Origin of the sequence: Qipengyuania sp. SS22 (assembly GCF_025736935.1) — a bacterium.
Classification (GTDB): Bacteria; Pseudomonadota; Alphaproteobacteria; order Sphingomonadales; family Sphingomonadaceae; genus Qipengyuania.
Genome location: NZ_CP107048.1, coordinates 674,131 through 731,801 on the forward strand (window position 1 = coordinate 674,131; position 57,671 = coordinate 731,801).

At 63.4% G+C, this 57,671-nt stretch carries 47 protein-coding genes and 3 tRNA genes (2 of these 50 only partly in view); 27 read left to right on the forward strand and 23 right to left on the reverse strand.

The features are described from left to right. Both argJ and N6L26_RS03335 read right to left on the reverse strand, forming a co-directional pair. Nucleotides 1-554, reverse strand: partial view of a bifunctional glutamate N-acetyltransferase/amino-acid acetyltransferase ArgJ gene (gene argJ / locus N6L26_RS03330; protein ID WP_263606633.1) — the 5' portion only. It extends 673 nt beyond the left edge of the window; 554 of the gene's 1,227 nt are visible here — the first part of the coding sequence; the start codon lies at nt 552-554; its stop codon lies beyond the left edge, outside the window. A gap of 39 nt (nt 555-593) precedes the next feature. Next, nucleotides 594-839 carry a hypothetical protein gene (locus N6L26_RS03335; RefSeq protein WP_263606634.1) on the reverse strand — a complete coding sequence of 82 codons (246 nt, stop codon included), beginning with the start codon at nt 837-839 and terminating at the stop codon, nt 594-596. 403 nt (nt 840-1,242) lie between these two features. Here N6L26_RS03335 and N6L26_RS03340 point away from each other — a divergent pair, with 403 nt between their 5' ends. Continuing rightward, on the forward strand, nt 1,243-1,512 hold the full coding sequence (locus tag N6L26_RS03340) for a hypothetical protein (RefSeq protein ID WP_263606635.1): 270 nt from the start codon (nt 1,243-1,245) through the stop codon (nt 1,510-1,512). Between the two features lie 99 nt (nt 1,513-1,611). Next, nucleotides 1,612-4,371 (forward strand): preprotein translocase subunit SecA, encoded by a 2,760-nt coding sequence (gene secA / locus N6L26_RS03345; RefSeq protein ID WP_263606636.1) that lies wholly within the window; start codon nt 1,612-1,614, stop codon nt 4,369-4,371. A 24-nt stretch (nt 4,372-4,395) separates the two neighbouring features. On the opposite strand, the gene N6L26_RS03350 is transcribed toward secA, so the two are convergent. Further along, the gene (locus N6L26_RS03350) at nt 4,396-5,013 is read right to left on the reverse strand and encodes a GNAT family N-acetyltransferase (protein WP_263606637.1); all 618 of its coding nucleotides are present in this window, start codon (nt 5,011-5,013) and stop codon (nt 4,396-4,398) included. A 63-nt stretch (nt 5,014-5,076) separates the two neighbouring features. Here N6L26_RS03350 and N6L26_RS03355 point away from each other — a divergent pair, with 63 nt between their 5' ends. Further along, complete coding sequence (locus tag N6L26_RS03355; RefSeq protein WP_263606638.1) at nt 5,077-5,817, forward strand: sulfite exporter TauE/SafE family protein; 741 nt, start codon at nt 5,077-5,079, stop codon at nt 5,815-5,817. 6 nt (nt 5,818-5,823) lie between these two features. Here N6L26_RS03355 and N6L26_RS03360 read toward each other — a convergent pair. Further along, nucleotides 5,824-5,898: transfer RNA gene (locus tag N6L26_RS03360), tRNA-Asn, on the reverse strand. Nucleotides 5,899-5,995: 97 nt separating this feature from the next. Next, nucleotides 5,996-6,778, reverse strand: a complete 783-nt coding sequence (locus N6L26_RS03365; RefSeq protein ID WP_263606639.1) for an NAD kinase — start codon at nt 6,776-6,778, stop codon at nt 5,996-5,998. Nucleotides 6,779-6,911: 133 nt separating this feature from the next. Between N6L26_RS03365 and N6L26_RS03370 the strand changes: the two genes are divergently transcribed. Beyond that, a complete protein-coding gene (locus tag N6L26_RS03370; protein ID WP_263606640.1) occupies nt 6,912-8,228 on the forward strand; it encodes a bifunctional diguanylate cyclase/phosphodiesterase in 1,317 nt (438 codons plus the stop codon). 7 nt (nt 8,229-8,235) lie between these two features. On the opposite strand, the gene mfd is transcribed toward N6L26_RS03370, so the two are convergent. Together mfd and N6L26_RS03380 are read right to left on the reverse strand one after the other, a co-directional pair. Then, nucleotides 8,236-11,742 (reverse strand): transcription-repair coupling factor, encoded by a 3,507-nt coding sequence (mfd, locus tag N6L26_RS03375; protein ID WP_263606641.1) that lies wholly within the window; start codon nt 11,740-11,742, stop codon nt 8,236-8,238. A 116-nt stretch (nt 11,743-11,858) separates the two neighbouring features. After that, entirely contained in the window at nt 11,859-12,137 is a 279-nt protein-coding gene (locus N6L26_RS03380; RefSeq protein ID WP_263606642.1) for a succinate dehydrogenase assembly factor 2, read from the reverse strand. Between the two features lie 150 nt (nt 12,138-12,287). On the opposite strand from N6L26_RS03380, the gene recG reads away from it, so the two are divergent. Then, nucleotides 12,288-14,351 (forward strand): ATP-dependent DNA helicase RecG, encoded by a 2,064-nt coding sequence (gene recG, locus N6L26_RS03385; protein ID WP_263606643.1) that lies wholly within the window; start codon nt 12,288-12,290, stop codon nt 14,349-14,351. 27 nt (nt 14,352-14,378) lie between these two features. Here the strand turns inward: recG and N6L26_RS03390 are convergent, their stop codons facing one another. From N6L26_RS03390 to acs, 3 genes are all read right to left on the reverse strand, one after another. Beyond that, the gene (locus N6L26_RS03390; protein WP_263606644.1) at nt 14,379-14,852 is read right to left on the reverse strand and encodes a low molecular weight protein-tyrosine-phosphatase; all 474 of its coding nucleotides are present in this window, start codon (nt 14,850-14,852) and stop codon (nt 14,379-14,381) included. 39 nt (nt 14,853-14,891) lie between these two features. Then, nucleotides 14,892-16,091: a sensor domain-containing diguanylate cyclase gene (locus N6L26_RS03395; RefSeq protein WP_263606645.1), complete on the reverse strand. Its 1,200-nt coding sequence runs from the start codon at nt 16,089-16,091 to the stop codon at nt 14,892-14,894. A gap of 107 nt (nt 16,092-16,198) precedes the next feature. Beyond that, nucleotides 16,199-18,148: an acetate--CoA ligase gene (gene acs / locus N6L26_RS03400; RefSeq protein WP_263606646.1), complete on the reverse strand. Its 1,950-nt coding sequence runs from the start codon at nt 18,146-18,148 to the stop codon at nt 16,199-16,201. 105 nt (nt 18,149-18,253) lie between these two features. Here acs and N6L26_RS03405 point away from each other — a divergent pair, with 105 nt between their 5' ends. After that, nucleotides 18,254-20,269 carry a TonB-dependent receptor plug domain-containing protein gene (locus N6L26_RS03405; RefSeq protein WP_263606647.1) on the forward strand — a complete coding sequence of 672 codons (2,016 nt, stop codon included), beginning with the start codon at nt 18,254-18,256 and terminating at the stop codon, nt 20,267-20,269. Between the two features lie 57 nt (nt 20,270-20,326). Here the strand turns inward: N6L26_RS03405 and N6L26_RS03410 are convergent, their stop codons facing one another. From N6L26_RS03410 to N6L26_RS03420, 3 genes are read right to left on the reverse strand one after another with little or no spacing between them, the layout of a single operon-like run. Further along, the gene (locus N6L26_RS03410; protein ID WP_263606648.1) at nt 20,327-21,736 is read right to left on the reverse strand and encodes an efflux transporter outer membrane subunit; all 1,410 of its coding nucleotides are present in this window, start codon (nt 21,734-21,736) and stop codon (nt 20,327-20,329) included. Continuing rightward, nucleotides 21,733-24,945 (reverse strand): efflux RND transporter permease subunit, encoded by a 3,213-nt coding sequence (locus tag N6L26_RS03415; protein WP_263606649.1) that lies wholly within the window; start codon nt 24,943-24,945, stop codon nt 21,733-21,735. The genes N6L26_RS03410 and N6L26_RS03415 overlap by 4 nt, the downstream gene beginning before the upstream one ends. 2 nt (nt 24,946-24,947) lie before the next feature. Next, entirely contained in the window at nt 24,948-26,111 is a 1,164-nt protein-coding gene (locus tag N6L26_RS03420) for an efflux RND transporter periplasmic adaptor subunit (protein ID WP_263606650.1), read from the reverse strand. A 119-nt stretch (nt 26,112-26,230) separates the two neighbouring features. Here N6L26_RS03420 and N6L26_RS03425 point away from each other — a divergent pair, with 119 nt between their 5' ends. Next, nucleotides 26,231-26,800 carry a TetR/AcrR family transcriptional regulator gene (locus N6L26_RS03425; RefSeq protein ID WP_263606651.1) on the forward strand — a complete coding sequence of 190 codons (570 nt, stop codon included), beginning with the start codon at nt 26,231-26,233 and terminating at the stop codon, nt 26,798-26,800. A gap of 217 nt (nt 26,801-27,017) precedes the next feature. On the opposite strand, the gene N6L26_RS03430 is transcribed toward N6L26_RS03425, so the two are convergent. After that, nucleotides 27,018-28,211: a hypothetical protein gene (locus N6L26_RS03430; protein ID WP_263606652.1), complete on the reverse strand. Its 1,194-nt coding sequence runs from the start codon at nt 28,209-28,211 to the stop codon at nt 27,018-27,020. A gap of 440 nt (nt 28,212-28,651) precedes the next feature. Here N6L26_RS03430 and N6L26_RS03435 point away from each other — a divergent pair, with 440 nt between their 5' ends. The 3 genes from N6L26_RS03435 to N6L26_RS03445 all read left to right on the forward strand — a co-directional run bounded on the left by N6L26_RS03435 (nt 28,652) and on the right by N6L26_RS03445 (nt 35,276). Then, entirely contained in the window at nt 28,652-29,938 is a 1,287-nt protein-coding gene (locus N6L26_RS03435; protein WP_263606653.1) for a potassium/proton antiporter, read from the forward strand. Nucleotides 29,939-30,281: 343 nt separating this feature from the next. Beyond that, the gene (locus N6L26_RS03440; RefSeq protein ID WP_263606654.1) at nt 30,282-33,362 is read left to right on the forward strand and encodes a TonB-dependent receptor; all 3,081 of its coding nucleotides are present in this window, start codon (nt 30,282-30,284) and stop codon (nt 33,360-33,362) included. 552 nt (nt 33,363-33,914) lie between these two features. Continuing rightward, entirely contained in the window at nt 33,915-35,276 is a 1,362-nt protein-coding gene (locus N6L26_RS03445) for a polysaccharide lyase 6 family protein (RefSeq protein ID WP_263606655.1), read from the forward strand. A gap of 720 nt (nt 35,277-35,996) precedes the next feature. On the opposite strand, the gene N6L26_RS03450 is transcribed toward N6L26_RS03445, so the two are convergent. Continuing rightward, nucleotides 35,997-36,073, reverse strand: a tRNA-Pro gene (locus N6L26_RS03450). Nucleotides 36,074-36,211: 138 nt separating this feature from the next. Here N6L26_RS03450 and thyA point away from each other — a divergent pair. The 5 genes from thyA (at nt 36,212) to N6L26_RS03475 (ending at nt 41,364) form a co-directional block, all read left to right on the forward strand. Next, nucleotides 36,212-37,138, forward strand: coding sequence for a thymidylate synthase (thyA, locus tag N6L26_RS03455; protein ID WP_263606656.1), 927 nt, complete (start codon nt 36,212-36,214; stop codon nt 37,136-37,138). An 80-nt stretch (nt 37,139-37,218) separates the two neighbouring features. Continuing rightward, on the forward strand, nt 37,219-38,520 hold the full coding sequence (locus N6L26_RS03460; RefSeq protein ID WP_263606657.1) for a 3-methyl-2-oxobutanoate dehydrogenase (2-methylpropanoyl-transferring) subunit alpha: 1,302 nt from the start codon (nt 37,219-37,221) through the stop codon (nt 38,518-38,520). Continuing rightward, nucleotides 38,517-39,578, forward strand: a complete 1,062-nt coding sequence (locus tag N6L26_RS03465) for an alpha-ketoacid dehydrogenase subunit beta (protein WP_263606658.1) — start codon at nt 38,517-38,519, stop codon at nt 39,576-39,578. The genes N6L26_RS03460 and N6L26_RS03465 overlap by 4 nt, the downstream gene beginning before the upstream one ends. Before the next feature lie 5 nt (nt 39,579-39,583). Beyond that, nucleotides 39,584-40,885, forward strand: a complete 1,302-nt coding sequence (locus tag N6L26_RS03470; RefSeq protein WP_263606659.1) for a dihydrolipoamide acetyltransferase family protein — start codon at nt 39,584-39,586, stop codon at nt 40,883-40,885. 402 nt (nt 40,886-41,287) lie between these two features. Then, nucleotides 41,288-41,364, forward strand: a tRNA-Asp gene (locus N6L26_RS03475). Nucleotides 41,365-41,394: 30 nt separating this feature from the next. Here N6L26_RS03475 and N6L26_RS03480 read toward each other — a convergent pair. The 5 genes from N6L26_RS03480 to N6L26_RS03500 form a co-directional block, all read right to left on the reverse strand. Further along, nucleotides 41,395-42,831: an MFS transporter gene (locus tag N6L26_RS03480; RefSeq protein WP_263606660.1), complete on the reverse strand. Its 1,437-nt coding sequence runs from the start codon at nt 42,829-42,831 to the stop codon at nt 41,395-41,397. Between the two features lie 49 nt (nt 42,832-42,880). Continuing rightward, nucleotides 42,881-43,096 carry a DUF2842 domain-containing protein gene (locus N6L26_RS03485; RefSeq protein WP_263606661.1) on the reverse strand — a complete coding sequence of 72 codons (216 nt, stop codon included), beginning with the start codon at nt 43,094-43,096 and terminating at the stop codon, nt 42,881-42,883. Beyond that, a complete protein-coding gene (locus N6L26_RS03490; protein ID WP_263606662.1) occupies nt 43,093-43,665 on the reverse strand; it encodes a 5-formyltetrahydrofolate cyclo-ligase in 573 nt (190 codons plus the stop codon). Before N6L26_RS03490 ends, N6L26_RS03485 begins: the two co-directional genes overlap by 4 nt. A gap of 315 nt (nt 43,666-43,980) precedes the next feature. Beyond that, nucleotides 43,981-44,304, reverse strand: a complete 324-nt coding sequence (locus N6L26_RS03495) for a cell division protein ZapA (protein ID WP_263606663.1) — start codon at nt 44,302-44,304, stop codon at nt 43,981-43,983. Continuing rightward, nucleotides 44,301-44,480 (reverse strand): hypothetical protein, encoded by a 180-nt coding sequence (locus N6L26_RS03500; RefSeq protein ID WP_263606664.1) that lies wholly within the window; start codon nt 44,478-44,480, stop codon nt 44,301-44,303. The genes N6L26_RS03495 and N6L26_RS03500 overlap by 4 nt, the downstream gene beginning before the upstream one ends. Nucleotides 44,481-44,686: 206 nt before the next feature. Between N6L26_RS03500 and tkt the strand changes: the two genes are divergently transcribed. From tkt to N6L26_RS03525, 5 genes are read left to right on the forward strand one after another with little or no spacing between them, the layout of a single operon-like run. After that, entirely contained in the window at nt 44,687-46,678 is a 1,992-nt protein-coding gene (gene tkt / locus N6L26_RS03505; protein WP_263606665.1) for a transketolase, read from the forward strand. A gap of 15 nt (nt 46,679-46,693) precedes the next feature. Continuing rightward, nucleotides 46,694-47,701: a type I glyceraldehyde-3-phosphate dehydrogenase gene (gene gap / locus N6L26_RS03510; RefSeq protein ID WP_263606666.1), complete on the forward strand. Its 1,008-nt coding sequence runs from the start codon at nt 46,694-46,696 to the stop codon at nt 47,699-47,701. Nucleotides 47,702-47,731: 30 nt separating this feature from the next. Then, complete coding sequence (locus N6L26_RS03515; RefSeq protein WP_263606667.1) at nt 47,732-48,931, forward strand: phosphoglycerate kinase; 1,200 nt, start codon at nt 47,732-47,734, stop codon at nt 48,929-48,931. Further along, entirely contained in the window at nt 48,928-49,383 is a 456-nt protein-coding gene (locus tag N6L26_RS03520; RefSeq protein WP_263606668.1) for a PaaI family thioesterase, read from the forward strand. Before N6L26_RS03515 ends, N6L26_RS03520 begins: the two co-directional genes overlap by 4 nt. A gap of 4 nt (nt 49,384-49,387) precedes the next feature. Beyond that, nucleotides 49,388-50,467: a serine hydrolase domain-containing protein gene (locus N6L26_RS03525; RefSeq protein WP_263606669.1), complete on the forward strand. Its 1,080-nt coding sequence runs from the start codon at nt 49,388-49,390 to the stop codon at nt 50,465-50,467. Here the strand turns inward: N6L26_RS03525 and N6L26_RS03530 are convergent. Next, on the reverse strand, nt 50,464-51,222 hold the full coding sequence (locus tag N6L26_RS03530) for a flavodoxin family protein (protein ID WP_263606670.1): 759 nt from the start codon (nt 51,220-51,222) through the stop codon (nt 50,464-50,466). The two genes, N6L26_RS03525 and N6L26_RS03530, sit on opposite strands and share 4 nt — an antisense overlap. Nucleotides 51,223-51,425: 203 nt before the next feature. On the opposite strand from N6L26_RS03530, the gene N6L26_RS03535 reads away from it, so the two are divergent. Then, complete coding sequence (locus N6L26_RS03535) at nt 51,426-52,313, forward strand: fructose bisphosphate aldolase (protein WP_263606671.1); 888 nt, start codon at nt 51,426-51,428, stop codon at nt 52,311-52,313. A 3-nt stretch (nt 52,314-52,316) separates the two neighbouring features. On the opposite strand, the gene N6L26_RS03540 is transcribed toward N6L26_RS03535, so the two are convergent. After that, nucleotides 52,317-52,706, reverse strand: coding sequence for a hypothetical protein (locus N6L26_RS03540; protein ID WP_263606672.1), 390 nt, complete (start codon nt 52,704-52,706; stop codon nt 52,317-52,319). Nucleotides 52,707-52,783: 77 nt separating this feature from the next. Here N6L26_RS03540 and thiE point away from each other — a divergent pair, with 77 nt between their 5' ends. Genes thiE through N6L26_RS03555 form a run of 3 tightly spaced genes read left to right on the forward strand, consistent with a single transcriptional unit; the run spans nt 52,784 to nt 55,420 of the window. Beyond that, nucleotides 52,784-53,407 carry a thiamine phosphate synthase gene (gene thiE, locus N6L26_RS03545; protein WP_263606673.1) on the forward strand — a complete coding sequence of 208 codons (624 nt, stop codon included), beginning with the start codon at nt 52,784-52,786 and terminating at the stop codon, nt 53,405-53,407. A 52-nt stretch (nt 53,408-53,459) separates the two neighbouring features. Further along, entirely contained in the window at nt 53,460-54,707 is a 1,248-nt protein-coding gene (locus N6L26_RS03550; RefSeq protein WP_263606674.1) for a L,D-transpeptidase family protein, read from the forward strand. A gap of 17 nt (nt 54,708-54,724) precedes the next feature. Continuing rightward, nucleotides 54,725-55,420 carry a M23 family metallopeptidase gene (locus N6L26_RS03555; protein ID WP_263606675.1) on the forward strand — a complete coding sequence of 232 codons (696 nt, stop codon included), beginning with the start codon at nt 54,725-54,727 and terminating at the stop codon, nt 55,418-55,420. On the opposite strand, the gene N6L26_RS03560 is transcribed toward N6L26_RS03555, so the two are convergent. Next, complete coding sequence (locus N6L26_RS03560) at nt 55,421-55,789, reverse strand: elongation factor P (protein ID WP_263606676.1); 369 nt, start codon at nt 55,787-55,789, stop codon at nt 55,421-55,423. A 142-nt stretch (nt 55,790-55,931) separates the two neighbouring features. Here N6L26_RS03560 and efp point away from each other — a divergent pair, with 142 nt between their 5' ends. The 3 genes in view from efp to N6L26_RS03575 are tightly spaced (at most 10 nt apart) and all read left to right on the forward strand, a layout consistent with a single transcriptional unit that may run on beyond the window. Then, a complete protein-coding gene (gene efp, locus N6L26_RS03565) occupies nt 55,932-56,492 on the forward strand; it encodes an elongation factor P (RefSeq protein WP_253516300.1) in 561 nt (186 codons plus the stop codon). 4 nt (nt 56,493-56,496) lie between these two features. Further along, nucleotides 56,497-56,847 (forward strand): hypothetical protein, encoded by a 351-nt coding sequence (locus tag N6L26_RS03570; protein WP_263606677.1) that lies wholly within the window; start codon nt 56,497-56,499, stop codon nt 56,845-56,847. Nucleotides 56,848-56,857: 10 nt separating this feature from the next. Continuing rightward, nucleotides 56,858-57,671, forward strand: partial view of an inositol monophosphatase family protein gene (locus N6L26_RS03575; protein ID WP_263606678.1) — the 5' portion only. It continues 8 nt past the right edge of the window; only the first 814 of its 822 coding nucleotides appear in the window; its start codon is at nt 56,858-56,860; its stop codon lies beyond the right edge, outside the window.

Sequence of the window (57,671 nt, forward strand, 5' to 3'; positions counted from 1 at the left end):
CCGCTGCCCTTGATGATCCCGGCAAGCTCGACTCGCTGGTCTCCGATGAAAGCCGCCGCTGCCGCGCCCTTGGTGAAAGTGTCGGTCGTCCCGATCGCGCTCGCCGCCTCTTCCCAGCCGCAGCTTTCAGCTTCGAGCACCGCGGCCACTCCGGCGCGCGCCTTGTCCTTGGGCAAGGGCACTCCGATCACGCCGGTCGAGGACACGAACACTTCGTCTCCGGGGCAGTGCAGAGCCTCGGCTACCTGCGCGACGATCTGCTCGACCGCCTCGCGTCCGCGATAGCCGGTAAAGGCGTTGGAATTGCCCGCATTGACGATCAGCGCCCGCGCGCGGCCGTGTGCCACCTGCTCGCGGCCCATCTCGACCTCGCTGGAAGCGCAGGCCGACTTGGTGAAGACCCCGGCTACGGCACACCCGGCGGCGAGCTCGACATAGGTCAGATCGGACCGGTCCCAGGTCTTGTAGCCAGCGCGCGCCACGCGCAGCGTCACCCCGTCGATTGCCGGCAGCGCGGGGAAGGGGCGGGCGAGCGGGGAAGGCGTAAGATCCATTCCCCGCGCGCTAGCCCCCCGCTGCGCGCCAGACAAGCATCAGGCTACGCGGCCCGTGGCCCTCGGCACCAGCAGGAAGTCGACGAGATACAGCAGGCCGGTCACGATCAGCGGATTGTTGTAGCCGGTGAACAGCGCCGCATATTCGAGGCACCCGCCAACAATCGTACCCAGCAAGTTGATCGCAAAGGCCGATTGCGAATCGCTGCTTTCACGAAATCGTTTCGCAAACGCGATATAGGCGAGGACCGCCAGCAGGGCAGGGAAATCGGCCAGATCGAGCATTCCTTGCGACTGATCAGGAAGCCCGCGCCTATGCCGACGAATGACCCGAGCAGGACGAAATTCGAGAGATAGGACAGGTGGACGACGCTTGAACCGAGCCAGCGGATCAGCGCGAGTTCGACCAAGAGCATGAGCCCGCTGGCCAGCAGCAAGCGTGTGACGACGGCGGGGTCATCCGGTTCTTCATAGCCGCCTGACTGGCTATCTAAGGTCCCGTCGACAGTGCTCTTTCTTGCCCCCTGCAATCCCGTTTCGAATGCGACGCTCAGGAGCGTATGTTTACTGGAAGGATAATCCGACTGTTGGCCCGCATCTGTCCCCAGCGTCGCAGGCGAGACTTTCGGCGAGTTTACCGGCTTTGGGCTGGACGATTTGCCTGCGCGTCACTATCTCGCCGGCCAGGATGCTTAAACGCCTGCTCGCCTGCCTCGCGCTCCTGACCGGCCTCGCTGCCGCCGGTGCGCCTGCTCACGCGGTGGCTTATGATGCGGCATCGGGCGTTGAACGCGCCGTCGATACCGAAAATCCCTGTCAGGGTGAGGCAAGCATCGGGCTCAGTACGGCGCGCCAGTCGCTCGTTGCGCCGCGCGCGACCGGGCCGGGCAAACCGGCTGCGGCCTTTTCGGTCGTCATCCCGACCGTGCAGATGGGCGTCGACCGCGCCTACGAATAGGCCGACCGCGACATCCCCCGTTTTTCGTCCGCCACGCATGCTGTGTGCGGGCTTCTCATCATACCACCATAGAATTCATCCGGAAGGCGCCAGCCCCCTATGTTCAATTCCATCATGAAGACCGTGTTCGGTTCGTCCAACGACCGTTATGTCAAATCGATCGGCAAGATCGTCGACCGGATCAACGCGCTCGAACCCCAGTTACAGGCGCTGTCCGACGAAGAACTGGCGGCGCAAACCGACAAGTTTCGCGCGCAGTTGGCCGATGGCAAGACGCTCGACGACATCCTGCCCGAAGCCTTCGCCACCGTACGCGAAGTCTCGGTCCGCGTGCTCGGCATGCGCCATTTCGACGTTCAGATGGTCGGCGGCGTCGTGCTCCACCGCGGTGAAATCGCCGAGATGCGCACGGGTGAGGGCAAGACGCTGGTCGCCACGCTCGCGACCTATCTCAATGCGATCGAGGGCAAGGGCGTCCATATCGTTACCGTCAACGACTATCTCGCCGCGCGCGATGCCGAATGGATGGGCCGGCTGCACCAGTTCCTCGGCCTGACTGTCGGTGTGATCGTTCCGAACCTTCCGGAGCATCAGCGGCGTGAGGCCTACAATGCGGACATTACCTATTCGACCAATAACGAGCTTGGCTTCGATTATTTGCGCGACAATATGAAGCACGAGCGCGGACAGATGGTTCAGCGCCCCTTCAATTTCGCCATCGTCGACGAAGTCGATTCGATCCTCATCGACGAGGCCCGCACTCCGCTGATCATTTCCGGCCCGACGGAGGACAAGTCCGATCTCTACACCTCGATCGACGAGGTGGTGAAGGAATTCCCCGACGACTGGTACGAGAAGGACGAGAAGCAGCGCAGCATCCAGCTGACCGAAGAAGGCACCGAAGCGGTCGAACAGATGCTGATCGAGAAGGGCCTGCTCGAAACCGACAATCTCTACGATGTCGAGAACACGCAGGTGGTCCATCACCTCGACCAGGCGCTGCGCGCAGTGCACATGTTCAAGCGCGATACCGATTATATCGTCAAGGACGACAAGGTCGTCATCATCGACGAGTTTACCGGCCGCATGATGGATGGTCGCCGCTGGTCGAACGGCCTGCACCAGGCCGTCGAGGCGAAGGAAGGCGTCAAGATCGAGCCCGAGAACCAGACGCTCGCCTCGATCACCTTCCAGAACTATTTCCGCATGTATCCCAAACTGTCGGGCATGACCGGCACCGCGGCTACCGAAGCGGCCGAGTTCTGGGACATCTACAAGATGAACGTGGTCGAAATCCCGACCAATGTGCCCGTTTCGCGCATCGACGATGACGATGAGTTCTACAAGAACACGCAGGACAAGTTCAAAGCCATCGCCAAGGCGATCGCCGAGAAGAACGCCATCGGCCAGCCGGTGCTGGTCGGCACGGTGTCGATCGAGAAATCGGAAATGCTCAGCGAATTCCTCAAGCAGGAAGGCGTCGACCACGAGGTCCTCAACGCGCGTCAGCACGAACGCGAGGCGCATATCGTCGCGCAGGCGGGCCGCATCGGTGCGGTGACCATTGCCACCAATATGGCCGGCCGCGGGACCGACATCCAGCTGGGCGGCAATGTCGATTTCCGCATCGGCGACGAGCTTTCCGAGCTTGAAGACGGGGCCAAGAAGGACCTCGAAATCGATCGCATCACCGCCGAGGTCGCGGCCGAGCGGCAGAAGGTGCTCGATGCTGGCGGGCTGTTCGTGCTTGGCACAGAACGCCACGAAAGTCGCCGCATCGACAACCAGCTGCGCGGCCGTTCGGGGCGTCAGGGCGATCCCGGGCTCAGCCGGTTCTACCTATGTCTGGAAGACGATTTGCTGCGCATCTTCGGCCCCGACACGCTGTTCTCCAAGATGCTGAATTCCAATCTCGAGGATGGCGAGGCGATCGGATCGAAATGGCTCTCCAAGGCGATCGAGACCGCGCAGAAGAAGGTCGAGGCGCGCAATTACGAAATCCGCAAGCAGGTCGTGCAATACGACGATGTGATGAACGACCAGCGCAAGGTCATCTACGAACAGCGCGCGGAGATCATGGACAGCGAGGCGGTCGACGATGTGGTGGTCGACATGCGTCACGATGCGATCAATTCGCTCGTCTCGGAAGCCTGCCCGCCGGGGTCCTATCCCGAGCAATGGGATATCGAGGCCCTCAAGACGCGTATCGGCGAAGTGCTGACGATCGAACCGCCGATCGAGCACTGGGTCGAGGAAGACCAGGTCGAACCCGAGATTATCGAGGAACGCCTCGCCAGCGAAGTCGACACGATCATGGAGAACAAGATCGCCGCGGCCGATCCCGCGCTGTGGCGCCGGATCGAAAAGAGCGTGCTGCTGCAGGAACTCGACGGGCAGTGGAAGGACCACCTCGCCACGCTCGACGCGCTGCGGCAGGTCGTCGGCCTGCGTGCGCATGCGCAGAAGCAGCCGCTCAACGAATACAAGCAGGAAGCCTTCAGCCTGTTCGAAACCATGCTCGACAATCTGCGCGAGACGGTGACCAACAAGCTCATCCGGCTCGAACTGGTCGAACCCGCGCCGCTGCCGCAGGTCGACCTGCCCGACTTGCCCGATTTCCTCACCGGTCACATCGACCCGCTGACCGGGCTCGACAATTCCAACGATGGCGACGGCTCGGCCGGACGCGAGGCGCTGTTCGGCGCTCTGGCCGGCAGTTCGCGCGCCGCCGTGGGACCGGGCGGCGCGGTGAGCGAGAACCCCTATGCGGGCATGGACATCAGCCGTAACGCGCTGTGCCCGTGCGGTTCGGGCAACAAGTACAAGCATTGCCACGGCGCCATCAGCGCCAATGCGTGATAACCGGTCGGGGCAGCCCTGTCGCTAGGCGCGGCGGGGCTGCCTGACCATCGGCACCAGCGGCGGGCTGCCGGGTTCGGGATGGATCGGATCGCCAAAGGGCTCGAAGCCGCATGAGGCGTAGAAGCCGGTGTTCGCCGGGTTCGAATTCTCGAGATAGGCGGGCAGTTGCATCCGGTCACAGGCATCGAGCACCGGCCGGATCAGCTTGCGTCCCAGGCCCTTGCCCTGCGCCGATGGCAGCAGGCCGATACTGAACAGATAGGCATGATCGAAAGCGGGATGGCACTGCGCCATCGCATCGCCGGTGCGTATCCCGCGCGCCACCGCGCCCGGTCCGCAGCGAACCAGCGTGGGAATGGCGAAGGCGGCATAGTCCCGCAGCGAAAAGCTCGCCTCGCCGCCGGGTAGCATCCACATGCACGCACCCTCGTCGCCCAACGAATAGCTATAGCCGCGCGGGACATAGATGCGCCGCGCCTGCAGGTTGAACAGATTGCGGATCCCGGCGAACTTGCCGAATAGCCAGAGGTTGAACGGATCATTGCGAAAGGCCTCGGCGGTGATGTCGCCGATCTTGCCGGCATCGCCAGGCCCAGCGCGGACGAGCGCCTCGCCAAGTTCGATATTCCCTGCCTGCATTATCCCTCGTCCTCCTGTGCCGCGACGCTAGCGCGCGGCGCAGTGGCGGTCTAGGCGAAGGCCATGGCATCCCTCCTCGTCGCATTTTTCGTGGCAGCCTTGCTCTATGCCAGCGTCGGGTTCGGCGGCGGTTCGACCTATACCGCGCTGCTGGCGCTCGCCGAGGTCGACTATCGCCTGCTCCCGCTGCTGTCGCTGGCGTGCAATATCGTCGTGGTGGCGGGCAGTTCGGTGCGGTTTGCTCGCGCCAAGGTCACGCCGTGGCGCAATGCGTTGGTGCTGACGGGGATTGCGGCGCCCGCCGCATTGCTCGGCGGTCTCACCCCGATCGACGAAGCGACCTTCCTTGCCATCCTTGGCGCCAGCCTTGTCCTCACCGCGCTGACGTTGCTGCTGCCATCGCGCGATGCGACCGCGGCAGAACCGACGCGTTTCTCTGGGCTGATGCCGGTGCTGGCGGTGCCTTTTGGCTACCTCGCGGGTCTGGTGGGCATTGGCGGCGGCATCTTCCTCGCCCCGTTCCTGCACCTCGCGCGCTGGGACAGCGCGCGCGCGATAGCCGCGACCGCCAGCCTGTTCATCCTCGTCAATTCATTGTTCGGTCTGGCGGGGCAATTGCTCAAGGGCGGCACGGGCCGCCTCGGCGCGGCGGTCGATCTGGGCCTGCCGCTGCTGGTTGCGGTCGCGATCGGCGGGCAGATCGGCAGTCTGCTCGCGCTCAAATATCTCCCGCAACGCTGGATCCGCTACGGCACAGCCGCGCTCACCGCCTGGGTGGGCGGGCGCTTGCTGCTGAATGTGTGAGAAAAGTGGCTCCCCGAGTTGGATTCGAACCAACGACCAAGTGATTAACAGTCACCTACTCTACCGCTGAGCTATCGGGGAGCAGCCCGCTGGGCAGGGGTGCGCCTATATGGGCGGTCATACGGTTTGGCAAGCGGGCAAATGGCAAAAATTGCGCGCCGCGGTTCTGCTGTGCCGCTCAGACCACGAACTGCTCGGCGACGATACGTTCGTCGAGCGCGTGGCCGGGGTCGAACAGCAGCGTCAATTCGCTGTCGCGGGCGATTTCGAGGTTCACTTCGGCCACATCGCGCAGCTCGCGCTGGTCGGCGACGACCGAGACTGGGCGCTTCTCCTGCTCGAGCACGCGCAGCGTGATGCGGCTGCGGTCGGGCAGGATCGCCCCGTGCCAGCGGCGCGGGCGGAAGGGGCTGATCGGGGTAAGCGCGAGCAGGTTCGAATCGAGCGGCAGAATTGGGCCGTCGGCCGAAAGGTTGTAGGCGGTCGAGCCCGCCGGGGTTGCCAGCAGCACGCCATCACAGACCAACTCGGGGATCCGCACCTTGTCGTCGACGGTCACTTCGAGCTTGGCGGTCTGGCGCGTCTCGCGCAGCAAGCTAACCTCGTTGATGGCGCAGAAGGTGTGCTGCGCGCCAGCCTGCGTGGTCGCTTCCATCCGCAACGGGGCGATATGGTGGCGCTTGGCCCGCCCGATCCGTTTGAGCAGCGTTTCGGGATTGCGGTTGCGGTTCATCAGGAAGCCGACCGTACCGAGATTGAGTCCGTAGGCGGGGATGATCCGGCCGCTGTCGAGCATGGCATGCAGCGTCTGCAGCATGAAACCATCGCCGCCGAGCACGACGACCGCGTCGGCTTCTTCGAGCGGCACCCAGTCGGCGACCGCGCGGAATTCCTTGTCGGCGGCTTCCTGCGCACGCGGAGCGTCGGACACGAGCAGGGCCAGTCGGCTGAATTCGGACATGGGTCCCCTCGCATCCTCCCGTGCCGGCAAGGGCTCGCCGGGCACCGCGGGTTTCCTATGGTCGCGCGTCCCATTTGGCAACACACTGGAAAAACTGATACCGCTTGCCCCCGGGCCTCATAAGGACTGTCACATGGCCAGCATACCCAAAGACAAGATCGACGACACGCGCGATGCTCTCACCGGACTGGCGGACCAGTCCCAGGCGCGCGAGACGATCGAGCGCTGGCTGGACGAATGGCCCCGCGACACGATCGCCTGCCCGATGCATGCGATGATGATCACACTCGGGCGGATCGACACGGTGAATGTCGCCTTCGGGGAATCGGCGGGCGACGGAGCGCTGGTCGAAGTGGCGCAGCGCATCAATCATTTCGCGGGCGACGAACTCGAAAGCAGCAGCGCCTGGACCGCCTCGCGTCTTGGCGGCGGCAATTTTCTCCTGGTCGCGCGGCAGGAATGCAGCCGTGAGCGCTGGCAGTGGCTGGCCGAGGCATTGGCCGATGCGATCGCCATGCCGATCGTCAATCCCGCGGGTGGGGCGAGCCTGCGGTTGTGGCCGCGTATAGCGCTGATGCGCGTAACCCAGAACGACGATCCCGACAGTGTGCTCGATCGTTTGTCGGAAGTCGCAGCCCGCATGCGCGACAGCGCGCGGCGGCGGATCGACTGGTCGACGGGCGATGTCGCCCGCTCGGGCCGCTCGAACCAGCAGCTCGAAGCGGATTTGCTCGCAGCCATCGACCGCAATGAGATCGAGATTCTCTTCCAGCCGCAATATGCATTGGACGACGACCGCCTGATCGGGGCCGAGGCGTTGGCGCGCTGGGATCATCCGGTGATCGGCCGCATCGGTGGCGGGACGCTGTTCCAGGTTGCCGAGCGGGCCGACCACGTGGCGCATCTGTCACGCCATATCGTCATGCGCGCGCTGGAAAAGGCATTGCATTGGCCAGAGCACCTGCGCCTCTCGCTCAACATCACTCCGGCCGATCTGGCGGCCGAGAATTTCGCCATCGATTTCGCGCAAATGGCCGAAAAGACGGGTTTCCCGCTCGAACGGATCACGCTGGAAATCGTCGAACAGGTACTGCTCGCCGATCTCGACCGTGTCAGCCGCGTGCTCGACCAGCTGAAGCTGTTCGGCATCTGCATCGCGCTGGACGATTTCGGCGCGGGTTTCTGCAACTTCCGCTACCTCAAGGTCCTGCCGATCGATTGCATAAAGCTCGATCGCTCGATGCTCGACGGGGTGTTGGACGACGAGCGCGACCGGGCGGTTATCCGCGCGATCATGGCGATGGCCGAAGCGCTCGACCTCCAGGTGCTGGTCGAGGGCGTCGAAACCGAAGAGCAGCGCGAACTCGTGCGCAAGGAAGGGTGCAAATATTATCAGGGGTTCCTGCGCGCCAAACCGATGAGCGCGAGCGCATTTCTCAGCCTGACCTGATCGGAACCTAGGCCGCCACGTTCTCGCGCTTGCGCGATTTCCTGACGATACCCGACAGTCCCTTGGTCAGCTGGATCAGCCCGTTGAGGCGGCTTTCGGGCGACCCCCATGCGCGGCTGATGACCAGCTTCATATCGGGGCGCAGCTTGGCGATGCCCTTCAGCCGGTCGACATAGGCGAGCAGCCCCACCGGATCGGGGAAATCGTCCTGGTGGAAGGTCACCAGCGTGCCCTGCGCACCGACGTCGATCTTGGCGATATTGGCCTCGATCGCCTGGTGCTTGATCTCGATCAGCTTGACGAGATTGGCGGTGGCGGCGGGAAGATCGCCGAAGCGGTCGATCATCTCGGCGGCCAGCGCATCTATTTCGGGCTTGTCCTGCGCATCGTTGAGGCGGCGATAAAGCGCCATGCGCACCGCGAGGTCGGGGACGTAATCCTCGGGGATCATGATCGGCGCATCGACGGTGATCTGCGGGCTGACGCGTTCGGGCTTGGCTTCCAGTCCCAGCTCGCCCGCCTTGGCCGCAAGGATCGCATCCTCCAGCATCGATTGGTACAGTTCGAAGCCGACTTCGCGGATGTGTCCCGACTGTTCGTCGCCGAGCAGATTGCCCGCGCCGCGAATGTCGAGATCGTGGCTGGCAAGCTGGAAGCCTGCGCCAAGACTGTCGAGATCGCCGAGGACCTTGAGGCGCTTTTCAGCCACCTCGGACAATTGCGTGTCGGTGGCATAGGTCAGATAGGCATAGGCGCGCAGCTTCGAACGGCCCACGCGTCCGCGCAGCTGGTAGAGCTGGGCTAGGCCGAAAATATCCGCGCGGTGGATGATGATCGTGTTCGCGCTGGGCAGGTCGAGCCCGCTTTCGACGATGGTGGTCGCCAGCAGCACTTCGTATTTGCCTTCGTAGAAGGCGCTCATCCGTTCCTCGATCTCGCCCGCGCCCATCTGGCCATGCGCGGCAACGAATTTGACCTCGGGGACGTGTTCGTGGAGCCAGTCGGAAATCGCTTCCATGTCGGAAATCCGCGGGACAACGATGAAGCTCTGCCCGCCGCGATGGTGTTCGCGCAGCAGGGCTTCGCGCATCACCATGTCGTCCCATTCCATCACATAGGTACGCACCGCGAGGCGGTCGACCGGCGGGGTCTGGATGGTCGACAGTTCGCGCAGGCCGGTCATCGCCATTTGCAGCGTGCGCGGGATCGGCGTGGCGGTGAGCGTGAGCATATGCACGTCGGCGCGCAATTGCTTGAGCTTTTCCTTATGCGTGACGCCGAAACGCTGTTCCTCGTCGACGATGACCAGTCCGAGGTTCTTGAAGCTGGTCTGCTTCGACAGGATGGCATGTGTGCCGACGACGATATCGACCTGGCCATCGGCCAGCCCCGCGCGGGTTTCCTTTACCTCGCGCGCCGGGACGAGTCGCGACAGGCGGCCGACCTTGAGCGGGAAGCCGTTGAAGCGGGACGCGAAATTCTCGAAATGCTGGCGCGCGAGCAGAGTGGTCGGCGCGACAACCGCGACCTGCTGGCCGTTCATTGCCGCGACGAAGGCGGCGCGCAGCGCGACCTCGGTCTTGCCGAACCCGACATCGCCGCAGACCAGACGGTCCATCGGTCTGCCGCTTTCGAGGTCGCCAAGAACATCCTCGATCGCGCGTTCCTGGTCGTCGGTTTCTTCCCACGGGAAACGGTCGAGGAACTGGTTGTAGGGGCCGTCCTCCACCTCCAGCACGGGTGCTTTCTTGAGCGCGCGTTGGGCGGCGACCTGCATCAGCTCGCCGGCGATCTCGAGGATCCGCTCCTTCAGCCGTGCGCGACGCTTCTGCCAAGCTTCGCCGCCGAGCCGGTCGAGCTGAACCGCCTCTTCGGACGAGCCATAGCGGCTGAGCACGTCGATATTCTCGACGGGGATGAACAGCTTGTCGCCGCCCTTGTATTCGAGCTGGACGCAATCGTGCTTGGACTTGCCCACCGGGATCGGTTCGAGGCCAAGATATTTGCCGATGCCGTGCTCGGTATGGACGATCAGGTCGCCAACGCTGAGCGCCTGCAATTCGGCGAGGAAGGCGTCGGCATCCTTGCGCTTCTTCTTGCGCCGCACAAGCCGGTCGCCAAGGATGTCCTGCTCGGTCAGCAGTTCGAGCTCGTCATTTGCGAAGCTCGCCTCGATCGGCAGGATCATCGCCGTCGGCTTGGGTACGCCCGATCCCTTCGCCGCCGACAGGCCCAGCGCTTCCTGCCAGGTGTCGGCCATCTGCACCGCCGTGCCAGCCTCGTCGAGGATCGAGGCGATGCGCGCGCGGCTGCCTTTCGAATAGGCGGCGAGCAGCGGACGCTTGCCCGCTTTCGCCAGCGCTTTGAGATGGTCGGCCAGCAGGGGATAGACATTGTCTCCGCGCGCACGTTCGGGCGCGAAATCGCGGCCTGAACGGAAGCCGAAATTCACCACCTTGTCGCTTTCGGGTTCATCGAAGGGCGTCGCGCGGTGGGCGGGGGCCGCGGCAAGGCCGGCCTTGTATTCGGCGGCGGTGAGATAGAGCGCATCGGGCTTCAACGGCCGGTAATTGCCCTTGGCCTGCCCGGTAATGGCGGTGCGCTGGTCGTAATAGTCGCCAATATCCTTCACGCGCTCGTCCGCGGCTGCCAGCGCCGCTTGGTCGATCACGACGAGGTCGTCGTTGGCAAGGTGGTCGAACAGCGTGGCCAGCTTGTCCTCGAACAAGGGCAACCAGTGTTCCATCCCCGCCAGGCGGCGACCCTCGCTGATGGCCTCGTAGAGAGGGTCCTGCGTGGCGTTGGCGCCGAACATCTCGCGGTAACGGCTGCGGAAGCGCTTGATGCTGTCGTCGTCGAGCAGCGCTTCGCTGGCCGGCAGCAGCAGGTGCGATTGCAGCCGCCCCGTGCTCATTTGCGTATTGGGATCGAAGGTCCGCAGGCTCTCCAGCTCGTCGCCGAAGAAGTCGAGCCGCAACGCCTCTTCCATGCCACTCGGGAAAATGTCGACGATCGAACCGCGCACGGCATATTCGCCCTTGTCGATCACCGTGTCCGCGCGGCTGTAGCCCTGCCGCTGGAGCAACGCGGCGAGGCTGTCGCGGCCGATCTCGGTCCCCACCTTGAACTCGCGCACGCTTTCGCGAATGCGGAACGGGGTGAGCACGCGCTGGAGGACGGCATTGGCGGTGGTGACGATCAGCTGCGCCTTGGCCTTGCCCGTTTGCAACCGGTGAAGGGCGGCCAGCCGGCGCGCGCTGATCGATAGCGCCGGGCTGGCGCGGTCGTAAGGGAGCGAATCCCATGCCGGGAACTCGATCACGTCGAGTTCGGGGGCGAAGAAAGCCGCTGCCTCGACGATCCCGCGCATCGCCGCATCGTCGGGCGCGATGAACACCGCGCGGCCGGTGCTGGCGCGGGCCAGATCGGCCATGACGAGCGGCTGCGCGCCCCGTGCCACCTGCGCCAGCGTAAGCGGTTCGCGGGCGTTCAGGATATGGGAAAGATCGGGCATCGTGTTCCTAGCGTTCGAAGGGGCCGCGCGTTCCGCACACGCATGATTGCCCCCTGCCCGGACGGGAAGGGGGTGCGGTGTGTGCGAAATGGGAGATAGGGGCTGTGGCTAGCCCGTCAACGCGGAATGTCGACGTAGTCGAGTTCCTGCATCGCCGTCATCAACGGGCCCTCGAAGGGCGGCGGGGTGGGCTGCGTCTTGAGCGCCCATGCCATGACATCGACATCGTCCTGTTCGAGCAGCGCCTCGAACCAGGCCAGTTCTTCCTCACCCCAACTGCCCTGATAGCGGTCGAAGAAGCCGCCGATCATGTAATCGGCTTCGCGCGTGCCGCGATGCCAGGCGCGGAACTTGGCGCGTTGCTTGCGGCCTTCAAATGTCAGGGCTTGGACCATGGTGGGTCCACTAGCGCCAAACTTTCGCCTCGTCATCCCTGCGCAGGCAGGGATCCAGCGAACATCAGCCCCGAGCGATATCTACAGCTTATCTGGACCCCCGCCTGCGCGGGGGTGACGGCAAGTTTTGCGTTGGTCTAGGGAATGACCATGCGCCCCGATATCCTCAATCCGCTGTTCGCCGAAAGCGAGACGCTCGACGGCGTGGGGCCCAAGCTCAAGAAGCCGCTCGACAAGCTTGGCCTGACGCGGGTGCGCGACCTCGATTACCACCTTCCCGAACGGTTCGTGACGCGCCGCGCGGTCGAAAATGTGGACGAGGCGGGCGAGGGCGAGCAGATCGTCGTCAAGCTGACCGTGACCGAACATCGCGGGGGCCGGTCCCCGCGCGCGCCCTATCGCGTGCTGGCGCAGGATGCGGTCGGCAATGTGCTCGCGCTGACCTATTTCGGGCGTGCCTCCTATACCGCGAAGAAACAGCTTCCCGAGGGCGAGACCCGCTGGGTGGCGGGCAAGCTCGAACGCTTTGGCGACATGCTCCAGATCGTCCACCCCGACCATGTGGTCGAAGAGGGCGGCGAGACGCTCCAGCGATTGTGCGAACCGGTCTATCGTCTGTCGGAAGGGCTGACGCAGCCAAAGCTAGCGGGGCTGGTCGATCAGGCGCTCGCGCGATCACCCGAACTGCCCGAATGGATCGAGCCGTCGCAGGTGGACAAGGAAGGCTGGCCGAGCTGGCGCGATGCGCTGGTGCTGGCGCACAAGGGCGAGAATGCGACGGCGCGAGACCGGCTGGCCTATGACGAATTGCTCGCCAACAGCCTCGCGCTGATGCTGGTCCGCGCGGACAATCGCAAGCGCAAGGGCCAGCAATTGCAGGGCGACGGCAGCTATCGCGGCAAGCTCGACCTGCCATTCCCGCTGACCGGCGCGCAGAAACGCTCGGTCGCCGAGATCGAAGGCGATCTGGCGCAGGAAGCGCCGATGCTGCGGCTGCTGCAGGGCGATGTCGGCGCGGGCAAGACCGTCGTCGCGCTCGAAGCGATGCTGATTGCGGTCGAGGCGGGGGCGCAGGCGGCGCTTCTCGCGCCGACCGAGATCCTCGCCCGCCAGCATTTCGAAAGCCTGCGCCGCATGGCCGAACCCACCGGCGCGCGGGTGGCGCTGCTGACGGGTCGCGACAAGGGCCGCGCGCGCGAAGCGACGCTGATGGGGCTGCTCGATGGCAGTATCGACCTGGTGGTCGGCACCCATGCGATTTTCCAGGACAAGGTCGCCTATCGCAATCTGGCGATGGTGGTGATCGACGAGCAACACCGCTTCGGGGTCGGTCAGCGGTTGATGCTGGCGAGCAAGGGCAAGCGCGCGCCGCATGTGCTCGCCATGACCGCGACCCCGATCCCCCGCACGCTGACGCTGGCGCAATATGGCGAGCTCGACGTGAGCCAGCTCGATGAATTGCCGCCCGGGCGGCAGGCGATCGACACGGTGGTGATGGGGCAGGACAAACTGCCCGCGCTGGTCGAGCGGCTCGCTGCGCAGGTCGCCGATGGGCGACAGGCCTATTGGGTCTGCCCGATGGTCCGCGAAATGGATGGGCCCGAGGACATCGCCGCCGCCGAAGCGCGCTATGCGATGCTCAAAGAACGGTTTGGCGACGATGTCGTGATGGTCCACGGCCAGCTTGCCTCGGAAATCAAGGACGCCGCGATGGAACGCTTTGCGCGCGGCGATGCCAAGCTGCTTGTCGCGACCACGGTGATCGAGGTCGGGGTCGATGTCCCCAATGCCACACTGATGGTGATCGAACAGGCCGAGCGGTTCGGTCTCGCCCAATTGCACCAGCTGCGCGGGCGCGTGGGCCGCGGCAGCGCGAAGTCCTTTTGCGTGCTGCTGCATGGCGAAACGCTGTCCGAGACCGCGCAGGAGCGGCTCAAGCTGATGCGTCAGACGCAGGATGGCTTCCTTCTGGCCGAGGAGGATCTGCGTCTTCGCGGTGGCGGCGAACTGCTGGGCACGCGGCAATCGGGCGACAGTGCGTTCAGCGTGGCGACGCTGGAACAGATCACCGCCTTGCTGCCCAAGGCGCATGACGACGCGCGGCTGTTGATCGAGCGAGACGGTGGTCTTGAAGGCAAGCGCGGCGAAGCGGCGCGCGTGCTGCTCTATCTGTTCGAGCGCGATTTCGGAGTGAAGACGCTGCGCGGCGGCTAGCGGCTGCGCGCCTCTATCGCGGCAGGCTCAGGATGATTGATCGAGCAGCACCGCAAGCAGCGCGCGGGCACCGGCATCCACCTCGTTCCAGGTCGCGCTGAAACCGTCGGCTTCGCCATACCACGGATCGCCCACCTCACGGCCCTCCTGGCCGGGCACGATATCCAGCAGCATCGCGACCGTGGCCTTGCCGTCGCCCGGATCGACACGCGCGATATTGGCTATGTTCGACCGATCCATGCCGAGGATATGGTCGAACGCGTGGAAGTCCTGCGCGTGCAGCTGTCGTCCGCGATAGCCGGTGATGTCGATGCCGCGCCGCTGCGCCTCGGCAATGCTGCGCGGATCGGGCGGCTCGCCGACGTGGTAATCGGCGGTCCCGGCGCTATCGACTTCGACTTCGAGCCCGGCCTCGCGCGCCGCCTGCCGAAAGGCGGCTTCGGCGAGGGGGGAACGGCAGATATTGCCGAGGCAGACGAACAGGATGCGCGGTGTTGCCATGCGGTCCACCTAGTCCGGCGATGCCTCAGTGCGCAACCGTCAGGCGGCGAGCCGGACCTGGTTGCGCCCGCCGGTCTTCGCTTCATAAAGCGCGGCGTCGGCGCAGATCATCAGATTGTCGCTATCCTCGCCCGGGCGGAATTCGGCAATGCCGACGCTGGCGGTGACGGGGATGATCGCATCGCCATGGACGATGGGTGCCCCGGCAATTGCCTCGCGCAGGCGTTCGCAGGCGATCCTTGCGGTTTCGAGATCGGCGCGGGGGAGCAGAACGGCGAATTCCTCGCCGCCGATCCGCCCCACCAGATCACGCTGGCGCAGCGCCTTGGCAGCGCGCGCACCGACTTCCTTGATCACCGCATCGCCTGCCGGGTGACCGAACAAATCGTTGACGCGCTTGAAATGGTCGATGTCGAAAATGGCGAGGCTGAGCTTGCGGTCTCGGTCCAATTCGGCCCGGGCCATCGATCGGGTCAGCGCTTTCATGAAGGCGCGCCGGTTGGGCAGCCCGGTCAGCGGATCGGTCAGCGCGAATTGTTCAAGTTCGCGCCGCACAGCATGTTCGCGTGCCAGCGCCTTGCGGACATAGACGGTCGCCAGGATCGACAGCCACAGCAGCAGCAGGCCGATACCCGCGAGCATATATTGATAGCGCTCGTTGGCGATCGCTCGACTTTGCGCAATCGCAGTGCGCGTGGCGAGTGCGGCGCGCTCGGTCCCCTGAATATCGTCGAGTGTGCGCATGATCGCTTCGATCGCATCGCGATCGCTGCCGCTGCGCATGGTCCGTAGCGCATCGGCCTGGCGTCCGTCGGCGGCGCTGGCGATCATCGATCCGACGACGGTGTCGAGATGGGCGAGATCGGTCTTCAGCGCCCTGATGCGGGGCGCCTGGGTGGTGTCGTCCGCCAGCAGTCCCGACAGCCGGTCATAGGCAGTCGCGGCATCGCGTTTGCCCTCGGTATGGGGGTGCAGGAAGATGCGTTTGCCCGTGAGCAGATACCCGCGCCCACCGCGGATCTGCTGTAACGCCGCAGTGCGCAATTGATCGGTTTCGAGCAGGACTTCGAGCGTGTAATCCTGCCGGGCCTCGGCCGCGGCGCGTTCAATCGAGGATTGCCATGCGCTCCAGCTGGTGCCGGCAAGCAGCAGCGCGAGGATGATGACGCAGGCGATCAGGAAATAGCCACGCCAGTCCGAGCCACGCGACCGCGTGGCGATTTGTTTCACCACCCACATTACGCCCGGTCCATATTCATATGAGGCTTATGCATAAGCCCGGTTAATCACCCGATAACGATAATATGGGCGTTTCCCGCATATCGCTGGATTGGCTCGCGGTGGGCCTAGCGGTTCTGCCGTCCTTCGATCAGCGCTTCGACCACGCTCGGATCGGCGAGTGTCGATGTATCGCCCAGCGAACCGAACTCGTTTTCGGCGATCTTGCGCAGGATGCGACGCATGATCTTGCCGCTGCGGGTCTTCGGCAGCGCGGGGGTGAAATGCAGGTGATCGGGTGTGGCGATCGGGCCGATCTCCTTGCGCACATGCGCACGCAACAGGCCGGTCAGATCGTCACCCGCAACCTCGCCTGCATTGAGCGTGACGTAGCAATAGATGCCCTGGCCCTTGATGTCGTGCGGGAAGCCGACCACGGCGGCCTCGGACACCTGCGGGTGCAGCACCAGCGCGCTTTCGACCTCGGCCGTCCCCATGCGGTGGCCCGACACATTGATCACATCGTCCACGCGGCCGGTGATCCAGTAATAGCCGTCGCGGTCACGGCGGCAGCCATCGCCGGTGAAATACTTGCCCGAATAGGTGCTGAAATAGGTCTGCACGAAGCGCGCATGGTCGCCATAGACCGTCCGCGCCTGCCCGGGCCAGCTGCGGGTGATGCACAGATTGCCAGAGGCCGCGCCGTCGAGCACGTCGCCTTCATTGTCGACCAGCTGCGGACAGATGCCGAAGAACGGCCGGCCCGCGCTGCCCGGCTTCATGTCATGCGCGCCGGGCAGGGTGGTGATCATCACGCCTCCGGTTTCGGTCTGCCACCAGGTATCGATGACCGGTAGAGCGCCCTTGCCGACGGTGTCGTGGTACCAGCGCCAGGCCTCGGGATTGATCGGTTCGCCGACGCTGCCGAGCAGCCGCAAATCGGACAGATCGTGCTTCAGCACATGGCTCTCGCCCTCGCGCATCAACGCGCGGATCGCGGTGGGGGCGGTGTAGAAGATATTGACGCCGTGCTTTTCGCAGACCGCCCAGAACCGGTCGTGATCGGGGTAATTGGGTACGCCTTCGAACATCAGCGCAGTGGCGCCGTTCAACAGCGGGCCATAGACGATGTAGCTGTGCCCCGTGACCCAGCCGATATCGGCCGTGCACCAGAAAACCTCGCCTTCGCGGTAGTCGAAGACATAGCGGAAGGTCGTCTCGGTCCACACCGCATAGCCGCCGGTGGTGTGCAATACGCCCTTCGGGCTGCCGGTCGAACCCGAGGTGTAGAGGATGAACAGCGGATCTTCGGCATTCATCGGCTCGCACGGGCATTCGGTCGCCACATCGGCCGACAGCTCGTGATACCAATGGTCGCGGCCGGAAGTCATCGACACCTCGCCGCCAGTGTGGCGCAGCACCAGCACCGCCTTGGCGGGAACCTTGTCCAGCGCGGCATCGACATTGGCCTTGAGCGGGACGCGCTTGCCGCCGCGCAGCCCTTCGTCGGCAGTGACGATCCAGTCGCTCTGGCAATCCTCGACCCGGCCAGCGATCGCCTCGGGGCTGAAGCCGCCGAAAATGACCGAATGGATCGCACCGATCCGCGCGCAGGCAAGCATGGCGAAAGCGCCTTCGGGAACCATCGGCATATAGATCGTGACGCGGTCGCCCTTGGTAACGCCCATTGCCTTGAGCGTATTGGCCATGCGGATGACTTCGGCCTGCAGCTCGGCATAGGTGATCCGGCGTACCTCGCCCGCGGGATCGTCGGGCTCGAAGATCAGCGCCACCCGCTCGCCGTGGCCAGCGGCGACATGCCGGTCGACAGCGTTGTGGCAGATGTTGAGCGCGCCATCCTCGAACCATTTGATCGACACCGGATCATAGGACCAGTTGGCCACCGTCTGCGGCGCGGTGATCCAGTCGAGCCGCTCGGCCTGCCCGGCCCAGAAAGCATCGCTGTCCTCGATGCTTCGGGCATAGAGCGCCTGGTAATCCTCAAGCGCGCAATTGGTCTCTTCGGTCGCTGCAGCGGGCCGTTTTACCCATTGCGAACGCGCATCTGCCTCGGTCATGCCGACTGTCTCCTCTTCCAAGACCATCTCTAGGCAATCGGCGCGCCGCTGCAACGATTAGCTTGTTCTCGCCTTCGCGCGGATCACCGGTTAGGGCACGCGGCCATGCCTATGCTGAAATATCTGATGGCCGGTACGGCTCTTGCGCTGACCCTTGTCGAACCCGCGATCGCGCAGGACGCGGAAGGGGACGAGGTGATCGTCGTCACCGGTGCGGGTCTCGATACGCCCCCCGCCGCACCTGCCTATGATACGCAGGTGATCGACCGCGACCAGCTGGTCTCGGTTCCCTCGGGCCGGATCGAGGATGCGCTGTCCACGGTCGCCGGGTTCCAGCAGTTCCGCCGGTCGGACAGCCGTTCGGCCAATGCTTCCGCGCAAGGGGCGACGCTGCGTGCGCTGGGGGGCAATGCCACCAGCCGGGCGCTGGTGCTGCTCGACGGCGTGCCGATGAGCGATCCGTTCTTCGGCTATATCCCGTTCAGCGCGATCGCGCCCGAGCGGCTTGCGCAGATACGCGTCACCCGCGGAGGTGGATCGGGTCCTTTCGGCGCAGGCGCGCTGGCGGGCACGATCGAGCTGGAAAGCGCCGGGATCGATGCGCTGAATGGCTTTGCCGGACAGGCGCTCGTCAACGACCGGGGCGAAACCGAACTGTCGGGCAGCGCGGGCGCCAAGCTGGGCAGCGGATTTTTGGTCGCATCGGGGCGCTGGGATCGCGGGAAGGGCTTCTTCACCACGCCCGAAGCCGACCGCGTCCCACTCAGCGCGCGCGCAGCCTTCGATGGCTGGTCCGCGCAAATACGCGGCGTCGCCCCGATCGCGCAGGATATCGAGCTGCAGGTTCGCGGGCTGGCCTATCGCGATGAACGCACGCTGCGGTTCGAAGGCGCCGACAGCAGCATCGAGGGGCAGGACGCAAGCCTCCGCCTCGTCGGGCGCGGCGCGTGGAAATTCGACGCGATCGGCTATGTGCAGGCGCGCAACTTTACCAACATCGTGGTCAGCTCGAGTCGTTTCGTGCCCGTGCTCGACCAGCGCAACACGCCGGCGACCGGGCTGGGTGGGAAGTTCGAACTGCGCCCGCCGGTGGGCGGGGCGCATGTCCTGCGGCTGGGCGCCGACTATCGCCTTGCGGAGGGCGAATTGTTCGAAACCGCGATCAGCGCTTTTTCGGGCGCGGTCACCGCTCGCCGCAATGCGGGCGGGACCAACACCGATCTGGGTCTGTTCGTTGAGGATGATTGGACGCTGGGTGCGCTCGTGCTGACCGCGGGCGCGCGGCTCGACCGCTGGACGATCCGCGATGGCTTCTATCGCGAGAACGATGGTGCCGGAACCTTGGTATCGACAACCACCTATGCCGACCGGGCAGGGTGGGACGCCTCTTTCCGCGGCGGTCTGCTCTACCGAGCGAGCGATAGCGTGGCGCTGCGTGCTGCGGCCTATTCGGGCCTGCGCCTGCCGACACTGAACGAGCTGTACCGGCCCTTCGTGGTTTTTCCCGTGGTGACGCAGGCGAATGCGGCGCTCGAGAACGAGCGGCTCGAAGGCTTCGAACTGGGCGTGGATGTAACCCCGACGCAGGGTGTGGGCCTGTCGCTGACCGCCTTCGACAACCGCGTGAAGAACGCCGTCGCCAATGTCACGCTCGACACCAATTTGCGCCAGCGCCGCAACATCGATGCGGTGCATGCGCGCGGGATCGAGGCATCCATTGCCGCGACTCTGGGCGAGGTGTCGTTCGATGCCTCGGCGGCGTGGACCGATGCCGAAGCGCAGGGTTCGGGCTTCGCAGCTTCGCTCGATGGCAATCGCCCCTCGCAGACCCCGCGCTTCGTCGGCGGCGCGACGCTGGCTTGGCGCCCGGCCGAGAACTGGCTGCTGGCGACCACGCTGCGCCATGTCGGCGCGCAGTTCGAAGACGATCTCGAAACCGATCTCTTGCCCGCGGCGACCACGCTCGATGCCTTCGCCCAGGTGCCGCTGACCGACACCATCGCCCTGGTCCTGCGCGGCGAGAACCTCACCGACGAGAGCATCGTTACGCGCAACCAAGGCGGCTCGATCGACCTCGGCGTCCCGCGCACGGTCTGGGCCGGTGTAAAAGTGGGGCTTTAAACGCGCCGCGGTCCATCCGGGGCAGGGTAGGTGGCGATCAGCCCGTCATAGGTTCTCTTAGGGAGAGCGTTCCAGACCGCCGCCCAGCGCGACGAACAGTGTCGTGCCATTCTGCAGATAGGCCCGGCGCGTGGTGAGCAATTGCTGGCGCGCGGAGAACAGATTGCGTTCTGCGTCGAGGACTTCGAGGTAGTCGGCCACGCCTTCGCGATAGCGCAGGCGTGCCAGCCGAGCGATGCGTTCCTGTGCAGCGACGCCCTGTTCCTGCGCGGCGACCTGTTCGGCCAGCCAGCGGCGTCCGGCAAGCCCGTCGGATACTTCGCGGAATGCAGTCTGCACGGCCTTTTCATACAGCGCGACCTGTTCGGTTTCGCGCGCCCGGGCGAGGTCGAGATCGGCTTCGCGTGCGCCCCAATCGAAGATCGGCAGCGAGATCGACGGGCCGAACGACCAGCTGAACCCGTCCGAACCGAACAGATTACCCAGATCGCTCGAGGCGAAACCGGCGCTGCCGGTCAGCGAAATGCTCGGGAAGAAGGCGGCCCGCGCGGCACCGATATTGGCGCGCGCGGCGCGCAGCTGTTCTTCGGCGGCCACGATATCGGGCCGGACCAGCATGAGGTCCGACGGCGTCGCCGCATCGAGCACCATCGCATTTTCCTGCGCGACCATCTGCAGCGCGGCAGGCAATGCGTCCGGACGCGCGCCGCCGGCCAGCACCGATAGCTGGTTACGCAGCCGCGCCTGCGCCAGTTTCTCCGCTGCCAGCTGCTGCTCGGCCGTGGTGAGCAGCGTTTCCGCCTGCCGAAACGGCAGCGCCGAAGTCACGCCCGCATCAAGCCGCAATTGCGCGATCCGCAACCCCTCCTGTCGGCTTTCCAGCGTGGCCTGGGCGAGGTCGATCTGGTCATTGGTTTCGAGCAGCTCGAAATAGGTCGAGGCGACATCGGCAATCAGCGAGAGATAGAAGGCGCGCTGGGTGGCTTCTGTCGCCAGATATTGCGCGCGCGCCGCATCGGACAAATTGGCTACCCGGCCCCAAAAGTCGAGCTCGAAAGATGTGACACCGACGCCGACATCGAAGCGCTCGGTGGTCACCGCTCCCGTTGCCGCAGGGTCCACCGTGCCGAGCGGCGTGCGCGTGCGGTTGGCCGAAGCATTGGCGACCGCGGTGGGCAGGCGGCGGCTGTCTTGGATGCGGTACTGCGCGCGCGCTTGTTCGATCCGCGCGGTCGCGGCAATCAGGTCGCGATTGTTGGCTACCGCGGTATCGATCAGCGCGACCAGACGGGGGTCGATAAACCAGTCGCGGTAGGACAGCGTGCTGGCGACGACCGTTCCGTCGGGGCGGTACTCGGGATCGTAAGCCGCGGCACTGGCGAGCGGCGGACGCGCGTGATCGGGCGCCATATTGACGCAGCCGGCCAGCGCCAGCGCCATCATGCTGGCGCAGAACATGCGGGTCATGCCGGTTCTCCTTCGAGGTCGCTGGCGGGCGTGGGTTTGCGTTTTCCGATGCGGGTGCGGATCAGCAGGTAGAGCAGCGGGATCACGAAAATCCCGATCAGCGTTGCCGCGATCATGCCGCCCATGACGCCCGTCCCGACCGCGATACGGCTGGCTGCGCCGGCCCCCGTCGACAGCACCAGCGGCACCATGCCGAGGATGAAGGCGAGCGAGGTCATAATGATCGGCCGCAGGCGCAGGAGGGCCGCCGTTTTAACGGCCTCGAGCGGGCTCTTGCCGTCGTCTTCCTGCTCGATCGCGAACTCCACGATCAGGATGGCGTTCTTGGCCGCCAGCCCGATGATGGTGATCAGCCCGACATTGAAATAGATGTCGGCAGACAGGCCGCGCGCCATGGTGAACACCACGGAGCCGAGCACACCCATCGGGACGATCAGCAGCACCGACAAGGGCACCGACCAGCTTTCGTAAAGCGCGGCCAGCACGAGGAAGACGATCACCACAGACAGGCCCAGCAGCAGGCCCATCTGGCCACCCGCCTGCTTTTCCTCATAGCTGATCCCGGTCCATTCGAAGTCGACGCCGGCGGGCAATTGGCTCGCCAGCTGTTCCATCTCGATCAACGCGGCACCCGAGGATTGACCGGGGGCTGCGGTGCCCGAAATGGTCATCGCGGGATAGCCATTGTAGCGCGCCAGGCTGGGGGGTCCCGCGGTCCATTCGGCAGTGGCGAAGGAACTGAACGGCACCAGCGCGCCATCGGCATTGGGAATGCGCAGCGACAGGACGTCCTCGGGCGTCATCCGGTGCGGCGCATCGGCCTGCACCAGCACCTGCAGCACCCGGCCTTGGCGGTTGAAGTCATTGGCATAGGCCGACCCGAAATTGATCGACAGCGCATTGTTCACATCGTCCATCGACAAGCCCATCGCCCGGGCTTGCACCCGGTCGACTTCGACATGCAGCTGGGGTGCGGGCGGCTGGTCTTCGGGCCGGATATTGGCCAGCGTCTCGCTTTGCGAAGCCATGCCCAGCAATTGGTTGCGCGCGTCGGTCAGCGCATCGCGGCCAAGGCCGGCGCGGTCCTGCAGCTTCATCGTGAAACCGCTGGCCTGGCCGAGCGACTGGATCGGAGGCGGCTGGATGGCGAAGGCCAGCGCATTGTCGAGCCCCATGAACGTCTCCATGGCCTGGCCGACCAGACCCTCGGCGGAACTTTCGGCTCCGCTGCGCTCGCCCCACTCCTTGAGCGGGGTGAACATCATGGCGTTGTTCTGGCCTTGGCCGAAGAAACTGAAACCGCGGACCACGACTACGCGTTCGGTTTCTTCGCGCGATTGCCAGAATGCCTCGACCGGTTCGATCGCTTCATCGAGCCGTTCCTGCGTCGAGCCGGTGGGCGATTGCACCACGGTGATGACATAGCCCTGGTCTTCGGTCGGGAGGAACCCGCCCGGCAGGCGGACGAACAGCAGGCCGGTGATCCCCGCCAGCAGCAGGAAGACCGCGAGCCCACGCATCGGGCGACCGAGGATCGCGGAGTTCGTGCGGCCGTATTTCTCGGTCATCCGCGCGAACCAGCGGTTGAAGCCGCCGAAAAAGCGCCCCGACGCGTGGCGGGCCTGTTCGACCCGGCCGCGCCAGCCGTCGGGCAGCGGGCGTGGCTCGTCCGGCTCGGCTTCTTCGGTCCCGTCATGATCCTGCACGTCTTCCATGCGCAGGAAAGTCGCGCACAATGCCGGGGTCAGCGAAAGCGCCAGCACGGCGGAGAAGAAGATCGAGATCGCGAGTGTGACCGAGAACTGGCGGTAGATCCCACCGGTCGAACCGGGGAAGAAGGCCATCGGCAGGAACACCGCGATGAGGACCAGTGTGATACCGACGATCGCGCCGGTGATCTGGTCCATCGCCTTGCGCGTCGCCTCGAGCGGGCCGAGCCCTTCCTCGCGCATTATCCGCTCGACATTCTCGATGACCACGATCGCATCATCGACAAGGATACCGATTGCCAGCACCATGCCGAACAGCGTCAGCACGTTGATCGAAAAGCCGAACAGCCACAGGCCCAGGCAAGCGCCAGCCAGCGCGATCGGGACGACCAGCGTCGGGATCAGTGTCGCGCGCCAGTTCTGCAGGAACAGGAACATGACCAGGAAGACCAGCGCCATGGCTTCGATCAGCGTCTTGACCACTTCCTCGACCGAGGCCTCGACAAAGGGCGTGGTGTCGTAAGGAATCGACCAGGCGACATCGTTGGGCAAGCCCGCGCCGATTTCCGCCATCCGTTCATTGACGCCCTCGGCAGTGGCCAGCGCATTGGCGCCGGTCGCCAGCTGTACCGCCATGCCGGCCATCGCCTGGCCGTCGAGCGTGGTCGATGTGGCATAGCTTTGTGCACCGATCTCGACCCGCGCAACATCGCCCAGCCGCACGCTGGCGCCGCCCGCATCTGCGCGCAGGATGATCCGCCGGAACTCGTCCTCGGTCTCGAAGCGGTTCTCGGTCGTGATCGTGGCGGTGATCTGCTGGCCTTCCTGCAAGGGCAGGGCTCCCAGCGAACCGCCCGCGGTCTGGGCGTTCTGCTCGCGGATCGCGGCTACAACTGCGCTGGGCGAAAGATTGTAGGAAGCCAGCTTTTCGGGATCGAGCCAGATGCGCATCGCATATTCGGAGCCGAACAGCGTGACATCGCCGACGCCGGTCACACGGCGCAATTCGTCGATCACCTGGGTGGAGGCGATATTGCCGAGATCGGTCGAGTCGAGCGTTCCCGATTCCGAAGTCAGCGCGACGATCATCAGGAAGCCGGCGTTCGCCTGGCGCACATTAATACCCTGGCGGCGGACTTCTTCGGGCAGCCGGGCCTCGACCGTGCTCAGCCGGTTCTGCACCTCGGTCTGCGCGATATCGATGTCGGTGCCCGCTTCGAAGGTCAACGTGATCGAGGCAGTGCCGTTCGAAAGGCTCGACGAGGCCATGTAGAGGAAACCCTCGACGCCATTGAGCTGCTGTTCGATGACCTGCGTGACGTTCTGCTCGAGCGTCTGGGCATCGGCGCCGGGATAGACCACGCTGATCGCCAGCGAAGGCGGGGCGACCTCGGGATATTGTTCGATCGGCAAGGTACGCAGGGCAATGAAGCCCGACAGCAGGATGCCGAGCGAGATCACCCAGGCGAAGATCGGCCGGTCGATGAAGAAACGCGCCATGATCAATCGGCCTTTGCAGCGGGCGTTGAGGCTGCGGCATTGCGGCCGGTGGCGGCATTGGCGATCTGCACGGGCATGCCGGGCTGCAGTTTCTGCAGGTTCGACACGATCACCCGGTCGCCGGGCTCAAGCCCGCTTTCAACGACCCAGCTATCGCCCATCAGCTGGCCCAGCTTGACCGGGCGGACCGCGGCCTTTCCGTCCTTGTCGACGATCATCACCGTGCCGCCCGCGTCGGCCACGGTCACCGCACGCTGCGGAATGGCGATCACGTCGTTGACCTTGCCCGCATAGATCCGCGCGTTGACGAATTCGCCCGACAGCAGGAGTCCGTCGGGATTGGGGAATTCCGCGCGCAGCTGGACCGTGCCGGTGGCCTCATCGACCGAGAAGTCGAGGAATTCGATCAGGCCGGGCAATTCGTATTCGGTACCATCGGGGAACAGCAGCCGGACCTCGACCGCATCGCCCGGGTCGAGATCGAGCTGACCGCTGGCAATCGCGCGGCGGATCTGGAGCACTTCGGTGGCCGATTGCGAGAAGGACACGTAGATCGGCGAGATCTGCTCGATCCGTGTCATCAGCGTTCCCTCCGCCTGCGACACCAGCGCGCCCTCGGTCACCGCAGCACGTCCGGCGCGGCCCGCAATCGGTGCGCGAACCGTGGTATAGCCAAGCTGGAGCGAGGACGCGCGCAGCTGCGCCTGGATCTGCGCGACATTGGCATTGGCTTCGCGCGCGGCGGCCTGCGCGGCGTCGAATTCCTGACCGCTGATGGCATTCTCGGCAACCAGCGGGCGATAGCGTGCGACTACCGCATTCGCATTTGCGGCAGTGGCCTTGGCGCGGTCCAAGCTGGCTTGCGTCTGCGCAAAGCTGGCGCGCAGTTCCGCCGGATCGATGCGGAACAGTGCCTGCCCCTGACCGACGTCGGTGCCTTCCTCATAGACCCGCTGCTGGACGATCCCGGTGACCCGTGCGCGGACTTCCGCGACCCGGACCGGCTCGACGCGCCCCGGCAGCTCGAGGATGTTGTCGAGATCGGTTTCGCCGACCGTGATCGTCCGGACCGGGATGGCCTGACCCTCCGGCGCTGTATCGGGCGACGAGCAGGCGGCGGCTAAGAGGCCGAGCAGAAGCAGGAGCAGAGTGCGAAGATGCGTCATGGGGATTCCTTGCGAAGGGCGACTCACCCTGCGACCGGTGGTGCGATTAGCGCCGCGTTTTGACAATTTCGATACACTTGTAAATTGACATTTTTGCATCAGATGTCCAGTTAACCTGCATGGAAGAGAGAGCATGCAGGATCGCCGCGGCGGGCTATGGGGTCATCAGTCAATACGGCATCAGACGCGCCACGATGAACGATGTCGCTACGGCAGCGGGGGTTTCGCGGCAGACCATATACAATGTTTTTCCGAACCGCGAGGCGCTGCTAATCGGCGTCGTGCGCTATCATTTCGAATCGAAGTGGAGCGCGATCCGCGAGTCATGCGCTACTACCCACGACCGCCGCGAACGGTTCCAGGCGCTGCTCGACAATCTGGTGATCGAGCCGTGGGAATCGATCCAGACAATGCCGCATGCGGACGAGCTCGAGCTCGAACTGGCCACCACGATCAAGCAGGAACTCGCCGAAGTCCATGTCGAGGCGCAGCGCAATCTGTGCGAATTCCTGCTCGAATACCAGGACGCGCTCGAACGCCGCCACATCACCGCCAAGGGCCTGGGCGAAATGCTCCACCATTCGATCGTCGGGCTGAAACTGAGCACCACGACGCGCGAACAGATCGAATCCGTCGCCGCCACCATGCTGGCCTGCCTGCTCGCGCTTACCGATCCGGAGGGTGGCTGAAGGGAAGACGCACCCGAAGCAGCGGATCATAGAACCAAATTCCGCGCGCATCCGTGCGGCGTTCCACTACAGGTATGGAAACGGATCCTTGATCCGGACGCTACAATTCAAGTTGGTTGGGGAGAGAGGATTCCCGACCAATTTTCGCACATACCTAAGCGATCGCAGAGGTCGGCCGATGTTTTGCGAACTGAGCCGATTAGGCCGTTTGGTGACCTCAACGGTTTGCTCGATTACCATCCACGGTCACGCGGCCAATGTGGTTGGTACCACTTTGATGGATCAGCAGCGCCTTACCATCGAGCGTAGTCCGCATGTGCCGCAGGATCCCGGCATGGATGGGGCCCGAAGGAATGGGCCAGCTCTGGAAAGTCTCGCTCGCGGGCTCGAAACGAACGAGCATGTCAGGGCGTACGCCGCTCTCGTTGTACCAGACAGCACCGTCGAAGATCGCGATGGCATAGGGATGGGAACCGGGTCCGCTCGGCGACGGCCATTCGGAGATCGTACCGGTTTCCGGATCGTACCGCCCCAATCGTCCCAGCCCCGAATTTACCCACCAGATCACCCCGTCTTCGTCGATATCGAGCCGGCGCACCTTCGTACCCTCGACAGGCAGAGTGATCTCGGTAACTTCCATCGTTTCCGGATCGACACGCAGCAGGCAGTTCGCCCCGTTGCAGGCGACCCAGATCGTGCCATCCGCAGCGACTTTCACGCCATATGGCCGCGATCCCTCACGCGGACTTGCGGCCAGTCGTACATCACCGCTGGCAGTGTCGAGGCGTCCGATCATATTGCTGCCCTGAAGACTGAACCACAGCATGCCATCTGCATCGAACTCTGCCGTATGGGGGTCGCGTGCAGCCTCGTCGGGCATGGGAAACTCGGTGATCTGCTCGGTTGCCGGGTCGAACCGGCCGATCGTTGCATTGCGATTGCCGGTATACCAGACGGAACCGTCGGGACCGATGTTGACCGAATGCGGCTTGGCGCCTTTCGGCAGTCGGAATTCGTCCATCTTACCCGTGCTCGGATCGAGACGGCCAAGGATATCGCGCCATTGGCCGACCCACCAGATGCTCCCGTCCGGTGCCTCGACCGGATCGCGCGAGCGCTGGCCTAGCGTAGGAACCTGCCATTCCTCGAACTTGATCGCTAGCGGTCCTGCGACGGGTGTTGCCGCGCGCTTGTCTCCGGGCGGGAAATTTGCCGCGAGATAATCGAGAACGACATCTTCGGTTTCGGGGTTATTGGACAGATCGACCATCGTCGAGGCGAGGAAACGCCAATCCTCGCGTGTATAGCCCGAGCTTCTTTCGATCAGGCTCGTCCTGTGACACGAGCTGCAAACGCCTTCGACCAACTGCTTCCCGTCGCCTTCGGGCAAGGCGAATGCGGTCCCCGGCATGACAAGCCCGAGAAGGAGAACGAGGAAGGCTGTTGGCTTGAAAGGCATGTCGAAACTCCCGCTGGAAGCGCTATTATCGACTAAACGGATCGCGATATAGCTCGGAGCGAGGATGCCGAAGCGCGCGTGCGAGTGCAAGCGGGCCGTTCACGGATCGAAGCGGGGGAGGTGGTCCCGCCTTCTTGAACAGGCTGAGCCGACGTTCGACATTTATGCAATTCGGTTCGACGGTAAGCTTTACGCAAGCAGGTGCTGGGCAGTCTTCTGTTTGGGGCGTAAAAACAGGCGTCTTGATATTGCCATTGGCGCGACGGTGATGGATCCATCATCGATGCTTATGCCAACCATCGCATCGCGGGCGATCCACTACCTGCGATAGAAGCGGCCACCCTAGATCGATTCGAAATCCGTAGTCGCAAGCCAAACGCTTTGCCCTTGTCATGCCGCCGATGCTGGGCTCTCATGAGAAGATGCCAACGCTAAGTCCTGAAATTGCCCTTCTGGTCCTAGGCGGCCTTCTTTTGGCCACGGTATTTGCGGGGACGCTCTCGAGCCGGTTCGGCCTGCCGGCGCTGATCGGTTTCCTCTGCCTCGGCATGCTCGTGGGCGTGGATGGTCCGGGAGGGATTGCCTTCGACGATTATCTTCTGACGCAGGGCGTCGGCATTGCCTGCCTGATATTCATTCTGTTTTCAGGAGGTCTCGATACCGATTGGCGCGACTTTCGCCGTGTCGCTTCGCCGGCATTGCTGCTCGCAACGCTCGGTGTCCTGATCAGCGCCGGGACTATTGCTCTCTCATCGGTCCTTATCCTCGGGTTCACCCCTTTTCAGGGCTTCCTGCTTGGGGCGATCGTGGCCTCGACAGATGCCGCAGCCGTGTTCGCCATCCTGCGGTCCACCGGGCTCGCCCTTCATGGCGACGTAAGAGCCCTGATCGAGGTCGAGTCCGGCTCCAACGATCCGATGGCCATCTTCCTGGTCGGAGCGGCGCTATTGTTCATGACCGTTCCCGGTGCGTCTCCATTTTCGATCGTGCCAGACTTCGCCGCGCAGATGCCGATAGGCGCCGGTATCGGGCTAGGGATAGGATATTTGTTGCCCGAAGTGCTCAAGCGCAGCCAGTATCGGCATGGCGGTTTGGCTTTCGTCATCTCGATTGCGGGGGCACTCATTTCCTATGGCCTTGCCGAAGTGCTCGGCGGGAACGGCTTTCTGGCGGCCTATATTGCGGGTCTGACCGCCGGCAATCGTGTCTATAGGGCACGCCATATTGTCTCGACATTCCAGGATGGAATGGCGTGGCTTTCTCAGGTCGTGATGTTCCTGACACTCGGACTACTCATCACTCCGTCGAACCTCATCGATGTGATCATACCGGGCCTGGCGATTACCTTCATTCTGATGGTCGTCGCTCGCCCGATCAGCGTGTTTATCTGCCTTCTTCCGTTCCGCAGGTTCGACTGGCGCGAGAAACTGTTCGTTTCGTGGGCGGGGTTGCGCGGGGCCGTGCCGATCGTGCTGGCAACGTTTCCGATGGTGGCCGGCATCCCCAGCGCTTTTGCAATCTTCAACATCGTCTTCTTCGTCGTGTTGCTATCGAGCGTAATTCAAGGACCGACAATGAACTGGATGGCGAAGCGGCTGCGCCTTACAACAGAAAAAGCACAGCCCGATGAGGCGCATGCCGCCCTTGCGGAAGACGGCGTGGAGCGAGACCCGCATTGATGTGGTCGGAGCTGAACGCGGGACCGTCCCCGCATCATTCTCCATCCGCTGTGAGTCCGGATATACACCGATACTGGACGCTATTCCTATACGCGCTCGATACTTGACGAACGGAAGCTTTCGGTTCTCAGCGCAACCATCTCGAATGACCGGGATTAGGGGGTGTTACCTCCGCGAATTCCAACCCAACGACCTGTTTGTGCGCTGGAGCGTGCTTCCGGCTACGCGGGACTGAAGAACTGGTATGACAGAAAAATAGATGCGGTATGATCTAGGGATTGACTACTTTGGTTTGGGCGGTATCGGTAAGGCATAACAAAAAGTAGTATACCGGGAGGGAATCATGCGTTTCAAACACGGCGTGTCACATCGTGCGTCCTTGTCATCATCAAGGGTGTCATTGCTCTTGGCAGTATCGGGAATTAGCCTGTCCTGTGCTGCCCCCGTTCAAGCCCAGGATGCGGCCGAGGGGGACGAGGACCAAGCCCAGAACGACTCGGTCATCGTCGTCACCGGGTTTCGCGAAACGGTTCAGCAATCGATCGAGGAAAAGAAGAGCAACGATCTCATCTTCGACGCCTTGGCGGCCGATGAAATCGGTGACCTTCCAGCCCTCTCGATCGGCGAGGCGCTCGAGACACTGACCGGAGCAGGTTCCCACCGCGAACAGGGCGGGGCGACCGAAATATCCATTCGCGGCCTCGGCCCTTTCTTAAGCTCGACCACCGTGAACGGACGAGCTGCATCCAATGGCAGCGGCGACCGTTCGGTTAATTTCAGCCAGTTCCCTTCTGAGCTATTTAACAAGGTCGGCATCTACAAGACGCAGTCCGCCAGCCTGATCGAAGGCGGCGTCGCCGGCCAGATCGCGCTCGAGACCGTGCGCCCGATTGACTACGGCAAAAGCCGCTTGCAGGGTCAGTTCAAGCTCAACATCAACCCGGACAATCTCGACATCGATGCCGACCAGCGTTTCCAGGACGTCGGGTACCGGGGGTCGCTTTCCTATATCGACCAGTTCCAGTTGGGCGGGGGCGAGATCGGCATCTCGCTTGGCTATTCGCGCAATTCCTCGACCAATCCGGAGCAGGAAGCTGCGGTCAGCAACACGCTCAACTATTGCGGCTACGATCCCAGCAGCACGAGTAGTGGCGTGTTCGACGAAGACAATTGCAACACCACCCGTCCCGACGAAGCGGGGACGGAAGACTTCGTGATTGCACGGAATAGCTATTCCTATCGACAGAACATAACCGAAGACATGCGGGATGCGTTTTTCGGGGCAGTCCAGATCCAGCCGGGCCCCGGCGTGGATATCAACATGGATTTCCAGTATTCGAAGCGCAAGTTCCGCGAACGGCGCAACGATCTGAACTTCTCCGAAGGCCGCAGGGTCGACGGTGAGGGCGACATCGGTGCGCTCGATTACGACCTGATTACCGGGCCCTATGGTGAGTTGTACCAGTTTACCGGCGAAACCAGTGTCGAGACTAACAGCGAGTACCTCGAGCGCGACGAGGAATATTATGGCGGTGGCTTGGCTGTCGATCTCGATCTCACCGAACGCCTGACCTTCTCGGCCGACGTGTCTTATTCGCAGACCCAGCGGATCGAGGAAGCGACTCAGGTGCGCATGCGCATCCGCGACCAGCTCGATATCTTCGGCAATGGAGATCAGTATCCGCTCGCTGTGGAGAGCAACGGCGAGAATAACAACGACCGGATCGAGACCGCCTATCTGGTCGGCCAGAACGGCTCGTTGATCCCCAACTTCGTGGTTCAGGCGTTCGACCCGAATAATTACGACCTGTTCCGCAACGATGCCCGTGTGCGGTACGATCTGGAACAGGATCGCTACAACAGCATCTTCGCTTGGCGGGGGGACCTGAATTATGAGATGGATGGCTTCGTCAACTCGATCCAGGGCGGGGTGCGTTTCCAGGAACTCAAGTATCGCGATGTTCCGGGCGCAGCGTCCGGCAGCAGCCGCTTCGAGAACACTTACAGCAACGAGGCCTTGGCTATTGCGAACCAGGCCTGTCGTACCGCCTTCCCCGAAAAAGGCTTCCTGAACTCGGTTTCGGGCGGCAACCCCCTCGTCACGATCGTCGACACCTCCGGCAACGTGATAGGGACGACCAATACCTTCGCGACATTCGATGCGTTGTGCCTCGCCCAGACACTGGAGGCGAACGATCCCACGGGTGTCATCACCTTCGACGAGGATGGCATACCGAGCTATCCCGACGGGAACTTCGATTCAATCCAGAACAGCGATGTCTACGAGAAAACGAAGGCGGCGTATCTTCAGGTAAATTTCGATGGCGAGCTCGGCCAGCTCCCGGTTCGCGGGAATGCCGGCGTGCGCGTGGTAAAGACCGATGTCCGCTCAACCGGGTTCCGCGGCACGCTCACCGCAGTCTACGACGACACGACCAACGAACTGGTCGATGTGGTAGAGGACCAAGATTCGCTCGTCTCGCTAGCCGCAGAGAATTCCTACACGGAATGGCTCCCGAGCCTCAATCTGACCTTCGAACTCCAGCCCGACCTGCTGGGCAGGTTTGCGGTATATCGCGCGCTCTCGCGCCCGGACCCGTCAAATCTCGGCTACGGCCGGACCTTCACCGCCCTTGTTGAAGAGGGGGATCCGGTTTTCTCGATCGCGGATGCGATCGGATCGGCAAACGCAACGGGCAACCCGTTCACCGATCCGCTGCTGTCATGGAACGTCGATGCCGCGGTGGAATGGTATCCGGATGCGGATTCGATCCTCGCGATCGGCGCCTATTACAAGAGCTTCAACGGCGGGTTCGAAACCATCGGTCGGTTCGAAACCTTCACCGTCGACGGCGAGAATCTCGAAACGCTGGTTACCACCGCCAACACCAGCGAAGACACCAGCACCATTTGGGGTATCGAGGCGACCGCGGCGCACCGCTTCTCGTGGCTGCCAAAGCCGCTGGACGGCCTCGGCTTCAAGGTCAGCTACAACTTCGCCGATTCCGACTTCGAATTCCAGGACGACACGCTCGGCGCGATCACCACGATCAACAGCGACCTGTCGCGGACGACAAGTGACGCGCTGATACCTCCGGCCAATATCTTCGGCCTCTCCAAGCACGTGCTTTCAGCGCAGGCGTTCTACGAGATCGGAAAGCTCGAACTGCAAGGCGTGTACAAGTACCGCAGCGAGTACTTCCAGCAGTTCGTCAGCACCCCGGGACGAGTCCGGTTTGTGGACGACACCGGGGTCTTCGAAGCACGGATATCCTATTCCCTCACCGACAACATCCGGATCAGTGCCGAAGGCTTGAACCTATTCAACGAACCGCGCGTGGATCACCGCGGGACGCGGACGAACCTCGGCCAGGTCCTGTCCTATGGCCCCCGCTATTATGTAGGTGTCCGGGCCAAATTCTAAAGCTGGAAGGCAACCGGGTGCTCTCCTGTACGCTCGACTTGGGAGGGGAGCATCCGGACAGCCGCATCGGTCCTGTCGGATAACCGGATCGCCTGATCAGTATGTGTTCGTCGACCGGGAAGATTTGCCGCGGCGGACACGCAGGTAGGTCTCCCGCTGACCGGCAATCCCGCAACCATGCGTATCGGGTAGCTCCGGTGCGAAATCATCAGAGTATCTGGGGCTCGGGATCGCGGCACGAGCAGGGCCGGCGAGCGTACGCGGTACAAGGATGCTGCTATCGACGCGTCAGGGACCGCGATCCGGTCGGGTTTCGACATGCGATATGGATGCAGTTGCAGCACATTCTCGAACGGCCGCTCGACATGATCTCGAACACTGGCGCTCGAGGAATTCTAGCAGCGCAGCACGCAAACGCGCGAGCGGTTCTTCGTCCTGACGGATCAGGGGCGGTGCTGGAATAGGGCGACTGGACATCCTGTGATGAATCCTACGTCGCGTCCCGGCATGCCCCGCTGTCCATCCTCGCAATCCCACCTTAAGGGTACGAAAATGCTACACAAACTGATCCAGGGCGCCGTGATCTGCTGGTTGTTGGCCACGTCCGCTAGCGCAAGAGACTACTTTGTCGAGAGCCAAGCTGAATACGCCCGCGCGATCGAAGTGATCGAAGCCGGGGATACGGTCACGCTTGCAAATGGCGAATGGCACGACTTCGAAATGGTTATCACGGGATCGGGCCGGAAAGATGCCCCGATTACAATCGCTGGCCAAACCAAGGGCGGGGTCGCCTTGACGGGCAGGTCGAGCTTGCGGATCGGCGGCCGACATATTGTGGTGCGGGATCTTGTGTTCAGGGATGGCTACAGCCCGCGAAGCGAGGTGATATCGTTCCGCCGCAGCAAGAGTGACCTCGCCGCTCACAGTCGTATAACCGAGGTCGTCATCGACGGGTTCAGCAAGCCCGATCCTCGTGACGACGATTATTGGGTCGGTCTCTACGGGACGAACAATCGCTTCGATCACAATCACCTCGTTGGGAAGACCAACAAGGGTGTGACGCTGGCGGTGCGGCTTGACAGCGAGCAAAGCCGAGAGAACCATCACAGGATCGATCACAACTATTTCGGGCCGCGACCGGTGCTGGGCACGAATGGTGGCGAGACCATTCGCATCGGGACAAGCACCTATTCAAGGTATTCGTCAAACACCTTGGTCGAGAACAATGTGTTCGATCGTACCGATGGCGAAATCGAAATCATCTCCTCCAAGTCAGGCGGCAATATCTATCGCGGGAACCTGTTTTTGCGCGCACGCGGCGCGCTCACGCTACGACATGGCGACAACAATGTGGTCGAGAGGAACATCTTTCTTGGACGTGGGAAAGACGGCACAGGCGGCATTCGCGTCATCAATCGCAACCAAATCGTACGTGACAACTATATGGAAGGGTTGCGGGGCACGGGCTTCTGGGGTGCGCTAACGGTGATGAACGGCGTTCCGAACTCGCCGATCAATCGATATGTTCAAGTCGAGAATGCGCGCATCGAGAACAATACCATCGTCGATAGCGCGCGGATAACGTTTGGAGCCGGTTCGGATGAGGAACGGTCCGCGCCTCCGATAAGAAGTTGTTTTGCTCGAAATCTCCTAAGCGCTGGCGGAACCGATACTTTTATCGAGGTCGATGCCGACATTTCGGGGATACAGTTTGCCGACAATCGAGTGTTGCATGGCGAAGTGCATAGTTCCCTGGGAGAACTAACTACCACACCAACGCGATTGGAGCGTGCGGCGAACGGCTTGCTGTATCCGGTCGATCCACGGATGGCTGGCGTCGGCGTTTCGCGCGATCTGACCCCGGTCTCGCTCGAGATGGTAGGGGTGGCTTGGTATCCCAAACCCGCGAATTAGGCGGGGTTCTAAAGAGCTTCTTTCTCCGGCCAGCCTCTAACACGAAACTGCTTTTTGCAGAGCAGTCATGGGCGCAGGGCGCAGTGACAGGTCGGGTGCGGATTGAGCTACGATCGAGCCGTTGCAGTCGCTTGGGGTTGACTGGTAGACTAGGTCCACGGACATCCCGCAGAGCACTGTTGCGCCAGAGCCGCTGCCGCGGGCCTATTTTGCGCATCAGCTGCTCCCTTTCCCAGGCAGGTCGGGGTTCGCCAGGGTCTTCTCGCGGGATGGCCGTAGTCGCCGCGGCGAAGTTGAGACCGATGGCAGCCGGAATTCTACGCTTCCGTGCAGAGCGCTCGAGGTGTTTTTCAACCGTGCGCATTGTGCTCAGACCGCGGTTCGCTGTGTTCAGGCAGCGCCCCAGTTCGGGCGTCCAATCCGGCTGTACTTTCCGAACATCTTCGAATGACCGTGACCGGTCGGGCTTCCACATCTTCTTCGCTGCAGCGTTATCAAGGTTTCTTCGATGATTTCGCTGAACCTGCGGTTGTCATAGATCGCGAATGGGCATGGCTAGTCGGTGCAGCTGAGGGGATGGTCGGTTCTACGACCGACGCACGAGCACCCTCGGTCTTGCCGAAAAGGGCCCTAACTTCGCGAGACAGGTGGCCCAGATCGGGCATCATCGCACATGCTAAGAGGCGAAAAGGCGAAAATCTGCGGCGTAACGCGCTAAAATGGTCGGGGAGAGAGGATTCGAACCTCCGGCCCCTGCCTCCCGAAGACAGTGCTCTACCAGGCTGAGCTACTCCCCGACCGGATCGGCCCGCGGCTTTGTGAAGCCTTGGGTGCGAAGCAAGGCGCGCCCTATAGGTGGGGATTGCGGCACACGCAAGCAGGCAATTCGGGCAAATCGTGCCTAGGAAGAATCTCCGCAGCAAAACGAGCATCCCGTGTCCGAATCGCACCCTGAACAGCCCTATCTCGAACTCATGCGCCGCATCTGGATGGAGGGTGACGAGCGGATGGACCGGACCGGCGTGGGCACGCGGTCGGTCTTCGGCGCGATGCTGCGGTTCGACCTTGCCGGCGGCGCGATGCCGCTGGTGACCACCAAGCGGGTTTACTGGAAGACGGCGACGCGCGAATTGCTGTGGTTCCTTACGGGCGAAACCAATATCCGCCCCCTCGTGCTGCAGGGTGTGAAGATCTGGAACGAATGGCCGCATGCGCGCTATGTCGCGGAGACGAGCGAGCAGCTCCCGCTGGAGGATTTCGTCCAGCGGATTGCCGATGACGAGGCGTTCGCTGCCCGCTGGGGCGACCTCGGTCCGGTTTACGGCAAGCAATGGGTCGATTGGCCGACCTTTGAAGCGCAGGGCGACGGCAGCTACCGGCCGGGGTTGGGGATCAACCAGGTCGCGCAAGTGGTCGAATCGTTGCGCACCAATCCGGGGAGCCGGCGGCATATCATCGAGGGCTGGAACGTCGCAGAACTCGACGCAATGGCACTGCCTCCCTGCCACAAGACCTATCAGTTCCATGTCGCGGGGGATCGCCTCAGCTGCCTGCTTTACCAGCGCAGCTGCGATGTCGCGCTGGGCCTGCCCTTCAACCTGTGGTCGGCGGCATTGCTGACGCGAATGATCGCGCAGCAGGTCGACCTCGAGCCGGGCGAACTGGTCTGGACGGGCGGCGACACGCACCTGTATCTCAACCACGAAGCGCTGATAGACGAACAGCTTTCGCGGGAACCGCAGGGCCGCCCACGCCTTGAGATAGTGCGGCGTCCATCCTCCATCTTCGATTACGCGATCGAGGATTTCTTGGTTCACGATTACACGCCGCACGCGCCGATCAAGGCGCCCGTAGCGGTGTGATTCGGCCCCTGACTTGACCGTTTCCCATCCGTGAAATAAAATAACGCTTAAGCGTAAGATTGCGTCTGGGAGACGATTCTATGGCCGACAGGCCCAAGGGTAGTGCAGAAGGCGAGAACCGTCCGGCTCTCTCGCTGCACGTGCCCGAACCCAAGTTCCGGCCGGGAGACACGGTCGATTTTTCCCATATCGAGGTGCCCGAGGCAGGCAGCATGGCGCGGCCCGACGAAGCCTGTGACCCTGCGGAGATGCGCGATCTGGCCTATGGGCTGGTCCGCGTGCTGGGCGATGACGACAAGGCGCACGGACCGTGGGATCCCAAGCTCGACGCGGACACGCTGCGCGCGATGCTCAGCCATATGGCCATGACGCGCGCGTTCGACGAGCGCATGTTCCGCGGCCAGCGGCAGGGCAAGACCAGTTTCTACATGAAGTGCACCGGCGAAGAGGCGACCAGCGTGTCGGCCTCGATGGCGCTGGCGGGGGACGACATGGTCTTCCCCAGCTATCGCCAGCAGGGCATCCTGATCCAGCGCGGCTATCCGCTGATCGAGATGATCAACCAGATCTATTCGAACAAGGGCGACAAGCTGAAGGGCCGCCAGCTGCCGATCATGTATTCGAGCCGCGAACACAGCTTCTTCACCATCAGCGGCAACCTCGCCACGCAGACGCCGCAGGCAGTGGGTTGGGCGATGGCCAGCGCGATGAAGGGCGACAGCCGCATCGCCGCGACCTGGGTGGGCGAGGGCAGCACCGCGGAAGGCGACTTCCATTCGGCCTGCACCTTCGCGACGGTGTATAATGCACCGGTTATCCTCAATGTTATCAACAACCAGTGGGCGATCTCCAGCTTCAGCGGTTTCGCCGGGGCCGAACGCACCACCTTCGCCGCGCGCGCGCTGGGCTATGGCCTTGCGGGTCTGCGCGTCGATGGCAACGACGCGCTGGCCTGCTATGCTGCCGAGCGCTGGGCCGCCAATCGCGCCCGCGCCAACGCCGGGCCGACGCTGATCGAGTTCTTCACCTACCGCGCCGAAGGCCATTCCACCTCGGACGATCCCAGCGGGTATCGCAGCGCGCAGGAGCGCAGCGAATGGCCGCTTGGCGATCCCGTCATGCGGCTCAAGAACCACCTCATCGCGCTTGGCGAATGGGATGAGGAGCGGCAGGAGAAGATGGACCTGGAAGCGGCCGAGCACGTCAAGAAGGTGACCAAGGAGGCCGAAGCCAACGGCATTCTCGGCCACGGCCTGCACCATCCGTTCCGCACCATGTTCGAAGATGTGTTCGAAGAGTTGCCCTGGCACCTGCGTGAGCAGGCCGACCAGGCGGTGCATGAACGCCAGACCAAGTTTCCCGAAGGACTGCCCGAGGCATGAGCGAGACCGAGATCAAGGACGCGCCCGAGCAGGCGCAGGGTACCGAACGCCGCCTCAACATGATCGAGGCGATCAACGATGCGCTCGACGTGTCGATGGGTCGCGATGACGATGTTGTGGTGATGGGCGAAGACGTCGGCTACTTCGGCGGCGTCTTCCGCTGCACTGCCGGGCTGCAGGACAAATACGGCAAGACGCGCGTGTTCGACACGCCGATCAACGAATGCGGCATCATCGCGGTGGCAGTGGGGATGGGCGCCTATGGCCTGCGCCCGGTGCCCGAGATCCAGTTCGCCGATTACATCTATCCCGGCCTCGACCAGCTGATCTCCGAGGCGGCGCGCCTGCGTTACCGCTCGGCGGGCGAATATGTCGCACCGATGACCGTCCGCTCGCCCTTTGGCGGGGGCATCTTCGGCGGGCAGACGCACAGCCAGAGCCCCGAGGCGATCTTTACGCACGTCTCGGGCCTCAAGACGGTCATCCCGGCAACGCCCTATGACGCCAAGGGCCTGCTGATCTCGTGCATCGAGGACAATGACCCGGTCATTTTCTTCGAGCCCAAGCGCATCTACAACGGTCCGTTCTCGGGCTATTACGACAAGCCGGTCCAGCCGTGGAAGAAGTTCGACGCCAGTGTCGTGCCCGAAGGCTACTATAAGATCCCGCTGGGCAAGGCGCGGCACGTCACCGAAGGCGACCGGCTGACGGTCCTCGCCTATGGCACGATGGTCCATGTGGTCGAAGCAGTATGCCGCGAGAAGGGCGTCGATGCCGACATCCTCGACCTGCGTACGCTGGTTCCGCTCGATATCGAGGCGATTGAAGCCTCGATCGAACGCACCGGGCGGTGCCTGATCGTGCATGAAGCGACCCGGACCAGCGGTTTCGGGGCGGAGCTTTCCGCGCTGGTCACGGAGCGTTGCTTCTACCATCTGGAAGCGCCGGTCGAACGCGTGACCGGTTTCGATACACCCTATCCCCACAGCCTCGAATGGGCCTATTTCCCTGGCCCGATCCGTATCGGCGAGGCCATCGACAAGATCCTCAAGGACTGATCCTCATGGCGAAATTTACCTTCAACATGCCCGATATCGGCGAAGGCATTGCCGAGGCCGAGATTGTGCAATGGCACAAGCAGGTCGGCGACCAGATCAGCGAAGACGAAGAATTCGTCGACATGATGACCGACAAGGCCACCGTGCCGATGGAAAGCCCGGTCAACGGCAAGATTCTCGAGATCGCCGGCGGCGAGGGCGACATGGTCTCGATCGGTTCGATGCTGGTCGTCATCGAGGTCGAGGGCGAAGTACCCGAGGATGTTGTCGAGGAAACCGCGGCTGCAACCGACACCGCGCCCGCGCCGAAGGACGACGTTGTCGAGGAGCGTATCGAGGTCGAAAACTCGGATGCGTCCGATGCCGACGATGCGCTGGCCGCAGATCCGCAGCCCGAGCCGCTTCCTGCGCCCACCCCGGCGCCAGAGCCGGTACAGCACGCCAAAGTCCTCGCCACGCCCGCGGTGCGCAAGCGCGCCAAGGACCTCGGCGTCGACCTCGCACAGGTGAAGCCGGCCGAAGATGGCCGCGTTCGCCACGGCGATCTCGACCAGTTCCTGTCCTACAATGCAGGCTATGGCGCTGCTGCCGCACCGCGGGCGGACGAGGAGAAGAAGGTTATCGGGATGCGCCGCCGCATTGCCGAGAACATGGCCGCATCGAAGCGCAATATCCCGCATTTCTCCTATGTCGAAGAATGCGATGTCACCGATCTGGAAGTATTGCGCGCGCAGCTCAACAGCAACCGCGGCGACAAGCCCAAGCTGACCATCCTGCCGCTGCTGATCACCGCGATCTGCAAGAAGCTGCCCGATTTCCCGATGATCAACGCCCGTTACGATGATGAAGGCGGCGTGGTGACGCGCCACGGCGCGGTACATCTGGGCATGGCCGCGCAGACCGATGCGGGGCTGATGGTTCCCGTCATCAAGGATGCGCAGGCGAAGAACCCGTGGCAGCTCGCCAACGAGATTTCGCGACTGGCCGAGGCAGCGCGCACCGGCACGGCCAAGAGCGAGGAACTGCAGGGCGGCACGCTGACTGTCACCTCGCTCGGCCCCTTGGGCGGCGTGGCGACGACCCCGGTCATCAACCGCCCCGAAGTCGCGATCATTGGTCCCAACCGCATCATCGAACGCCCGATGTATGTCACTGGCAGCGATGGCGTCGAGCGGATCGAAAAGCGCAAGCTGATGAATATCTCGATCAGCTGCGACCACCGGGTGGTCGATGGCTGGGATGCGGCGAGTTTCGTCCAGGCGCTGAAGAGGCTGCTCGAAACCCCTGCGCTGATCCTCGTGGATTGATCTTCTAGGCTGTCACGCATGACGCGCGACAGCCAAGTCGACGAGTAATTCGCCATGGCGCAGGCATTTGCTCGGCGGGTGACATGGGCATCGCTATCGGCGCCTGACCCCCGGTGCGACGGAGGCTGATTGCCGAAATCCAAATGCCTGCCGGGTCGCGATCATGCCAGCGCAAGACAGGCCGACGGAACCGGCGAGGATGGCTCTCGCCGGCACGTAATCCCCCCATGTTACCCGGCCGATAATTGCTGCTCGGGCTGTCCCCGTAAGCGGCGAAAATCGGGCAAATACGGTCGGCATTTCCGCCTGTGTCGACAACTGCCAAAAAACCGCAACATCGGCCATTGACAGGAATCGGACCCTGCCTTAGTGGCGCGGCTCCCAAGCGGTGCAACGCTTCAAGCGGGTGTAGCTCAGATGGTTAGAGTGCCGGCCTGTCACGCCGGAGGTCGCGGGTTCGAGCCCCGTCACTCGCGCCACTTGGGACGTTTCTGACAATAGTCTGACGCCTAGGCGGATGCGGATTTTTCCGCATCCGCCAGTCGGCGCAGGTTTTCCTCATGCATGCCCTTGTCGATCCGATAGCGCGCAATGAAGAACAGCGCGGAAAGCCACAGGATCAACAATGCGGGCGCGTAGAACGCACCCAGGCGCCACAGGGTATCGGGGTCCACGCTCGCCGGATCGGCATCTTTGGGAAAGTCGATCAGCGACAGGATCAGGCCCGCCGCCAATACGCCGAACCCTTGCGTGGTCTTCCGCGTGAAAGTCATCGCCGCATAATAGACGCCTTCCGACCGTCGGCCGGTGCGCACTTGGTTGGCTTCGACCAGATCGGCGATCATCGAATAGGCCACCGCTTGGACCGCGATGATCAGCGCGAGGTCGATCACATTGATGCCCAGCACCAGTGGGAACAGCAGCGGGTCGCCGTTTTCGGGCATCAGCCCGGCGAGCCGCAGCAGGACCGGGGCGGGCTGGATGGTGAAGGCAAGCAGGCCGAGGACGATGGTCGCGCGTTTCTTGCCGAGTTTGCGGGTGGCCCATGGCGCAACCAGGAAGCCGAGCAGGGCGGACAGCAGCACGGTGCAGGTCCAGATGAAGATCTGGAATTCGCTGAACCCCCAGAAATAGTTGAGCACCAGGAATGCGAGCGCCGCCGACAGGCCCGTGGCTATCGCGAACAGGACGGTGGCGACGAACAGCGCGAGGAAGCTCTTCTCGCTCAACGTTTCGATCATCTCCCTGAAGATGCGCCCGATGTTGAACCGCTCACCCGTCGCGATTGGGCGGTGAAGACGGGGAATACGGCTGTGCGTTCCCAGCGCCGAGATCATGATCGTCGCGAATATCAGCGCGGACGCGATGATCCCGTATTGTGCATAGGCTTCGGGATCGCGCATTCCCAGAGGCCCGGTGAAGAGGAAGCCGAACACGACAATGCTCATGACGGTGCCGCCCGACCAGCCGAACAGCAGGCGATAGGCCTGCATGCTGGTGCGTTCGTCGTAATCGGCGGTCAGCTCGGGAATAAGCGCCGAGCTGGGCGTTTCGTAAAAGGTGATGAAGGTGCGGATCAGGACCGCCAGCGCGGTCAGGTAGATGAACAGCCCTGCCTGACCCCAGTCGGGCGGATTCCACAGCAGGAAATAGCTCAGCGAAACGGGCAGCGCCGCGGCATACATGAAGGGATGGCGCCGCCCCCAGCGGCTGCGCAGATTGTCGGACCAATAGCCGACCAGCGGATCGCTAATCGCATCGACCACCAGCGCGATCAGGATCGCCAGTCCGACTAGCCCGGGTTCGAGCCCGACCACTGTGCCGTAGAACAGCAAGAGGAAGTAATCGAAGCCGCCGTTCTTGATCCCGAATGCCGCAGCGCCCGATCCGTGCGCCAGCTTGAGCCAGACCGACGGTTTGTCGGCCACCCCGTCGCGTGTGGTCATGCCCTCTCCCTTTGGCGCGGACGCTAGGGCAGGGCATACCGCTTGGCAATCAGCCCCAGCGGCCGGTTTCCATCCAGATCAGGAAGCGGCGCAGCGGGAGCAGCCAGATGAGCCCGAGCACGATATAGATCAGCGTTTGCACTAGTGTTGGCCAGTCGGCGATCAGGCCGGGGGCATAACGTGCGATGACCACGCCGTAGATGGTCAGCGCCAGCAGCAATCCAAGAATGCCGACCGGGATACGCCAGGTGGGTTCTTGCCTCATGCGAAGGGTCCATAGATGCGGGTGGGCGTGACGATTGCCGAGAGCGGGATATCATGCGGCTCGGTCGGCAGGGCATCCACCCGCTGGCCGTCCCAGGCAAGCCCGATGGCGGTCGTGCCCGGATGGTCTGCCAGCCAGCGATCGTAATGACCGCCGCCCTGGCCAAGCCGCGCCCCTTCGGCAGTGAACCCGACCAGCGGCACGAACAACACGCGCGGTTCCATCGCTGCGGCATCGGCCGTGGGTTGCAGCAGTCCGAACGGGCCGGTTTCGAGATCGCTTTCGGCAAAGGGGTCGCTAAACTGCGTAAATTGCATCGCTGCGCCCCGTTCGGTGAAGCGTGGCAGGGCGAGCTGGTGCCCCTGCTCGAGGAAGAACTTGGCATAGGATGCCGCCGGCGCTTCGTAGGGATTGGCGCGGTACAGGCCGATCACGGCACCGTCGGGGACCAGTTCGAGCAGCGGCGCGGGCGGGCGCTTGAATACCAGCGCGCGCATGCTTTCCGGTAGCGCAGTGGCTTCCTCGCGCCGCGTAATGCGCAGGTGTTTGCGAAGCTCGTCCTTGGTCACGCGGTGGTCCTTATCGGTAGAGGCGCGGGGCGTCCAATGGCCTCGCTCGGGGGTGCGCTATCGCCATGTGTCGATGGCTGTCGGCGCCGCCCGGTGAAGGGGGCGGGCTGCTGCCGATAGCTAGTCCGGAAAGTGGCGGGACCACCATGGGTCGTTTCCGGCGAAATCCTCTGACGCCTAAACGTCAGGTGGGTTCCGTATGTCCCGGTCCCACGGCCGAACCGGTAGACCAGGACAGGGACAGCTCCCTAGGAATGCTTATAGCCTCAGGGATATTCATGCGGCTCGTGCCGGGCAGCCCCGCCATCACGCTATTTAGGAGGCGGGGGCCTCGCCCTCAAGGGTCGATGCCGCATTCTCCAGCGCCGCCGCCATCCGTTCGAGTTGTCCGGCCAGCCGCTCGGTGTCGAATTTGGGTTCCGGGGGCGGCTCGGTCGCACGCTTGGCTTCGTCCAGCTCATCGGCCACCAGCAAGGCGGCAAACAGCAGGTTCTTGGCTTCATTGCTCGACAGATTGGCGCCCATCGACCCCAGCTTGCCATCGATGATGCTCGCCAGCCGCTGGACATGGTCTTCCTGCCCATCGGCGCACGAAACCGTGTAATTCCGCCCGCCGACCGCCAGCCTGACATCGCTCATGGAGCCAGCCCTTCGATCAGTGCGTCGAGCTGCGAGATGGTCGCCGTCACACTGTCGCGCAGCGCCTCGTGGCGGGCGACGAGTTCGGCATTGGTCGGCGCCCCCGAAGCGGGGGAATGCGAGGCAAGCGCGGCCTGCGTTTCGATCCGCGCCAGCGCGCGGTCGATGCGGTCCATCGCCGATTGAATACGTTGCGAAGTCATGACACCGCAGGAAATATCAAGATTGCCGCGTCCGGTCAAAGGCTTGGCCTATTCTGTTGATAAGTGGACTGAGGCAATTGCCGGCTGTGCATGGCGCGGTGGGCGGGTTGACCTCGCGCGTGCGCTCCGCGAAGGCTTCGCGCGCGTCGAATCGACCCAGTTTCCGGAGAATGAATCCCATGAGTCTTGCCACCGCTCGCATGGTCCAGATGGCCAATGCCATCAGGGCACTTTCGATGGATGCGGTGCAGGCAGCGAATTCGGGGCACCCCGGCATGCCGATGGGCATGGCCGATGTCGCGACTGTGCTGTGGAGCGACTATCTCAAGCACGATCCCGCATCGCCCGACTGGGCGGATCGCGACCGCTTCGTACTCAGCGCGGGCCATGGCTCGATGCTGATCTACAGCCTGCTCCACCTGTCGGGCTATGCCGCCCCGACAATGGACGACATCCGCAACTTCCGCCAGCTCGGCAGCCCCTGCGCTGGCCACCCGGAGAACTTTCTGCTCGACGGCGTCGAAAGCACCACCGGCCCGCTGGGGCAGGGTCTGGCGATGGCGGTAGGCATGGCGATTGCCGAGCGGCATCTTAATGCGGGCTTCGGCGATGATATCGTCGACCACCGTACCTGGGTGATCGCGGGTGACGGCTGCCTGATGGAAGGCATCAACCACGAAGCGATCGGTCTTGCCGGCCATCTCAAGCTCGGCCGCATGAACGTGTTGTGGGACGACAACAACATCACCATCGACGGGACCACCGACCTGTCGACCAGCGAAGACATCAAGGCGCGCTACGAAGCGACCGGCTGGCATGTCGTCAGCTGCGACGGGCACGATTTCGACGATATCCGCCGCGCGCTCGATGAAGCGCTGGCCGACGAGCGGCCCTCGCTGGTCGCGTGCAAGACGGTTATCGGCAAGGGTTCGCCCAACAAGCAGGGCACCAGTGCCACCCACGGCGCACCGCTGGGGGACGATGAAATCGCTGCAGTGCGCGAGGCGCTGGGCTGGGAGGCGGCGCCGTTCGAAATTCCCGAACAGGTGCTGTCCGATTGGCGCGGGACGGCCGAGCGTGGTTCGGCGGCGCGCGCCAAATGGCGCAACCGGCTCGAGGCGCATGGCGACAAGGCCGAATTCGAACGCCGGATGTCGGGCGATCTGCCCGAGGGCTTCAATCTCGACAACTATATCCAGTCGCTGATCGACGAACCGCAGAAGGTCGCGACCCGCAAGGCCAGCGAAATGGCGCTGGGCGAAATCAACGCCAACCTCCCAGACACGATTGGCGGCAGCGCCGATCTGACCGGATCGAACAATACCAAGGCGGGCGGTATCGGCCCGTTCACCGCCGATGACCGTAGGGGACGCTATATCTATTATGGCATCCGCGAATTCGGCATGGCCGCCGCAATGAACGGCATGGCGCTGCACGGCGGCGTGATCCCCTATGGCGGGACATTCCTGGTGTTCACCGACTATTGCCGCGCCGCGATCCGCCTCTCCGCGCTGCAGCAGGCCCGCGTGGTCTATGTCATGACGCACGACAGCATCGGGCTTGGCGAAGACGGTCCGACGCACCAGCCGATCGAGCATATCCAGTCGCTTCGGATGATCCCGAACCTGCTGGTCATGCGCCCTGCAGACACGGTCGAAACTGCCGAATGCTGGGACATCGCGCTGCGCGAGAAGGACCGCCCGACGGTTCTTGCACTGACCCGCCAGGGTCTGCCGCAGCTGCGCACCGAGAAGGCTTCGGAGAACCTCAGCGGGCGCGGGGCGTATCGTCTGAAGGAAGCGGAATCTCCGCGGCGCGTCATCCTGATCGCTACCGGATCCGAAGTCAGCCTGGCGACCGAATGCGCTGCCGAGCTGGAAAAGGCGGGTATCGGCGCGGACGTTGTGTCGATGGTCTGCACCCAGCTGTTCGACGAGCAGGACGAAGCCTATCGCGCCGACTTGCTGCCCGATGTATCCCCTGACGAAACGCTGCGCGTAAGCATCGAGGCGGGAACGACATTCGGCTGGGACCGCTACACCATGACCAACGGGATGCGGTTCGGCATCGACCGGTTCGGCGCCAGCGCACCGGCAGGCGATCTCTTCGAGAAATTCGGTCTCACTGCGGACGCTATCGTTCCGCAAATCATGAACAAATTGAACGGTTAAGCAGGAGTTTTTGCAATGACGACCAAGGTTGCAATCAACGGTTTCGGACGTATCGGCCGCCTCGTGGCGCGCGCCATTCTCGAGCGCGACGACCATGATCTCGAACTCGTCAGCATCAACGACCTGGCCGACACCAAGTCGAATGCGCTGCTGTTTCAGTATGACAGCACGCATGGCCGCTTCCCTGGCACTGTCGAAGTCGGCGACAAGGCGATCATCGTCAACGGCAAGAGCATCGCGGTCACCAGCGAGCGCGATCCGGGCGACTTGCCGCATGGCGACCAGGGCGTCGACATCGTCCTCGAATGCACCGGCTTCTTCCAGAGCCATGAAGCCGCCGAACCGCATCTTAAGGCGGGCGCCAAGCGCGTGCTGATCTCGGCCCCGGCTAAGAATGTCTCGGCCACGATCGTTTATGGCGTGAACCACGAAACGCTGACCGCCGAAGACGTGATCGTCTCGAACGCGAGCTGCACCACCAACTGCCTCTCGGCGATGGCCAAGGTGCTGCACGACACCGTCGGCATCGAGCGTGGTTTCATGACCACGATCCACAGCTACACCAACGACCAGCGCATGCTCGACCAGATGCACAGCGACATGCGCCGGGCCCGCGGCGGCGCGCAGAACATGATCCCGACCACCACCGGTGCTGCGCGCGCGGTGGGCCTCGTGCTGCCCGAACTGGCTGGCAAGCTCGACGGCAGCTCGGTCCGCGTGCCGACGCCTAATGTCAGCCTCGTCGATCTCGTCTTCACCCCCGGCCGCGACACCAGCGTCGAGGAACTGAACGGCGCGCTTAAGGAAGCCGCTGAAGGCAAGATGAAGGGCGTGCTCGATTACACCGACCAGCCGCTCGTCAGCAGCGATTTCAACCACTATCCGGCGAGCTCGACCATCGACAGCCTCGAAACCAGCGTGATGGAAGGCAAGCTTGCCCGCGTCGTCAGCTGGTACGACAATGAATGGGGCTTCTCGAACCGCATGCTCGACACCGCCGGTGTGATGGCGAAGTTCCTCTAAAGCCAAGTTCCTCCAAAGGACGCCCTGACCATGAGCAGCTTCAAGACCCTGGATGATCTGGGGGACATCACCGGCAAGGTCGCGCTGGTACGCGTCGATCTCAACCTGCCGATGAAGGACGGTTCGGCCACCGATGTCTCGCGGGTCGAGGCGGTCAAGCCGACCATCCTCGAACTCGCGGACAAGGGTGCCAAGGTCTTGCTGCTCGCGCATTACGGGCGTCCCAAGGGCAAGCGCTACTCGACCATGAGCACCAGCTTCGTGCAGGGCGATGTTGAGAAGGTGTTGGACCGCGAGATCATGTTCATCCCCGAGGTCATGGGTCCGGTGGTCGAACAGTCGATCGGGATCCTTGCGAATGGCGATATCGGTCTGCTCGACAATGTCCGCTTCTGGCCGGGCGAGGAAGCCAACGATCCCGAATTCGCGCGGGGCATGGCCGCCCATGGCGACTTCTACGTCAACGATGCGTTTTCGGCTGCGCACCGTGCGCATGCGAGCACCGAGGGGCTGGCGCATCATCTCCCGGCCTATGCAGGCCGTGCGATGGAAGCCGAACTGAAGGCGCTCGATGCCGCGCTCGGCACACCCGAGGCGCCGGTCGCCGCGGTGGTTGGCGGGGCCAAGGTTTCGACCAAGCTCGACGTGCTGACCAATCTGGTCGGCAAGGTGCAGCACCTGATCATCGGCGGCGGGATGGCCAACACCTTCCTCGCCGCTAAGGGCGTGGACGTGGGCAAGTCGCTGTGCGAACACGATCTCACCGACACCGCCAATCGCATCATCGACGAAGCGGCGCATGCGGGCTGCACGGTTCACCTGCCCTATGATGTCGTGGTGGCGAAGGAATTTGCCGCCAACCCTGCGTCCCTGCGTACCTGCAACGTTCACGAAGTCGCGGATGACGAGATGATCCTCGACGTTGGTCCGCTAGCCACCGAGGCGCTCGCCGACGTACTGAAGACCTGCCGCACGCTGGTGTGGAACGGACCGATGGGCGCATTCGAGACCGAGCCTTTCGATACTGCCACGGTCGCACTGGCGCGAACCGCGGCTGCGCTGACGCAGGACGGTTCGCTGATCTCGGTCGCGGGCGGGGGCGATACGGTCGCCGCGCTCGCTCATGCCGGGGTGAAGGATGACTTCACCTTCGTCTCGACCGCGGGCGGCGCCTTCCTCGAATGGATGGAAGGCAAGCCGCTTCCCGGCGTGGCGGCGCTCACCGCATGAGCGAGAACGAAGCAGTAGGCGCGAGCGGCGGGCTCGTGCCCGTCACCGAGGGCGACTGGGCCGGCTGGTCGACCTGGCAAAGCGATGCGTTCGAACAGCGCGCAGGCCCCTTCTACGAACGGCGCGACGACGACGGCAGCATGGTCGCTGCTTTCCGCGCCGAGGAGCGCCACATGAACGGCGCGGGTTTCATGCACGGCGGCTGCATGATGACCTTCGCCGACAGCGCGATCTTCACCATCGCAACCGACGAACTCGCCGGATCGCATGGCGTTACGATGCATCTCGCGGGCGATTTTCTCGATCCGGCCAGCGTCGGCCAGCTGATCGAGGCGCGCGGCGAAGTCGTCCGCGCGGGCGGCAAGACGATCTATGTCGTCGGCATGATCCGCGCCGACGGCAAGCCGGTGCTCAGCTTCAACGGAATTATCCGGAAGATCACCAGGAGATAGGTCTGTGCGTTTTCTCTGCCTGCTCGCTCTGCTTCTGCTGCCCTCTGTCACGTTGGCGCAAGAGGGCGATCCGGTGGATGAGTTCGTCAGTTTCGACCGCTTCCTGGCCGAGTTCCGCGAAGAGAACAGCGTCCCGGCCCTGAGCGCGGTGATCGTCCGTGACGGGCAAATCGCGTGGGAAGGCTATTACGGCTGGGCCGATGACGAAGGCGAGGTCGCGACCAGCGCGGATACGACCTACAAGATCGCTTCCACTACCAAGCCCATTGCCGCCACGGCGATCATCGCCGAGGCACTGGCGGGCGGGCTGTCGCTCGAACTGCCGATGAGTGCGGACGAAGGCTTTGCCGATACCTGCGACTGGCTGTCGCAGTCCCCGATCCCCTTCGGCAGCGGCGGCGAGGACCGGCATGGCAATACGATGCCAGCAATGGATTGTGCCAAGCCGCTGACGCTCTCGCAAATGCTCGACATGCGCGCCAATGGCGACGTCTTCGTTTATAACCCCATCGCCTATGCGCGGATCGATCGCGCGATCCGCGGTGCAGGTGGGCGCGATCTGCGCGCCATCGTGCGGGACCGCGTCGCCGAGCCGGCAGGAATGCGCGACGTAGCGCTCGGCTGGCGAGACCCCGAAGGCGGCGATGCGCTGCGGTTTCTCGCGCCGCCTTTCCACCCGGTCGATGGCCGTCTGGTCAAACAGGTCCTGCCCGATGACGATTTCCGCGCGGCGGCGGGGATCATCGCCAGTCCGCTACAGATGGCGCGGTTCGATATCGCCTTCGATACCGGCGTGCTGATTCCGCCAGAGTTGATCCGCGAACTGGTCGACACCGACATCGGCCCATTGGGCGATTACCGGCGCGGGTGGTTCCTCGAGGACTGGAACGGCCAGCGCCTGCTCTGGCACTCGGGTTGGAACGAGCAGAAGGGATCTGCGCTCTACGTCAAAGTGCCCGGAAAGCGACTTACGCTGATCGTGCTCGCCAATACCGAGGCGATCTGGTGGGGCAATTCGCTGGTCAAGGCCGAGGTCGCCGAAAGCCCGATCGCGCAGCGCTTCCTCGAGGATTTCGCACGCTAGCGATATTCGGGATTGGGCGCGTCGAAGCGGCGGCCTTCCTTCCACAAATCGACCGAATTGCCCCACGCCGGGATGCCGCCCGCATCCTTAAGCATGCGCGCCATGTGCATCAGGTTCCAGGTCATGAAAGTCGTGTTGCGGCGGGTGAAATCGTTGTCGAACCCTTCATAGCCTTCGCCATCTTCCTTGGCATCGCCATAGCTGGGACCCGGGCCCGCTTCGCCGATCCATCCGGCATCGGCCTGCGGCGGGATGGTGTAACCCACATGTTGAAGCGAATAGAGCACGCCCATGCCGACATGCTTGATGCCGTCTTCATTGCCGGTGACGATGCAGCCGCCGACCTTGCCGTAGAAAGTGTATTGCCCCTTGTTGTTGGTCTGCCCCGAATGCGCATAGAGGCGTTCGATCAGCCGCTGGCAGACCGAGCTTTTTTCGCCCAGCCAGATCGGCGTGCCGATCACGAGGATATCGGCGGCAGCTACCTTGTCCCAGATCGCGGGCCAGTCGTCTTGCGCTGCGCCATGTTCGGTCATGTCGGGATAGACGCCGGGCGCGATCGCGTGGTCGACCAGTCGCACCTGTTCGAGCGAGACTTTGTTTCGCACCAGGATCGCCTCGGTCACGCCCAGCAGCTTGTCGGTATGCGACCCCTCGGGCGAGGGTTTGAGCGTGCAATTGATGGTCAGCGCCTTGAGGTCCGAGAAATCGGTCTGATTGTCGTCGCACAGCGTTTCTTGCGTTTGGTCGAGCATGCATTCTCCTTCGGTCTGCTTGGGATACGCATGGGCGGCGAGATAGTTACGCCGTGGGGTTCAATGACGTGTCGCGCAGCACTTCGCGCGGCCTGCCTGCGGCCGGACGATTAGTTGCACCGCGTAGTTGCAGGCTTACGGGCGCTTTTGTATGCGGCGCGCATACGATTGCAGGTCCATTTTCCAAGTGACGGGGTTTCCAGATGACTTTCGAAGAGATGAAGGCGCGTATTGCTGACGGCCAGGGCTTTATTGCAGCGCTCGACCAGTCGGGCGGTTCGACCCCCAAGGCGCTCAAGGGCTACGGCGTCGAAGACGGTGCCTGGACCAGCGAAGACGAGATGTTTGGCCTGATCCACGAAATGCGTCAGCGGATCATCGAGAGCCCCTGTTTCGGCAATGGCAAGGTGATCGGCGCGATCCTGTTCGAAAAGACCATGGACGGAAACAGCGGCGGCAAGAGCGTGCCCGCGCGTCTCAAGGAGCGCGGCATCGTGCCCTTCCTCAAGGTCGACAAGGGGCTTGAGGACGAGCGCGACGGCGCGCAGCTGATGAAACCCAACCCCGGCCTTGAAGCGATGTGCAACCGGGCGCGCGACCTCGGTGTGTTCGGCACCAAGATGCGTTCGGTCATCAAGTCGGCCAACCCCGTCGGCATCAAGGAAGCCGTCCGCCAGCAGTTCGCGGAAGGCGCGCGGATCCTGTCCTGCGGTCTCGTTCCGATGCTCGAACCCGAATACGATATTACCGCCGCCGACCGTGCGGATGGTGAAAAGATCATGCTCGAAGCCATTGAGGAAGGCCTCGTGGCATTGCCCGAAGGCCAGCAGGTCATGCTCAAGCTGTCGATCCCCAAGGAAGCGGGGCTTTATGGCGGGCTGACCAATCACCCCAAGGTGCTGCGCGTGGTCGCGCTTTCGGGTGGCTATTCGACCGACGACGCCTGCCGTGAACTGGCGAAGAACCCCGGCATGATCGCCAGCTTCAGCCGCGGTCTGCTGCAGGATTTGCGCGCCACGCAGGACGATGCCGAATTCGACGCGACGTTGTCCGCCGCAATGGACAAGATCCAGGCAGCCAGCGTGGCCTGAGGCTCAGCGCTTTTCGAACGTAAAGCGGTATTCGCCGGTCGGGATTTCCCGGTCGGTGGTTTGCCCGGGCGTGCCCGACACCAGCACATAGGTCCGGCCCATCACCTCATAGGGTTCGCCCAGCGTCAGCGGGGTGGTCTGCGCCCAGTGGGTGGCCGCGATGCGGGTCGAGACGGTCAGCTTGCCCGCCCAGACGCAGCGCGCGTTGATCGGGCACCGGCTGTCCTCGGTCACCGCCAGCGGCGTCAGGATCGCATCGCCCGTCCATACTGGTTGGCCGATGGCGACGGCGCTGCCTTGCGAGGCCGCATCGCCATTCGCGCGCGGGGTGTCGGGTATCACCGCGCAGGCGGCGAGCGGGGCGAGAAACAGGGAGGCGAGAAGGGCTTTCATGCAGGCGATAGAACGCGCCGCCGCTTTCACCTGCCTGAACAGGTGACGAAACCCGCCGAGCGCATTAGGGCGGCCCGATGACCGATTGCCAATTGTATCTTATCTCGCCGCTCGACGTGTCGGGCGACTTTCCCCAGCGGCTCGAGCGCGCGATCACGGCGGGGCCCGGGGTCGTTACCGCCTTCCAGTTCCGCGTTAAGGGGCTCGACCAACATGAGGCGGCGCGTTTGGCCGAGCCGCTGCAGGCGATCTGCGCGGCGCATGACGTCGCTTTCATCGTCAATGACGATGTTGCGCTGGCGAAGCGGCTTGGTGCCGATGGCGTGCATCTGGGGCAGGGCGATGGCGAACCGCGCGATGCCCGCGAGGAACTGGGCCGCGAGGCGCAGATCGGCGTGACTTGCCAGGCGTCGAAGCATTTCGCGATGGAAGCGGGCGAAGCCGGCGCGGATTACGTCGCTTTCGGTTCGTTTTTCGACAGCACGACTAAGGCGAGCGAACACCGGGCCGAGCTGGAAATCCTCGAATGGTGGAGCAATCTGTTCGAGATCCCCTGCGTCGCGATCGGCGGGATCACGCCCGCCAACTGCCGGCCGCTGGTCGAGGCCGGGGCCGATTTCCTTGCCGTGTCCGGGGCTGTCTGGAACGGCGATGAAGTGGCTGCGGTGAAAGCCTTTTCGGAGCAAATCGTCGCGGCGTGAGTTGGCTATGCTGAAGGGGCGGTCGCGTCCCGTATTTCAGGAGAGCCCCCTCATGCGCACCCTTATCCTCGCCGCCGTTTCCTCGCTCGCACTAGCTGCCTGCAGCACGCAGGGGGCCGAAGACGAGCAGGACGCCGATAGCGTCGCCAGCGCCGAGAGCGGGGAAGACCACGGCTACGAGACCTATGGTGCGGACAATCACGCCGATACGATGGCATCGAACGACGACGCATCGGGCGACCAGGCGCAAACGACCGACATTCCTGATCCCGAAGACCGACCGATCATGCAGGCGCAGGTGGTGCTCGATCGCGTGGGCTTTGGTCCCGGCGTGATCGATGGCAAAATGGGTATGAGCACCGAAAACGCGCTGCGCGGGTTCCAGGAAGCGAATGACCTCACCGTCACCGGGAAGCTCGACGAAGCGACCAAGGGCGCGCTTTCCGAATGGGACCGCATCCCCGCCACGCGAGTGGTGTCGATCCCGGCAGGCTGGGGCGAGACAAGCTATACCGATATGCCCGAGGATGTCGCGGAGAAGGCCAAGTTGGAGCGGCTCGGCTATACCTCGCTCGACGAGCGGCTGGCGGAACGTTTCCATACGACGGTGGAGGTGCTCGAACAGCTCAATCCCGGCGGCAAGCCTGCGGGGATGGGCGGGACCGAGTCCACGAATTCGCGCAGTGCGAGCGCCAGTACCACTCCCACCGCATCGCCCACGCCGCGCGCTAGCGGGACCGGCTCATCCAGTGACGCGCCTACCGCAGGTCTTTTCGCCGCGGGCCAGCTGATCCGCGTGCCCAATATCGGCGCCGACCGGATCGCGCCGCGCTCGGTCGAGGATAGTGACTGGCAGCGCACGCTCGCCTCGCTCGGTGTCGGATCGGAACAGCCATCGGTCGACCGCATCGTTGTCAGCAAGGCGGGCAAGACGCTCAAAGCCTATCAGGGCGAAAAACTGGTCGCGCTGTTCACCGTCAGCTCGGGGTCGAGCGAATTCCCGCTCCCGCTGGGCGAATGGGACATCGTCGGCGAAGCGTACAACCCGCCCTACAGCTACGATCCCGAAGTGCTCGGCAATGGAGACGGCGAAACCTATACGCTGGCACCGGGGCCGAATTCGCCGGTCGGAATCGTCTGGATCGATCTCAGCAAGGAACATTACGGCATCCATGGCACCCCCGACCCGGAAACCATCGGGCGCGCGCAGAGCAGCGGCTGCGTCCGGCTGACCAATTGGGACGCGGCGCGCCTTGCCGGGATGGTGTCGCAATCGACACAGGTGCTTTTCGAAGCCTGAGCGGTTAGGGTCTCCGCATGAACATCGTCGACCGCATCCTGACCATTGTCATCACGGCCACCATCACCAGCGCAATCTGGATCGTTGCGGGTGGAAGTCTGATCGAGAATGCGACCAGCACCGGCCAGCGTGAAGCGACGCGGCCCGCAGAAGCCGCGCCGAGCCCAAGCCCGAGCGCAAGCGACGCGTCATCGGATGGCACGGGTACGGATAGTGAAGTGCTGGCGGTCGGCGCGCTCGATGCGCAATTGGCGGCGGCGCCCAGCGCGGCGCAATCGCGGCAATTGCTGATCCCGGTGCAGAATATCCGCCCCGCCGATCTCACCGATACCTATAGTGATTCGCGCGGCGGCGGTACGCGCCTGCACGAAGCGCTCGACATCATGGCACCAAAGGGCACCAGCGTGCTGTCGTCCGCGCCCGGCACGATCGAGAAGCTGTTCCGCTCGAAAGCCGGGGGGAATACGATCTACGTCCGCTCGACCGATGGCGAGACGATCTATTACTACGCCCATCTCGATGCCTATGCCGAGGGATTGCGCGAAGGCCAGCGCGTACGCCGCGGTCAGCGGCTGGGCACGGTGGGAAGTTCGGGCAATGCCTCTGCCGAGGCCCCGCACCTGCATTTCGCAATCCTGCAGACGACTGCGGATGCCGAATGGTGGGAGCCCGCCAATGCGGTCAATCCCTATCCTTTGTTCAACCCCGACTAGTCAGTCCTGAATCGGGCCGACGCGGTGGCAGCGCAGGCGGCCCAGCTTGCCGTCACGGCCGACTTCTTGCAGCAGGCCTGAGCCGAGCCGCATCATCTTGGTGCCGCGCATCGGGCCGCGGGTGAAGGTGATCTTCTTGCCTTCCATCAGATAGGTGCCGGCACCGCGCACGGTACGATAGCTCGACCCGCCGGTGATCGCGAAATCGCGGCCCTCCTGTTCGACCCACGCAGCGCCGCTCGCATCGCCGGGCAATGCGCAGACATATTCGCCCTGGTCGAGCAGCAACAGCCGTCCCTGCGCCATGGCAGGTCCGTGGGCGAGGCACGCCAGCGCGGCGAGCAGGGTGAGTTTGGTAAGCTGTTTCATATCATCCGTCCGACTATGCATATAGCAACGCCAACCGCAGTTTTCCACTCGCTTGCCCGCGCGGCCTCGCTCGGCTAAGGCGCGCCGCACACAACCGCCCGATGGGCGGCCTGCTCTTTTACAAGTCGAAGGTAGCTTCCCCATGAAGATCAGCGGCGTGGACATTCGTCCGGGCAACATCATCGAATACGAAACCGGCATCTGGAAAGTCGCCAAGATCCAGCACACGCAGCCGGGCAAGGGCGGCGCGTATATGCAGGTCGAAATGAAGAACCTGCAGGACGGCCGCAAGACCAATGTCCGCTTCCGCAGCGCGGACACGGTCGAAAAGGTGCGCCTCGATACGGCCGAGTATCAATTCCTTTACGAGGATGGCGACATGCTCGTGTTCATGGACCAGAGCACCTATGAACAGATCACCCTGCCGAGCGACCTGCTCGGTGACGCACGCGCCTTCCTGCAGGACGGTATGCAGGTGAAGCTCGAGCTGTGGGAAGAAAAGCCCATCTCGGTCGAACTGCCCGCCCAGATCGAAGCCGAAATCGTCGAGGCCGATGCGGTAGTGAAGGGGCAGACCGCCTCGTCCAGCTACAAGCCCGCCGTGCTCGACAATGGCGTGCGCATCATGGTCCCGCCGCATATCGAAAGCGGCACGCGGATCATCGTCGATGTCTACGAACAGTCCTACGTCGGCAAGGCGTAAGCTCATGGGCAAATCCATCGCCAGCCGGTTCGAGAACATCGACATCACCCGCAGCGTTCTGCGCGCGGTCATCATCAACGATGATGAGCTGACGCTGGAAATGGATTTCTGCCTCGATGAAGCGCATCCCGACTACGAGGCGCCGGGCGCCGACGAAGACTGTTGCTTCCACCCCGGCCTTCTCAAGTTCGCCGGGATTTCCAAGCTGGGGCTCGACCGCGCCGAAAATGCAGGCGAAACCAAGCGTCGTTTCGCCATCCAGTCCTTTAATATCGAGGGCACGAAGTTCGACATGGCCTGCGAGTGGGGCGATATCCACCTGCAGGCGCGTTCGATCCGCGTCCTGACCGAATAAGAGAGTTTCCATGGCCGTTTTATCGGGTGTCATCCGCGTAATGGAGAAGGCCGCGCGCAAGGCGGGCGGCCGTCTGCGGCGCGATTTCGGCGAGGTCGAGCACCTCCAGGTCAGCCGCAAGGGGCCGGCCGATTTCGTCTCCAAGGCCGACCGTATCGCCGAACGCACGATCTATGACGAACTGCTAGCCGCACGGCCCGATTGGGGCTTCGTGATGGAAGAGGCAGGCATCATCGAAGGCGACGAGAACAAGCCGCGCTGGATCGTCGATCCGCTCGACGGCACCAGCAACTTCCTCCACGGCATCCCGCATTTCGCGATCAGCATCGCGGTGCAGGAACCCAAGCTTGGCGGCGGGGGCTGGGACGATGTCAGCGCTGCGGTGATCTACAACCCGGTCACCGACGAGACTTTCTGGGCCGAGAAAAGTCGCGGGGCTTGGCTGCATGACGGACGCCTGCGCGTGTCCGCGCGCCGCGGCCTGTCCGAAGCGCTGATCGCCACCGGCATTCCTTTCCAGGGCCATGGCAATTTCACCGAATGGTCGAAGATATTCGCGGCCATCGGTCCGCAGGTCGCGGGGATTCGCCGGTACGGCGCCGCCTCGCTCGATCTCGCGTGGCTGGCTGCGGGCCGGTTCGACGGCTTTTGGGAAAGCGATCTCAACGATTGGGACACCGCCGCCGGCTGCCTGATCGTGCGCGAAGCGGGCGGGTTCGTCTCCGATTTCCGCGGCCGTTCGCAGCCCATTCATGCGAAGCAGGTCCTCGCTGCCAATGATACGCTGCATTCGAAATTGCACAAATTGCTGGCGAATGCGCTGA

Bases quoted from the DNA above. Each gene is read 5' to 3' on its own strand.
- N6L26_RS03335 (WP_263606634.1), bottom strand. From the start codon at position 839: ATGCTCGATCTGGCCGATTTCCCTGCCCTGCTGGCGGTCCTCGCCTAT.
- N6L26_RS03340 (WP_263606635.1), top strand. From the start codon at position 1,243: ATGCTTAAACGCCTGCTCGCCTGCCTCGCGCTCCTGACCGGCCTCGCT.
- secA (WP_263606636.1), top strand. From the start codon at position 1,612: ATGTTCAATTCCATCATGAAGACCGTGTTCGGTTCGTCCAACGACCGT.
- N6L26_RS03350 (WP_263606637.1), bottom strand. From the start codon at position 5,013: ATGCAGGCAGGGAATATCGAACTTGGCGAGGCGCTCGTCCGCGCTGGG.
- N6L26_RS03355 (WP_263606638.1), top strand. From the start codon at position 5,077: ATGGCATCCCTCCTCGTCGCATTTTTCGTGGCAGCCTTGCTCTATGCC.
- N6L26_RS03365 (WP_263606639.1), bottom strand. From the start codon at position 6,778: ATGTCCGAATTCAGCCGACTGGCCCTGCTCGTGTCCGACGCTCCGCGT.
- N6L26_RS03370 (WP_263606640.1), top strand. From the start codon at position 6,912: ATGGCCAGCATACCCAAAGACAAGATCGACGACACGCGCGATGCTCTC.
- mfd (WP_263606641.1), bottom strand. From the start codon at position 11,742: ATGCCCGATCTTTCCCATATCCTGAACGCCCGCGAACCGCTTACGCTG.
- N6L26_RS03380 (WP_263606642.1), bottom strand. From the start codon at position 12,137: ATGGTCCAAGCCCTGACATTTGAAGGCCGCAAGCAACGCGCCAAGTTC.
- recG (WP_263606643.1), top strand. From the start codon at position 12,288: ATGCGCCCCGATATCCTCAATCCGCTGTTCGCCGAAAGCGAGACGCTC.
- N6L26_RS03390 (WP_263606644.1), bottom strand. From the start codon at position 14,852: ATGGCAACACCGCGCATCCTGTTCGTCTGCCTCGGCAATATCTGCCGT.
- N6L26_RS03395 (WP_263606645.1), bottom strand. From the start codon at position 16,091: ATGTGGGTGGTGAAACAAATCGCCACGCGGTCGCGTGGCTCGGACTGG.
- acs (WP_263606646.1), bottom strand. From the start codon at position 18,148: ATGACCGAGGCAGATGCGCGTTCGCAATGGGTAAAACGGCCCGCTGCA.
- N6L26_RS03405 (WP_263606647.1), top strand. From the start codon at position 18,254: ATGCCTATGCTGAAATATCTGATGGCCGGTACGGCTCTTGCGCTGACC.
- N6L26_RS03410 (WP_263606648.1), bottom strand. From the start codon at position 21,736: ATGACCCGCATGTTCTGCGCCAGCATGATGGCGCTGGCGCTGGCCGGC.
- N6L26_RS03415 (WP_263606649.1), bottom strand. From the start codon at position 24,945: ATGGCGCGTTTCTTCATCGACCGGCCGATCTTCGCCTGGGTGATCTCG.
- N6L26_RS03420 (WP_263606650.1), bottom strand. From the start codon at position 26,111: ATGACGCATCTTCGCACTCTGCTCCTGCTTCTGCTCGGCCTCTTAGCC.
- N6L26_RS03425 (WP_263606651.1), top strand. From the start codon at position 26,231: ATGGAAGAGAGAGCATGCAGGATCGCCGCGGCGGGCTATGGGGTCATC.
- N6L26_RS03430 (WP_263606652.1), bottom strand. From the start codon at position 28,211: ATGCCGGGGACCGCATTCGCCTTGCCCGAAGGCGACGGGAAGCAGTTG.
- N6L26_RS03435 (WP_263606653.1), top strand. From the start codon at position 28,652: ATGCCGCCGATGCTGGGCTCTCATGAGAAGATGCCAACGCTAAGTCCT.
- N6L26_RS03440 (WP_263606654.1), top strand. From the start codon at position 30,282: ATGCGTTTCAAACACGGCGTGTCACATCGTGCGTCCTTGTCATCATCA.
- N6L26_RS03445 (WP_263606655.1), top strand. From the start codon at position 33,915: ATGCTACACAAACTGATCCAGGGCGCCGTGATCTGCTGGTTGTTGGCC.
- N6L26_RS03460 (WP_263606657.1), top strand. From the start codon at position 37,219: ATGGCCGACAGGCCCAAGGGTAGTGCAGAAGGCGAGAACCGTCCGGCT.
- N6L26_RS03465 (WP_263606658.1), top strand. From the start codon at position 38,517: ATGAGCGAGACCGAGATCAAGGACGCGCCCGAGCAGGCGCAGGGTACC.
- N6L26_RS03470 (WP_263606659.1), top strand. From the start codon at position 39,584: ATGGCGAAATTTACCTTCAACATGCCCGATATCGGCGAAGGCATTGCC.
- N6L26_RS03480 (WP_263606660.1), bottom strand. From the start codon at position 42,831: ATGACCACACGCGACGGGGTGGCCGACAAACCGTCGGTCTGGCTCAAG.
- N6L26_RS03485 (WP_263606661.1), bottom strand. From the start codon at position 43,096: ATGAGGCAAGAACCCACCTGGCGTATCCCGGTCGGCATTCTTGGATTG.
- N6L26_RS03495 (WP_263606663.1), bottom strand. From the start codon at position 44,304: ATGAGCGATGTCAGGCTGGCGGTCGGCGGGCGGAATTACACGGTTTCG.
- N6L26_RS03500 (WP_263606664.1), bottom strand. From the start codon at position 44,480: ATGGACCGCATCGACCGCGCGCTGGCGCGGATCGAAACGCAGGCCGCG.
- tkt (WP_263606665.1), top strand. From the start codon at position 44,687: ATGAGTCTTGCCACCGCTCGCATGGTCCAGATGGCCAATGCCATCAGG.
- gap (WP_263606666.1), top strand. From the start codon at position 46,694: ATGACGACCAAGGTTGCAATCAACGGTTTCGGACGTATCGGCCGCCTC.
- N6L26_RS03515 (WP_263606667.1), top strand. From the start codon at position 47,732: ATGAGCAGCTTCAAGACCCTGGATGATCTGGGGGACATCACCGGCAAG.
- N6L26_RS03520 (WP_263606668.1), top strand. From the start codon at position 48,928: ATGAGCGAGAACGAAGCAGTAGGCGCGAGCGGCGGGCTCGTGCCCGTC.
- N6L26_RS03530 (WP_263606670.1), bottom strand. From the start codon at position 51,222: ATGCTCGACCAAACGCAAGAAACGCTGTGCGACGACAATCAGACCGAT.
- N6L26_RS03535 (WP_263606671.1), top strand. From the start codon at position 51,426: ATGACTTTCGAAGAGATGAAGGCGCGTATTGCTGACGGCCAGGGCTTT.
- N6L26_RS03540 (WP_263606672.1), bottom strand. From the start codon at position 52,706: ATGAAAGCCCTTCTCGCCTCCCTGTTTCTCGCCCCGCTCGCCGCCTGC.
- thiE (WP_263606673.1), top strand. From the start codon at position 52,784: ATGACCGATTGCCAATTGTATCTTATCTCGCCGCTCGACGTGTCGGGC.
- N6L26_RS03550 (WP_263606674.1), top strand. From the start codon at position 53,460: ATGCGCACCCTTATCCTCGCCGCCGTTTCCTCGCTCGCACTAGCTGCC.
- N6L26_RS03555 (WP_263606675.1), top strand. From the start codon at position 54,725: ATGAACATCGTCGACCGCATCCTGACCATTGTCATCACGGCCACCATC.
- N6L26_RS03560 (WP_263606676.1), bottom strand. From the start codon at position 55,789: ATGAAACAGCTTACCAAACTCACCCTGCTCGCCGCGCTGGCGTGCCTC.
- efp (WP_253516300.1), top strand. From the start codon at position 55,932: ATGAAGATCAGCGGCGTGGACATTCGTCCGGGCAACATCATCGAATAC.
- N6L26_RS03570 (WP_263606677.1), top strand. From the start codon at position 56,497: ATGGGCAAATCCATCGCCAGCCGGTTCGAGAACATCGACATCACCCGC.